The sequence below is a fragment of the Salinispira sp. genome (assembly GCF_059431795.1).
Map to the genome: position 1 here is coordinate 1 of NZ_JBXWXS010000042.1, position 41001 is coordinate 41001.

The following is a 41001-nucleotide window of genomic DNA, read 5'->3' on the forward strand; positions in this document are numbered from 1 at the left end:
TTACCGTGCCACCGGCAGCTGTGAATCCGCCACTGAAATTGACACTTGTTCCGGCTATATTTGTTGCAGTTGATGATTCGGTGAACGCCACGGCACCGGTTATATCACCTTCAATATCCACTGCTCCGCCGCCAAAACTTGCCGTTCCGTTGCCAATCAAATCTCCGCCAATAGATACGGCTCCGGTAGACCCGGACATGTCTATTGTACCGTCGGTGTTGGTGTTGATGCTTCCTCCGGTAGTCAGTGTAGCGGCACCTGTCAAGGCAAGAGTCCGTCCGTCGTCTATAGAAATGCTTCCGGCACTTATACTAATTGCGCCGCTTATATTAAGGCCGGGGTTGCTCATATCCAGGACATTTGTGACAGCGAGGGTACCGGGACCGGTCAGGCCTCCATTTAGAATTACAGAATCAGCAGCGGCAAGAGTATTGTCATTCAGATCGATGATTTTACCTGCGGTACCAAAAAGAATATTAACATAACCGCCTTCGGTCAGTTGAACCGTTGCAGGAGCTGCGCTCAAATCCACATTATCGGCCACCGTTGGCACAGTATCTCCGTTCCAGTTCATTGCATCATTCCATGTAGAGCCATCACCACCGCCATCCCATGTTATTATTTGTGCAAAAAGAGCCGCCGGTAATGCAATAAGCACAAATATCACGAGACAGAACTTGAAGAGATTTGAAAAGACTGTGTTTACACCCATAAATACCCCGCAGGTGGCGATTAAAAAAGAATTCGATTTTCTCTATAACTATACAACGCTTATGAGAACATTCCAATAATACAATCTCCTTCCTCTGATATACAAATTACCGATAATTCCCGACTCTTTTTCTAGAGAAAATTCATGAATTCCTCATTTTACGCAGTATACTGAAAGATTACGATACATGGAGGATCCTATGAAACGATTCGTACTGTTTTTAGGTTTCTCACTCCTTTTGTTTGCTCTCATCGGATGCGATACTCCTTTTTCTCCACCGACATACACCATTACCTATGATGGGAATGGATATGTTGGCGAGGAAATACCTACTGATGATTCAACATATGCTGAAGGCTCTATTGCCATCTTGTCCGATGGCGGCCAAATGACTCGAGCGGGATACATACTCAGTGGATGGAACACCGCCGCAAACGGCAACGGTGACCATTATGATTTTGGGACAGAGTTCCCCATGCCGGCGAAGGATGTAACGCTTTTTGCTGAATGGCGGGCAAATTCCAGCGGATATTCACTCAGCTATTTTGGGAATGACAATACATCCGGTACAGCGCCTGACGATACCAACGTATACTCACAGGGTGAAGCGGTAATTGTATCGGGCGGCGGAGATTTATATAAATCGGGTGGATACTCGTTTATCGGCTGGAATACTCAGTCCGATGGCAAGGGAGACCATTACGATGCCAACGCATCGTTAATTATGCCCGATAGTGATGTTGACCTATTTGCCCGATGGAAGCCTGATTCTGATAGCGAAGCTCCCCAAATTATTGAACTCACAATACTCACACCCCAAATAGATACTTCGTCCGGCGATGAAACGGTGAGGATTGAGATTCGAAGCTATGATGATGTAAAACTATTTAAAGTCGAGGTAGAAATTATTGCGCCCGATAACGATCCAATTCTGTCCAACACCGTTTACACGTTTAACTCTGAATATTCAGGTGCAGAGTACATAGGCACATTTACGGTTAGCATACCCGTAGTCCAGGGATCAGACCCGGGAATATGGTCCATACACTCTGTCGCTCTTACGGATAATGATTCGAAGGTACGCAATTATTCAACGGCTGATTTGACGGACAGTGGATTCGCTACTGAAATTGAAAATCAGTAGCGAATAGTCTCTGCTCCGTTCTCTATATCTTGCAGATAAAAATGGTGTCCAGCCGCAGCATCCTGGTTTTCACTCCGCCCGAAACCCCAGATCAAACCCCATCCAGTCCTCGGGGTTTGACTGGTCGGCTGCAATCATTCCTATTGATACATCTGCGGTGAGCTCTGCCACAAGCCATTGGGTGCCGTCAAAGGGAAAGCGGGCTCCGGGACCGTTCACATCCACCCCCACCAGGGAGTGGGAGTGCTTTTCGCTGATCATCAGTGCAGTATCGAAGCCCAGATGCTCCAGAATTGCCATGTAGGCAAGGCCCAGGCTGTCGCAGTCCCCGGACTCTTCGTTAATGCACACCCAGGCCGGCTCCAGATCGCTGAGCGAACCGGTACGCCGATAGGCAAAGTTCTGCACCCATGAGAGTATTTCCCCCGGCCACTCGCTGCGCATCACGCCGTGGCCCTCCAGCCGCCCGGCAATCACCTCCGCCGCGCTTCGCATGTCGTACCAGCTGTCCTTGTAGAGCATCTGATAAAATCTCCGCCAGGCGGCTGTCCGGGTTTCTTCCGGCGCTTCGGCGAACTGGTTCAGAATCCGCGCCTCACGGTCGATAACGGCCACGGCGGCTTCAATATCCGCCTGGGAACCTGGCTTTAGCGGAAGGTTCAGCATGGGCTGCAGCCGTTGTGAACTCATGCCGGGCTCGGGATTCCGGACCGGTTCCAGGGGAGCGGCACCGGGAGGGCTGCCGCCGCTGGAGCGGATAAACTGGCTGACTGCCCCGGGCATTGGAGTTTCCGTCTCCAGGGGCGAGAACCCGTCGAGGTTGCTGAGAATAAAGTCATGGTAGAGGTTGAACTCCTCCTCCAGACTGAATGCAATGAGAATATAATCGAAGGGATACGGGGATGCGCCGGGTTTCAGGGGCGTATCGTCAATGGTGACAATGTAGCCGTGCACCGGGTTGCTCCCTGCGGTCCATTTTGCCTCCGTGAGCGCGGCGCTATGGCCGGAAAATGAGAAAGGCGCGGTGTCGGCTTCAGGATTTTCCGTTCCTGCAAGCTGGGAGGCTATCTGTGCGCCCAGAACAGCGGCATCTTCCCCGCCCTGGTCGGGGTCCCGCAGGAGGATCTGGTATATTGCGTGTCCTTCCATGTCCGAGAATGATGCAATACCGTTGTTCGCATCGTAGTCCAGCAGCTCCCAGGTCTCGGTAAGGTTCTGGGCCCAGCCGAACTCTTCGCTCAGGATCTCTTCACCCCGCAGGCTAAGGGGGGAAAATAGCATCGCGGGCAACATTATCAATATCAATCTAAACAACATACTTCCATGCTTCATACACGCTCCCTCAGTTTCACTATCGGATGTTTTGGTGGTTACATGATATTTCCCTTCTTCAGATCAAGGCCGCCTGGGCCGGACCCCAGCGGGAGAAGCAATCATGCTCTTTTCCATATTTGCTTTTCCCCATATACTGAACAAAATACCCCGTTTGAGATTACCGGGAGTATCAACATCCACCCCCAGGAGAAACCTATGGCCCTGCTTGAATGGTCCGACGATATGAGTGTGGGAAATCCCATTATCGACACCCAGCACCGCCGGCTGATTGATCTGGTAAACGATTTCCACCGGGCACTGGAAAACGGACGAGGTCAGGAAAGCATTTCCTTCGTACTGGATAATCTCAATGATTATATCGAGATGCACTTCCGAAGCGAGGAAGCCCTGTTTAATATCAGTGATTATCCGGAAAAGGATTCACATGTTGAGGAACACCGGCGGCTTATTGAGCGTGTGGAGCAGTACCTGAAACGGTTCAAACAAGGTGATAAATATCTTACGGTGGAAATTCAGGATTTTATTCAGGAATGGGTGGAACACCATATAAAAGTCACCGATGCAGGATACAAGGAGTACATCTGAAACAGAGATCGGAGCCCCGGAGCAGAAAAGCAAGTCCGGGAATGCGCCTGGCGAGCTGGTATCTGAGGTTTTTTAGAAACGATCTGTCCCGGTCCCGCTATAAAGATCATCTTCGGCAACTTTTGAACAGGAAAGCTCCCCAACCCGATCCCATCCCTGAGAACCTAAGGCTCAATTTCACCGTTTCCGGGACCGAAATTGAGGGCGGTTTGTATTACACCCTTGAGCCTAAAAGCGGTAAGAATTGCCGTTCTGTGATTTACAATCACGGCGGTGCATATACAAAGCCCCTCATAAAGGAACACTGGAGTATTATCGCCCGTCTTTCCCGGAGCATGAATGCTGTGATGTATGTGCCCATCTATCCGCTGGCCCCGGAGCATACACATGTACAAGCCTATGAATTTCTGGATCGGGCATATGAACATATTCAACAGGATGCACTATCCCGGTGTGGCGGAGAAATATGGTTCGCAGGAGATTCCGCCGGTGGGGGGATCGCCCTCACCATGGCTATGCGCAGCTCTCTGGGACAGCAGAATGTCAAGCCCGCGGGTCTTGTGCTCTTCTCCCCATGGCTTGATGTGACCATGGACAACCCTAGTGCCCGAAAAGCGGAAATACACGACCCCATACTTTCTGTGGATGCATTAATAGAATTGGGACGATGGTGGACCGGAGATACTGCCGATGACATTCGTCTCAGGCAGGTTCATACAGAGCTGCCGGAACTTCCTCCGGTATATATGTTTCAGGGAACGGCTGACATACTCTGGCCGGATGCCCGGATTCTTAGCGGGAAGATCAAAGCACAGGGATGTGAAATCCATTATTTTGAGTACTCCGGAGCCTTTCATGTGTTTGTTGCCGCTGACTTCCTCCCCGAAAGCCGGGATGTATTTACCAAACTGGCCAAACTGATACAATAGACACACTTCATTTTTACAGGATATTTCCATGATTGCACGCATACAGAATGCTCAACCCGCAGGCGAGGTAATTATACCCGCTTCCAAGTCTCATACAATTCGCGCACTTCTTATCGCCTCACTTGCCGACGGTGAGAGCATTATTGCAAATCCCCTGGACAGTAAGGATGCGGTTTCCTGCATCCACGCTGTCCGGGCATTCGGCGCACAGGTGGAGGAGATCCCCGGAGGAGCCCTTGGTTACCAAAGAGCACTGAAGGTTCAGGGCGTGGGACACAGGAAGTCGGGCATTCTGGTTGAACCGCCGGCGGATGTGCTTGATGTGGGCAATTCGGGCACTACGCTTTATCTGGCAGCGGGCATCGCCGCCCTCTCCCCGGGAATTACCGTGTTTACCGGAGATGATCAGATCCGGGCACGGCCTATCCGCAGCCTGCTGAATGCATTCGGCGATCTGGGAGCAGAAGCCCGCACCACCCGGCAGACAGACGCGGCACCGTTCATTGTATCCGGTCCCATGACCGGGGGAAGCACGGAGATCGCATGCCCAACCAGCCAGTATCTTTCCAGCCTGATGCTGGCTCTGCCCCTTATGCCCTCGGGAAGTCGGGCGGAGATCCGGGTGAGCCTTCTCCATGAGCAGCCCTACGCAGAGATGACCCAGTCTTGGCTTGAAGAACAAGGAATAGAATTCGAAAACCGTGACTGGAAGCAGATAAGCATCCCCGGAGGGCAGAGCTATAGATCCTTTCAAAAAGCGGTTCCCGGAGATTTTTCCAGTGCCACCTTTTTTGCATGTGCTGCAGCAATTACCGGATCCACACTGCTTTTAAAGGGGCTGAATATGAACGACAGCCAAGGGGACAAGGCGGTGTTTGCCATTCTTGAGCAGATGGGGTGCGTCGTTGAAGTAAAAAATGAAGGGATCCTCATCAGCGGTCCGGATTCCGGGAAGGGAGAACGGCTGCAGGGAGGCGACTTCGATATCAACGCCATACCCGACGCCCTGCCCGCCCTTGCGGTGACCGCCGCATTCGCCCGGGGAACCACCAGGCTCACCAACGTACCCCAAGCCCGCCTGAAGGAAACCGACCGGATCGACTGCATGTACCGTGAACTGAAAAAAATGAGGATCTCCTGCAACCAGCAGGAGGATGGTCTCACAGTTGAAGGCGGCCGTCCCCGGGGCGCCGAAGTGGACGGTCATGATGATCACCGAATCGTCATGGCATGTGCAGTTGCCGGACTGGCCAGCGAGGGAGAAATGCGCATTGGTAGCGCAGAGGCCGCATCGGTAACATTTCCGGGATTTTTCACTATACTGGAAGATGTAACATCCGCCCAGAATGGCCAAAGGACAGTCATCCTTGATGAATAGAGGCTTTTCCACAGCACCCTTCTCGGATCTGAATGCGTTACAGGCCCGGGCTGCGGTGTTCGACGTGGATTACACCATTCTCAAGCATTCAAGCACCATTGCCTTCGCCAAAACCGCCATTCGAAACAAACTGCTGCATCCCCTGCAGCTTCTGGCTTCCGCAAAGCTGCACGTTCAGGCCCGGCTGGGGCTGGCGAACTCCGAAAATCTCCCCCGGCACCTACCCTTTCTTGAAGGGATGTCCAGGGAGCTTCTGGATGAGCTCGCTGAAGAAGTGTTCCTCCGCTACATGGTAAAGGGGGTGTATCCCGAAGCTATCGCCCTGATCAGGGAGCTTCAATCCCGGGGCTGTCTGGTGATACTGGCCACTGCCTCCCTGGATTTTCTTATATCTCCCCTTGCCGCCTTTCTCCATATTCCCGCATCCCACGTACTCACCACCCATCTGGGGTATGAAAAAGGTTTGTGCACCGGCCGTGTACTGGGGAAGCACTGCATCGGTCTGGAAAAACTGCACCGGGCTGCGGCCCTTTTAAAGGACCGGCGGATTCCCAACAGTTCGGCCGCATTCTTCACCGACAGCATTATGGATCTGGGAATGATGAACAGGGTGGGATACCCTGTGGCCACCAACCCCGATGTTCTGCTTCACATGAAAGCGAAGCGCAACGGCTGGGAAATTCTCCGCTTCCGCTGATAGCCGCCCCAAGCCTGCTGTATTCAGGGCATCAGGATTTGTGCCCAACCAACCCCGTGTGCATGCGCAACACTGCCGCACTGGTTTTATACGCCCCCGGAGGGTATCATACTGTCAGAGCCAGCCACACATACAGTGGCAGGAACAGCGCAGCAGCAGCATAGCTGACAATCAGCCCGCTTCCTGCATAGTGTAACTGCTCCCGGCTGCCGAAGGCCTTGATCACAATTCCCAGGTTTGTTCCCGGCGGAGCCGCAGCCTCCAGCACCACCACTAATTGCAGCCACCTCCAGCTGTCCGAGAGGGTTATCGCCGTTCCCGGGAACAGCCCGCCCCCCTGAACTGCCAACCTGAGCAGAACCATCAGCAACAACATTCCGCCGGGCCAGACAATTTGTCGCCATACCACAAAGGGGAGAAACTCCCGGTGTGAGCGCAGCTTATCGTGGGGAATCCCTGCGAGAATTCCTCCCAGGACAATCAGAATTCCGTCCATTGCATAGGCTGCAATAAATTCCGCCCCATCCCGCAGCAGTTCGGGTATTGCCCCGTACAACCCGGTGGATGCCAGAAGCAAACCAATGAGAAGCCCCGCAAGGGGCATATTGGGTTTTATCCGGATTTTTATTCCCTGAGCACTGTCCGAGGTGATAATACTGATCACAAAGCTCCAGAAAATCAGTTGAAATGCCAGAATGTAAGAAAACATATACACGGTCACCGCTGCCGGTGCCACCACCTGCAGGATGGGAAGAGGAATGTAACCGGCGTTATGAACCGCAAAGAGCAGAATAAACTCCGATCGGTTTTCATCCCTGAGCCGGGGGAAGGCACCCTGTTTCAGCAGAAGCTTCACCCCGCCGTACTGCAGGGCCAGGGTAGCAACTCCAATGAAGAAAAACACAATAAGCCAGAAGGGCCCTGCTGTAACCGCTTCCTCCCAATTCATCCCGTAGCGGGTAATTGAATACAGGGGAAACATGATATTGATCATTAGAAAGGTGAAAACCGGCAGCACCCGCCGGTGGATCGCGGAAGGCTTGAAAAGCAGGTATCCCAGCAATGTAAGTCCCAGAAGTCGCAGAAGGGCTTCGGCCATTGTTTCCCCCAGAATTGTGATTACCCATCTTCAGCCTGCTACGCCGGATTCCGGTGCTTCGATTTTGGATGCAACGGTTTTCGGTTTGGCCGATCACATTGAAAACGATCACATTGAAAACGATCACATTGAAGCCGATCACATTGAGACCGATCACATTGAGACCGATCCCGGCACCGCGCATATTGTCAAGTTTTCATGTCGGGTTACTTGAGTTTGCACCAAGCAATGGGTATATTACCCTTAGTGTAACGGGTTTTTTCCGGAGCTAACAGGAGGTATCCATGCAGGAAATCACACAGGTTATTGTTTGGCAGGGCTGGGTGGGCGGCCTGGCCATCGGGAGTTATCTCCTGTTTCAACTGCTTATCACCGGTCACCCCCTGGGGGTAAGCACAGCCTTCGGCAACGTATGCGGATTTTTTTCCCGGCTTCCGTTTTTTCACCAGGGGAAATATGAGGACAACTTCAACTGGCGGCTCTGGTTTATTATCGGCATTCCCCTGGGGGGACTCATTGCCGGGCTCACAAGCCCCCAGCCCATGGTGGCAAGTTTCAACATGGGACAAATGTATGAATCGGTTCTACCCGACGCCCTCTGGCTGAAGGGTCTTGTACTCACCGGCGGGGGAATTCTCATCGGTCTGGGAAGCAGAATGGCCGGCGGCTGCACGTCAGGCCATTCTATCAGCGGCCTGGCTCAGCTGAATCCTCCCAGCATCGCCGCATCCGCGGGATTTTTCGCCGGGGGAATAATCATCGTTCAGTTTCTTTTTACCATTCTCCCAGCTCTGGGCTGATATACAGGAGAGGCAATTTCAAAAATCAGCGATTTTGGAAATTGCTCAGGAGGAATTATTATGTCAGATGCATCAATACAGAACCTGGGAACATCCCGGGCATCCCGGACTGTTTCCGGAAAAAGTACAGCCGGCAGGCTGATGTTCATCGGCCTGGGAGCCCTCTTCGGGTTTTTTCTCAGCAGGGCAGGCGCTACCACCTACGATTTTTACCCCAAGCTCTTCCTCTTCCGGGATTTACAGCTGCTATGGGTAATTGTCACCGCCGCAGGCGTGGGATTTGTGGGGAACCAGATATACAAGGCACTGAAGGCAAAAACACTGATCAGCAGGCAGGTTGCCTCATATACTCGCAAGCCCTGGAAGAAAGGGCTGGTACCCGGTTCGCTCATTTTCGGCCTGGGCTGGGGCCTGGCAGGAGCCTGCCCGGGTACGGCCCTGGCCATGCTTGGGGAAGGAAAACTGGGTACGCTGTTCACCATTCTGGGGTTTTTTATCGGAACCTATGTTCACGGATATATCCTCAATAAAAAAATGAAGCGTTGACACACAGCAGCGTGCAGAGTCATACCCGGAAAGCCGGGTTTCTGCACTCACCCCAAAACGGGTGTCCGGCTTACTGTTCCCCTGTCGGGCCTCTAAGAGACCTTTACTCCCACCTAGGTGCGCCATGCCGGGCACACATAGAAAAAGCCCCCGAAGTTTCTCTCCGGGGGCTGTATTTACCCACTGTGCCGGGTAGCTGGAGGTATTCTGATTAAATTGCTCCGCCCATAATGCGGTTCAGCTTCTTCACGAAATCCGCAGGGTCTTTCAGTTGAATTCCTTCAACCAGCAGAGCCTGGTCCAGAAGCAGAGAGGAGATATCTGATACCCGATCCTCGTCATCCAGATCCTTCAGTTTCTGTACGATTTCATGGTCGGGGTTTATCTCCAGAATGGGCTTAATCTCCGGCAATTCGGCTCCCTGACCCATAGCTTTCATCATTGACTGCATCTGGAATGTGGGGTCGCTTTCATCCACAACAATACAGCTGGGGCTGTCTGCCAGCCGGACGGAAACCTTCACTTCCTTCACCCGCTCACCCAAGGCTTTCTTCACTTTTTCAACAACCGGTTGGGTGTCTTTCTCTTTCTTCTTGTCAGCTTTTTCGTTCAGATCCTCACCGGCATCGGAACGGTTCACCGCCTTCAGATCGGTTTCCTTGTACTTCATCAGACCGGGAACCACAATCTCGTCGATATCGTCATCCATAATCAAAACTTCAATATCCTTCTTCTTGTAAGCTTCAAGAAGAGGAGAATTGCGCAGGGTGGATTCCTTGTCGCCGGTAATATAATAGATGGCTTTCTGGTCCGGAAGCATTCGCTCGCTGTATTCGGCGAGACTTGTGTAGCCTTCCACCTTGGTGGATTTAAAACGAACCAGCTCCATCAGGTCTTCTTTATGGCTGTAATCGGTGTAGAGCCCCTCTTTCAGCGGCCGGTTATACTGTTCAATAAACTCTTTGTAGCTGTCCGGATCTTCCAGGGCAATGCGCTTGAACTCCGCGAGAATCTTGTTCACCGATGCGTTGCGGATATTGGTCATAATCCGGTTCTGCTGAAGTATCTCCCGGCTCACATTCAAGGGTAGGTCTTCGCTGTCGATCACCCCTTTAAGGAAGCGCAGATATGTGGGAAGAAGTTCTTTTTCATCGTCGGTAATAAACACCCGTCGGACATAGAGCTTTACCCCCGGCTTGTACTCGGCATAGTTCATATCGAAGGGAGCGGTCTTGGGCACATAAAAGAGAGTGGTGTACTCAAGGGTTCCCTCGGCCTGGGTATGAAGCCAGAACAGGGGTTCCCCCCCGTCGTGGGAGATGGATTTGTAAAATTCCTTATATTCCTCTTCGCTGATTTCCGACTTGCTCCGCTTCCACAGGGCGTTCGCTGAGTTCACCTGCTCGGTGACCGTTTCCTTGCCGGTTTCTTCGCCCTTGTCATCGTAATTGGTCTTTTCGTAGGTGAGAAAAATGGGAAATGCGATGTGATTGGAATACTTCTTGATCACTTCCTGAATCTGCCAGCGGTTGGCGAACTCTTTTCCCTCTTCGTTCAGATGACAGACAATTCGCGTTCCCTGTCCTTCCAGTTTTGCAGCCTCTGCATCGTCCTCGGCGGCTTTCTGAATGGTAAACTCGCCCTTTCCGTCACTGCTCCAGTGCCAGGTTATCTCTTCTCCAACCTTCCGGCTGTACACGTCAATTTTGTCCGATACCATGAAGGCGGAATAAAAGCCCACACCGAACTGACCGATGAGGTTGCTGTCTTTCTTGGTGTCGCCGCTAAGCTGGCCGATAAACGCCTTGGTGCCGCTTTTCGCGATGGTTCCAAGATTCTCCGAAAGGTCTGCGTCATTCATTCCAAGACCATTGTCCTGCACGATCACCCGGGGCTCATCCCCTTCTTCAAAATTGATATGAATCTTCGGATCGAAGCTCATTTCCTTGAGCTTGTCGTCGGTAAGGGTCAGATACTTCAGCTTATCCAGGGCATCGGAGGAGTTAGATACCAGCTCCCTGATAAATATCTCCTTATGGGAATACAGAGAGTGTGTAATGAGATGAAGTAGCTGGCCTACTTCTGTTTGAAACTGATGGGTTGCCATCCTGCTTCTCCTTTATGTGAACTGTATGGAATAGATATTGCACCGGAACCCGGCAGGGTCCGGTGAGAAAGCGCCGGGGTACATCGGCACACAGCTCCCTCCGGCTGACAAACCGCAGCCAAACTGGGAGACCTGCATAATATACCGAAAAATGTCCCAACTGCCAAATGGTAATTTTGCCGCTCATCATCGGCACACCATCAGCTCATCATCGGCTCATCATCGGCTCATCGTCAGCTCATCAGATGCTGAATCCACCGCCGCAGCTGGAGGACTATTCCACGCTGATTTCCAGGGTTTCCGAGCTGAATCGTCCGCATTCCGCCCGAAAGCGGATAGTCCCCGGAGTACCCCGGCTGCGTACCCACACGGCAATGGCTCCGCCGATAAAGGCCGTCTGTTCCGGACCTATTACCCGGCCGGGCCCCTCGACCGAGAACTGCACATAGTCGTTCACATAGGGAGTCACATTCCCGAACCGGTCCTCCAGCCTGCAGACAATCCGCGTACAGTCCCACTCTCCTCCACTCAAGCGCGTATCGTCCGAGTGAACCTTCAGTTTCCGGGGCACAGCATCGCCGTATTCTGCCTCAATTGCAGCTTCTCCATGTATCATGCCCGTGAACCGGTACTGCTGGTGGGGTTCCCCCCAGCCTGTGGCCGCCCGATTAAAGATCCGCTCGGCCTCCACAAAGTTGATTCCCCTTCGCAGAAATATCAGCCCCATGGAAATCCAGTGGCCCGGGGAGAGGCCGGGGGTTCCCTTCTCAAGAATAATTGCCAGAATACGCTTCAGCCGCCGGATTTGCCGCTGGGAGAAGCCGTAACCGTCCAGGCGGTTTCCCACCAGTTCGGGAATCTTCACCGGAGGATGGGCCAGCCCCGGAAACTCCTCCCTGCAGGGAAAAAACTCCCCCACAAATTCTCCGTTGCGCTCAACTCTGATGCTCTGGCAGTTGGTGGCCACATAAATGGGAAAGCTTCTTGCCCCGTCCCGTTCGCCCAGGGCAAAATGGGTCAGGGGCTCCATCACCGCCCGGTCCATCCCAGCCAGAGCCGTCACCGCCCGGCCCGTCACTTTCTGGCCGGGCGCTGGGGGACCGGAACCGTCGCCTGCCACCGCCCGGCCCTCGGTTTCCCCGCCCCCGTTCCCGGCGGCCGGTCCCCGGGGATCCTGCTGACTTTTATACAGATGGGCGGCGAATTTTGGGATGCGGAACATATCCATTACCCCGTGATAACAGATCCGGTCACCGCTTCCAAACTCCTTGTGGGTGTTGTAATCGAAGGCGCACCAGCCGATTGCCCCTGTTACATCCTTTTGCAAAACCGCCGCGTTCATTACCCTGGCATGACGCAAGGCATGTTCAATGAGCCGCTCCTCCTGGTCAAAACGCTTGGTGGGGTACATATGGCCGTTATGTTCGGTTACCAGAAACGGCACCTTCTTCTTCGCAATGTTTTTCCGGGGCCGGATGGGACGCTCCCTGCCGTCGTGGTTGAACTCATTGAAGGTGTACACATTCTCAAACAGCCGGGAACCGGCAAAATTTCTCACACCCCCACGGGGCCGGGTTGCGTCCAGGCGGGCCGCAAGGGCATTGGTCAGTGAATAGAAATTATCGTCATCGGGACTTTCGTTAATCCGCACCCCCCACATGATTATTGACGGATGGTGGGCGTGGGCACGGATCATTTCCCCGGTTTCCTGAAGGCTTTGCTTTTTCCATTCTTCATCGCCGATGTATTGCCAACCGGGAATTTCCTCCATTACCAGAAGGCCGATCTCGTTACATCGCCGGAGAAAATGCCGCGACTGGGGGTAATGGCTTGTCCGAACCAAATTGACCGCCAGTTCATATTTCAGGATATCGGCGTCCCTGCGCTGGGCTCTTGCGGGCATGGCATATCCCGCATAGGGAAAACTCTGATGCCGGTTCAGCCCGATAATGGTGAACTTTCTGCCGTTCAGGTAGAAGCCGTCGGGGCGATAATCGATATGGCGAAAGCCGGTGGTGAAACGAAAGACGTCAGCCTCATCCCGGGTATGTGCCTGCTCCGTTTCAGGACTCGCTGCATAATTCGTTTCGGGACTCCCTCCATAATCCGTTTCGGGATCCGGCTCGTGAATCAGCTCGGAGTCCCCGCCGCCGGGCACAAGGAGCCGGACTTTCAGATCATACAGAAACGGTCTGTCAGGATCCCATAGCTGAAGATTTTCCAGTGCAATGGGGAATCTGAAGGCGGTCATGCTGTTATTGCTCTCATCGGGGACCATCATTGAACGGTTCAGCTCAATCCGCCGTGAATGGGAAATCCGGCCGTTTTCTTCCAGCTCCAGAAGCAGGCCGATGTCGGGCAGCCGTTCATCCTGGGACAGTGACGAAATACCGGTAAGAATTTCAAACTCCCCGTCCCCGCTCAGACTGGGCAGAGCATCCGATCCGCTGGTCTGCTGCAGTCTCAGGTTCTGTTCCACAATCCGCAGTTCAGATACGGCTCTCTTTTCCCGGATATGCAGCTCAACATCCCGGTAAATTCCCCCGAAGGCGAGAAAATCCACCACATTTCCAAAAGGAGGTATATTCTGATTCTCCCGGGAATCCACGGTGACCAGTACTTCACAGCTTTGCCCGGGGGTACAATGGGAGCTGATATCAATATCGAATGGTGTATAGCCCCCCGCATGTTCACCTGCATAACCGCCGTTTACCCGGATAACGCAGCTGAGCATAACCCCTTCGAAATGGAGCAGCGTCCGTCTGCCTGCGGCCTCCGGGGGAACCTCTATGATTCTCCAGTAGGCCGAAAAGAGCTGAGTGTCCCGCTCGTCAAACCCGTTATAGGGCAGTTCCCGTACGCTGTGGGGAAGACAAATGTTTTGCCAGGCTTCGGTGTTCAGTTCAGGGAGTTCGGATCGGGAATCCCTTGGGGGAGTAAATTCCGGGGTGAACTTCCACCCCTGGTTCAATGATTTGCAGGTTCTCATAATACGATCATTCTACCCGCATGAGCCTACGGGGTACAGAAATTTCGTAGAGTTTCCAGGTGCAACATCAGTGTGCTATGCTGATATATACCTACACAACGGGAAACCGAAAGGACGGGCAGGCATGGGAAACACGAACGGAAATTATCGGATAATTGTGAACTCCTACGGCGGGCCGGAAGCCCTTTCCCTCCAGGAGCAGGCCCCTCCGGCACCGGGGCCCGGAGAGGTCCTGGTCCGTCTCTCATTCTCCGGGGTGAATCCGGTTGACGGGTACCGGCGGGCAGGAAGTCAAGGATATACGCCCGACCTTCCATTTTGCCCGGGTTTCGAGGGAGCCGGGCACATTGAAGCACTGGGACCGGAATGCAGCGGGAATCTGTACACCGGCATGAAGAGCGGAGACCCGGTGTATGTGGCATGGTCCAAAACCGGCACCTACGCGGGATGGTGCATTGCCGACTGCAGCCAGGTATTCCCGGTTCCCCGGGGAATGGCGCTGAGCCGGGCCGCAGGCCTTTTTGTGAATTATTTCACCGCATATCGTGCCCTGGTGTTCAGGGGATCGGTGCTTCCCACCCACAGGGTGTTTATCCACGGAGGCAGCGGAGGCGTGGGCATGGCCGCTGTTCAATGGTGCGGATTTCTGGGAAATGAAGTGTGGGCCACAGCCGGCAGCACTGAAGGCCTTGAGCTGCTCCGCCAGCAGGGAGTAGAGCAGCGGTTTAATCACAGAGAGACAGATTATACGAATGAAATCCGCTCCCGGCGCCCGGAAGGCTTCGACCTGATTCTGGAGATGCGGGCGGATCTTAATCTGGACCGGGATTTAGACCTGCTGGCTCCGGGTGGACGGGTAATGATTATCGGAAGCAGGGGCGAAACTCTGCTGATTCCCCGGAAAACCATGGGAAAAGAGCTGGATATACGGGGCGTGGTACTCATGGGCAACAGCCCCGACGCCAACAAGAGCATTCACCGCTCCATAGAGAAGGGCTGCGCATCGGAAGATATCCTGCCGGTGATCCAGAACATCCATCCCCTGGCACAGGCCGACAGGGCCCACCGGGAGATGGAGGAGCAGCGGGCGCTGGGCAAGCGGATTCTTGACTGCCGCCCGGGTTGAAATCTCCAAAAAGAACTCAATCGATCGGCAGGTAATAAATCCTGCTGTTCCTGCCGTTATTATAATTCCGCCTCTTTTCTTCCGGCAGATGGCTCAACTCCCCTTTTCTGAACCCCAGAGACATGAACCAGTCACTTGCCCGGGTTGTGAGGGCGAAAATCCGGTTCAACCCCTGCTCTTTTGCATGCTGGATTAAGTAGCGCAGAATTTTCTGTCCGATACCCAGATGGTTATACCCCGGATCCACGGCCATGGCGGCGATCTCCCCCAGCTTACCGGGAAATTCATGGAGCGCACCGCAGCCTCTCACCGAGCCGTCGGTTACGTACACCACGTAGTCGCTCCGCCCTTCGAGCAGCTGCTCCCTACCCCGGGGAAGAAGCTGGCCCTCTTCAATTCCCGGGGTCATCAGCCGGAGCACCTGACTCACATCAGACTCTTCCATGGGGCGGATGGCATCGAAGGGATCGGCGTGTATCATCACCCCGCTTCCTTTGGTGCTGAAGGTTTCTTTCAGAAGCGCACCGTCACTGCTGCCGTTAAGGATATGCACCCGTTCAACCCCGCTGCTTACCGCTTCGGTTGCGTGAACGATTATTTCCGAGGCCACCGGATCCAGCAGCCCCGCATTATCTTCCAGAAAACTCCCCGCACCCGCCACTGTCATTCTGGTGAGAGCGCCGTTATTTAAGACCGTGCCCTCCTCCCGGAAGCGGAAATTCTTCTCACTCAGGCGGAACGCGCTGGTTATATAAAACAGCTTTTCTGCCCTAAGGGTTGAGGCCAGATGCCGGGCCAGTTCCAGGCTGGAAATATTGTATGCCTGACCCAGATTGTTCCAGCCGATACAGGGAAGAATGGGAATTATGTCATCGTTGAGCACCCGTTCAATCTGAGCTGCGCTAATCCGTTCCACCCTACCGGTCATGTGAAAATCCGTGCCATTTACTACGCCCAGGGCCCGGGCCCGGACCCAGTTACCGATAACGCTGCTTACCTGATGACTGGAGAGTTCGCTCATTAAGCGGTTGGCGGTATCGAAGGCGGCCATTTTTATGAGCGGCAGCATGGATTCCCGGCTGATCCTTAATCCGTCAGCGAACTCAGGCTCCATATTGAACTGGCGGAGCACCGCATCGATCCGTCTCCCTGCTCCGGCAACCAGAATTATCCGGATTCCGCCCTGGTGCAGGGTGGCAATATCCTGAATGAGGGAGGGGAAGAGAGGATGCTCTATGAGCGCCGACGAAATTTGGATCACGAAGCGTTTTGCAGAAAAGCGTTTGGCGTATTTGAACACTTCCCGGATCAGCTCTACCTGTCCGGAAACCAGGTCGGGGTTATCTTCAGTCGAACCCATAATATCCCCCCGGGTTTCCGTTCCCATTTCAACCCCCAGATCATTTTCACCCATGCCATTCTCCCCGGGAAGGGGCAACCCTTTGTGCCCCATCCCATGCTATACTATAATTGACCAATGCTATTCACAAGGGAAGGAGTCCAATGCCGATTTTGGCCCCAACCGAGCCGGATTTTATATCCCGACTCCGGTTTATACAGATGAAAAGTGTACTCTTCTTTTTACTCCTTGTCATGATCCCCCCGCTTCTGACCTCCTGCGTTCCCGGACGGGCCCGTCTTATGGAATCCCGGGCACAAGAGAGCATTACCTCGGTTCTCACCCTTCACACCGCGGAATACGTATATCGGGAGGTTGTGTATTTCGGCGAGCAGAACAGTATTTTCGGCATTATCCCCCTGAACGACCGGCGGATTTTATTTTCTGTTGATATTTCCGTCAGGGCGGGAGTGGATCTGCAGGACAGGCTGGAAGTTTCGCTTACACCCGGACGGGTGCTCAATATTTACCTTCCTCCGGGGGAAATTCTCTACAGCGATGTGGATGAATCCACCATTCATCAATATTTTATCCGGGAACAGGGACGTTCAATCAGCTGGCTGGAAGTACAGGACCTCATGGGGCAGGTGAAAAGCGAACTGGAAATGTTTGCCCTGGAACGGGGAATTATCAATCAGGCGGAACGGAAGGCACGGGAGCTGATCAGACAGATGCTCCAGCCGATGAATCTGGAAATCCGTTTCCACACCAGAGACCCGCTTCAATTTGAGAGGAGCGAACCTTCGCCCGGCCCTGCCCCCAACGACGGAGAGAATGACGGAGAGAATGAATGAAGGATGAAAAATCTGTTCCATCATCGAACAGATCCGCCAAACGGCATACGAAACCCGAAAAAACTCATCCCCGCAAACCGGGGGTATTCCGGCGCATTCTCTCATCGCTGGGGCGGAAAATATTCTTCTGGCTCCTGATCATCTCCCTATTGGCTGCGGGACTGGCAGCCCTCTTCACCCCGGTATTCGGCGGACCCTACATCAATTTGGCAGCCCTGGCTCCCCTGCAGCGGCAGCGGACAACGGGGCATCAGGGGGTGCTGGAGCAAATGCGGGAGCTCAGCAAAGTTCAGACCGTGGAATATATCTACAAGACCGTTTTTCCCCATGATTATTTTTCCGATGACCTGTCGCTGTCCGGAATTTTCGACACTCTACGGGAAACCACCGTTCCCGGTTCAGTGGAAACCGACTACCGCACTGTCCTCAGTCCCGAGCAGCTGCTCTATTTCGACGCCTATACCATTGCCCGGGATGCGGGCCTTGACCCCATGGGCGGCAGGCGGGATTTTCTTGTAATTACCGCAATTCTAGAAATCGGTTTCGATTTCAGCAGCAACCCGCCGGACATACGGCCCATACCCATCGGTGCGGAAACCCCGGACAGCTGGCTTATTACTCTTCCGGATCCTCAAATTCTGAATATCCGCATTGAGGACAGTACCAGCAGCAACTATCCCTACCCGGATATCAGCCTGGATCAGGAGAACTGGAAGGAGATTGCCGGTTTTGTACAGGCAAATATCCGCCGGATGCCCCGGATCCATGAGCTACGGGACCGCTCAAAAGCCTCTCTGGAAGGTATTTTCGGGAATTTTCTCTCTGAGGGCGTGAATATTCAGATAAAATTCGATAGTATTGGGTCTGAAGGGCAAAACTAGCTTTACTTTTCCCCAGCGAATTGTTATGTTCTATATATATAACAATCTCTATATAAGGATGAAATTATGACAGAGCAATTAACCAAAGAAACATTTCTTCAGAAGGTCTTTAACTACGAAGACAATAAAGAATGGAAATATGAAGGTGATATCCCTGCTATCATTGACTTCTGGGCAGACTGGTGCGGTCCCTGTAAAATGGTAGCCCCGGTATTGGAAGAAATTTCCAATGAATACGAGGGAAAGCTCCACGTATACAAGGTGAACACCGACGAAGAACAGGAACTCTCCGCTGCATTCGGAATCCAGAGTATTCCTTCACTTCTGTTCATTCCCGTGGACGATAAACCCCAGATGGCGGCGGGTGCGCTTCCCAAGGACACCCTGCTCAAGGCGATGAAGGATGTCCTGGACGTTGAATAACGAATCTGAATCGAGTCCGGAGGCTGGCAGATGATCGCCAGCCTCATAGGATTATTAGTTCTGCTTTTCCTGTCGGGATTTTTCAGCTCAAGTGAAACCGCATTTACCAGTTTAACGGTAATGCAGATACAGGGACTGAAAAAACGCTATACCCGGCGGGGAAAGACTGTGGAAAACCTTCACCTCCATCCCGATAAACTCCTTACTACCATTCTCATAGGGAATAACCTCGTCAATATCGCAATCTCGGTAATATCATCGGAACTCACAATCCGGCTGTTCGGCAGCACGGCCCTGGGGGTAACAACCGGTGTACTCACCATGTTGATCCTCATTTTCGGGGAAGTACTGCCCAAGCAGTTCGCCATCCGGAACAATGAGCTCATCTGCGTCTACACCGCAGATGTAATCAGGGTGCTCTCGGTGCTTTTCATGCCGGTTATCTGGTTTATCAACGGATTCTCCCGGATACTCAGCCGCTTCGGCAGCATGGAGAAGCGCAGCCACTTCACCCTGGACAATATTCTGCACATGGTGAAGCATGCGGAAACCATCGGAATCCTTGAAAACTATAAATCCCGAATGGTGAAGTCGGTCTTCCGCTTTTCAGATGTTACGGTTCACTCCATTATGACCCATAGGAAAAATGTGTTCAGCCTGGAACAGGGGCTCTCGATCCGGGAAGCCCTGCCCCGTATTGCCGAAAAGGGTTTCAGCCGGATACCCGTGTATGAAGACCACGAAGAGAACATCGTGGGGGTGGTGCTGGAGAAGGATTTGATCCGCTTATCTGCGAAAGGCGATATTGACGGAATATTGGCGGACGTCATTATTGAGCCGGTGTTCATCCCCGAAACCTGGAGAATCCACAAAGTCTTCCGCAGATTGAAAGAAGAGGTTCTTAATCTTGCCGTGGTTCTGGATGAGTACGGAGGCCTGGCAGGGATCGTAACCATGGAGGACCTGGTGGAGGAAATCATCGGCGAACTCTATGACGAAGATGAAGAACCCGACGGGGCGAAGATTTTAAAGAGCAGCAAAGAAGGCTGGTACCGCATCCAGGGAGATACCCCCATACACGTCCTGGAAGACGTTATCGGGACGGAAATTCCCCACGACAGAAACTCCGAAACCGTAAGCGGTTATGTGCTGGAACAGCTTGCCGGACTGCCAGTGAACGGCCAAAAAATAGATACCCGAATCGGCACATTTGTTATTCAATCCATGAGCAGCAAGCAAGTCCAGTATATGCGGTATTTACCGATGATTCAGGAAGAGGATGTGCACGAATCCGGCTGACTCAACATCTCCTTCTCCTTCTCCTTCGCCCCCGGCCCCGATTGCTCCTGGGATCAGGAACATGATCAGGAATCGGGAAAAATCACGCTAAAGTCATAGAGAGTAGAAATTTAAGCCCATTTCCCTTGACAGGTTAACATCTGTGCTGTATATTGCGGATTCCCTGATAACAGGGACTTCTTCATGTAAAAATTGTGTTTACGTTCTCAGCAAGCTGTACACAATCTTTTGTATCTTTCATCTTTTCGGAGTGATTCTTAGGCACTTCTGTCCATGATAGATACTCCAGCCCCCGGGTTTCACCTCCTTACCCGGGGGTTTTATTTTTTAAATGCATAGGCTACTATGGCCCTTCCAAATCTCAGTAAATTTCATCCATGTACGGATCTTTCAGCCATCCACCATGCTGAAAGTGCCCCATGTACGAAGGATCTCAGCGTGAAAAAGTATCCATTCAGCGAAATTGAAAAAAAGTGGCAGTCCTATTGGGAAGAGCATCAAACCTACCGTGTAGAGGAAGACCCCTCGTATCCCCCGGAAAAACGGAAATATGTTCTGGACATGTTCCCCTACCCCTCTGGATCGGGCCTCCATGTGGGACATCCCGAAGGATATACTGCAACCGACATCTACTCCCGGTTTCTTCGGATGACAGGTCACAATGTCCTGCACCCCATGGGCTTCGACAGTTTCGGCCTGCCCGCGGAAACCTATGCCATGCAGACCGGCACCCATCCCCGGATCACCACCGAAGCCAACATAGAAACCTTCCGGCGCCAGCTGAAGCAGCTGGGCTTCGGTTATGACTGGGACCGGGAAATTTCCACCCACAGTCCCGAATACTATAAATGGACCCAATGGATTTTCCTCAAACTCTGGGAGAAGGACCTGGCCTATGTGGCCGAGATTCCTGTGTGGTACTGTGAAAAGCTTGGAACCGTACTGGCCAATGAAGAGGTAATCACCACCGCCGACGGTCCCCGCTCCGAACGGGGCATGCATCCGGTGGAGCGTAAACCCCTGCGCCAATGGATGTTGAAAATTACCAAATACGCCGACCGGCTGCTGGAAGATCTGGAAGAGCTGGACTGGCCCGAATCCTTGAAAACCATGCAGCGAAACTGGATCGGGAAATCCGAAGGTGCCAACGTCCGCTTCGAAATTGACGGACATGCAGATCATCTGGAAGTCTACACCACCCGGCCGGACACCCTTTTTGGTGCCACCTACATGGTACTGGCTCCCGAGCATCAATTCGTCCATGAAATTACCACAGCTCAGCAGCGCCCGGCGGTGGAAGAGTATATCCGGAACGCCGCACTGAAGAGCGACCTTGAACGCACCGACCTGGCGAAGGATAAAACCGGGGTCTTCACCGGGGCATATGCCATTAATCCGGTAGACAATGAGCGAATTCCCATCTGGATCTCCGACTATATTCTTATCAGCTATGGAACCGGAGCCATTATGGCGGTTCCCGGCCACGATGAACGGGACTGGGAATTTGCCAGAAAGTTCGAACTCCCCGTTATCCGGGTTGTGGCCCCCGAAGACGAAGTGCAGGACAAAAATAAAGAAGAGCTGAAAGACTACCACCGGGACATGGAACAGGTGTACCCGGAAAAAGGAATTTCAGTGAACTCGGGACTCATCACCGGCCTTCCCACCGACGAAGCAAAGTCCAAGATTATTGACTGGCTGGAAAAACAGGGAACCGGCAAACGGGCTGTGAACTACAAGCTCAGGGACTGGATCTTCAGCCGCCAGCGTTACTGGGGCGAACCCATTCCCCTGGTCCAGGATCAGAACGGAGAGTTCACCCCGATTCCCGCCAGCGACCTTCCCCTCACCCTTCCGGAAGTGGAAAGCTACAAGCCCTCGGGAACCGGCGAAAGCCCTCTGGCCAATGTTTCCGACTGGGTGAACACCACCGTGCCCGGGAAACCCGACGAACAGGGACAGCGTGAGACCAATACCATGCCCCAATGGGCTGGCAGCTGCTGGTATTACCTGCGCTACATCGACCCCCATAACCACAAAGAACTGGCATCAAAAGAAAAAATCGAATACTGGATGCCCGTGGACCTCTATGTGGGGGGGACGGAACACGCAGTACTTCATCTTCTTTATGCCCGCTTCTGGCACAAGGTGCTCTACGATATCGGCGTGGTGAACACCAAAGAGCCCTTTCAGCGACTGGTGAATCAAGGCATGATCACCTCCTACGCCTACCAGCGGGACGATTCCTCCCTGGTGCCCACCGATGAAGTGGAGGAAGTGAAACAGGGTGAGTTCATCGAGAAGGACACTGGAAAAGAGGTTACCCAGGTGGTCGCCAAGATGTCCAAGAGCCTGAAAAATGTGATCAATCCCGACGATATTATTCGGGAATACGGTGCGGACTCCATGCGGCTCTACGAGATGTTCATGGGCCCCCTTGAGCAGTCCAAGCCCTGGTCCACACAGGGGCTTATTGGTATTCACCGCTTCCTGGACAAGATATGGCGAACCGCCCACAAAGAAATCAATTCAAATCCCCCCTCTGGGGAGCTGGAAAAAGTGCTCCATAAAACCATCAAAAAAGTGGGAGAGGATACTTCCAGCCTGAGCTTCAATACTGCTATCAGCCAGATGATGATCTTTATAAACGAAGCCTACAAGCAGGAAAGCATCAACCTGGATATCTGGAAAAGTTTCATCCTTCTCCTTGGGCCCTACGCACCCCATCTGGCCGAGGAATTATGGTCAAGGACCGGCGAAACAGAAAGCATTGCCCTCCAGGACTGGCCGGTTTTCGACGAGGCTCTCACCAAAGATGATGAGATCACCCTGGTGGTTCAGGTTAACGGAAAGGTTCGGGCAAAACTGGAAGTTTCCGCCGGCCGCCCCAAGGATGAGCTGGAAAAACTTGCCCTGGAAAATGACAGGATTCGGGAACTCACCGATGGAAAAACCATCCGGAAAGTGATTGTGGTTCCCGACAAGCTGGTAAATATCGTAGCCAATTGACAGAACACATGCAGGGTGCCGTCGGACATCGGCGCGCACCCTTTCCCTTCAAACCTGCCCCGGGGGACCTTTTTTCAGTTCCTTTTTTCATTCACTGTTTTCATTCCCCGTTTTCACTCCCTGCGGGGCAGGTGTATATCCAGATCCACAAGTTCCCCCTCTTCTCCCGCCACAATGATTTTCATCAGACGCTGCTCGGGGGCAATGAAGCACACAGGATGCCCGGGAATCATTTCAAGTATCATCGGGCCGCTGTAGCAGAGTTCGTCTGCCGTATAGCTGCTGTACCAGTGTGTTGATCCGAAATCGTAGTGCACCCTCCTCCCGGGTCCCAGATATTCATCAGGCTGCATTAGTTCGCCGGTGAGCAGGCCGTCTTCCAGCCATTGAAGGTCCAGTGCCCAGGGGTGGGCGCAGGAAGCCGCGGTTTCGCAGATGAGGCGGAAATTCAGATCCGCAGGAACCGGGTCGAAGCGGGCAAAAAGCAGCCCCACGCCCGGCGCCGATTCTCCTGCCAGGGAGAAGCCGCTCCAGGACGTCCAGGCCACCGGCTGCAGGGGTTCGCCCAGCCATTCAAGGTGGTACAGGGCCATCCCCGCCTCTGTTCGTCCCATCCGGATCTCAATTTCTTCCAGACCCCGAAGATGACTCGGAAGGATTTCATCAGCATAAGGCAATGGAGGAATGGACGGGAGACCGCAGGAATTCAATATGACCCCACCCAGAAACAGCAATAGTATGCCGGCATAGGCATGAATGTAACGAAATTTTTTCCTCATTATGTCTCATTAACCGGATATTTCCCCTCCGGGATTTCATTTTCTCCGAATTCCGGTATACTTACTAGTACTATGGCAGATACACAAAATTTTCAGCTGAAGCTCAGGGAAGGCATTCAGGCCCGGGCGGCTCAGCTTTCACAACAGCTCATCTCGGAAATGAAGGAAAATTGGCGAAGTTATCAGACCAACGTGGACTCTGTTTATTCCCTCCTTCTCAGAAAGGGCCTTCTCAGGGAAGACCCGTATAAAAAAGAGCATCACGTAAGTGATATTACGCCCCCAAAAGACGCTCCGTTCGGAGACAGCTACAAAGATGATGAGCTGAGTATCCGTCTTTCAGAATATCTCTCGGTTCTGGATTTTCTCAATAACTACAGTTCTTTTACCCTCGATGCCATAGATCTTAAACAGATCAAGAAACTTCACAGTCTGTTAAATTTCATCCGCTTCGCCGACTTCTCCACCAATTCCACCAAAAACACCACCAGAGCTTTGGCAGGTATTATAGATAAGATTAAGAAAGGATCAGACCAGCTATCTGCCGGAGCAATTCAATCGAGTCTGAACCAGCTGTCGGAAATCCACAAAAAGCTTGAGAAACAGCTCAAAGAATTGTCTCAGTTTAAAAGGGAAGAATATAAGCTCCAGGTTCGGGAAAAGATCATGGCAAACCTCGACCTGGGAAACTCGGTTCCCAGGGAAATCTTCCTCAAAGAGTTGAAAAAAGAATTTCAACGGCAAAAGGGCCCGCTTCCGTTCTATCCCGAACTCATAGAAGAAATACATGATGAAAGCTTCGGAGAAAATTCCGATACCAAGCAGCAGGCAGTGTTAAAAAAGGTTGAGGTTCAGAAAAAACAATCCTCCGACTCCAGTGCCAATACCAACCTGAAACCTCTAATTATCGACGCCCTCCGTATTCTGGCAAACTCCACCCGGCACATAGATACCGCCCTGGATAAAATGCGCAGCAACTCCCTGGTGATCGAGAACCGCCCCCGAACCTTCATGGAAAAATTCAAGCTCTGGGTTATTCAGCTCACCAGTGGAAAAGAGGAGCGGACCATTTACGAAATAGAGGTGATCGATCCGGCAACATCCGTCCACATCACCAAAAATCTGGATTTCGATTCCTTCATGTCCAGTGCGGCAAAAAAAACGAAAAATCTCAACGGCCTGCTGGCAAAGGGCTCAGCCCTCTTCCAGAAATTGATGAACGCTGGAGAAGACCAAGTATTCTCCTATCTGGACCGGGCCACCCGGGATGTATCTGAAATCAATAAAACCCTTGACGCCCTGGACACCTTCTTCAAAACCGAAGTAAGCCGTTACGAACGGGACAAAATCCGGGGGGTAAAAAATGAGGTTGCAGCGGTAAAAGGCAACCTTCACAACGCCAGCCAGAAGAAGCATGAGTATGTTGCCCGGAAAGAAGAACGTGACCAGCTGAAAAAGCTGGGTCTGGGGTGAGCGACGACGTTTTCCACATATTTGCGGCTTTTGCAGTCTTGATGGCTTGAATTCTCCCCCTTCCGATATATACTGATATTAATTACTATTTTTGGTGGATGACTCTGCGATCCTGATCTTCGGCTACAGTTTAGATGCCTTTGATTATCAGGTGCGCAATCGAGCCTTCCAAAGGAGACATTAATGAAGAAGTTGCTATTCCTTATTCTCATAACGGCTGTAGCCGGCATGGGATTATTCGCACAGGAAACCACCTGGTTTAATCCTTACGACGGAACCAACTGGAATATTCCAGGTTCCATGCTCCGGGCAGTGACCAATGGTCTGCAGTATGATGCAGTAGACGTGGTTCTCACTTCTCCCGCCGAACTCTCCAATTTCGAGGGAGTCACCTTTTATACTGCGTACGGGAACTATGAATCATGGGCACGGGCAAATGAAGGTACGGGAATTAACGACCCTGTTGCATCCATCAATCCTTTCAGCACCAATAACCTTATCGGGCTCTACGACAATGGCAGCACCACTACCGGTAACGTTGCCTTTCAGCTCGGTTACCTCATGCCCATTCTCGGCATGCAGTCAGGTGTTGTAGGAGGATTTGAGAAATTCACCACTGGAGGTCTGACCGGGTGGCCCACAACTCCCGCAATGACATATGACAGCGAACAGGTGATTGTTCTGGATGCAGACGTCGATGACCAGGAAGATAGTACAACTACAGAAACATTTTCTTACACAGATTATGTTTTGGATGACAGCTATCGGATCGGTGCGGGTATAGATTTAGGCTTCATGGGAGCGTCTCTCTACTTCAACAGCAATAATCAGACCCGGAAAGTGGGCGGAAGCTATACATATTCTTTTGAAGAAGGCGCAGACCCCGATCCTGTTTATACCGCTACCAATCAAACTTCCTCAAAAACCATGGTATTCGGTTTCGACGAAGAGGGCAAAGCCAAGGCCGGGGTCAGCTCCGCTGATAACGACCTGATGCTTACCGGACAACTTCCTTTCTCCCTGGGAGAGATCTCAATGCCGATTACCGCAAGCCTTTCTATCGGCACACAGAGCGGCGGACTTCTGGGCAACATTCCCCAAACCGTTTCCATTACTGACAACTACGTTGCCGGAGGTGTCGGTGGAGGTGTTGAAGATGATGAATCTACACTGACCTACACCACAGGTGTAACCGATCTGGATCAGGGTACACTTGAGGCCGCAGATCATCTATTGACTGCCGGAGAGACCGGTAATGCGGACATGGCAGCTGCACGTGCGATTCAAACTGCAGGAGTTCTGGCAACAGACATTGAGAACGCAGAGAACGGCACCTTCGACTACGGCATTCAGGGCCGGGTGGACCCGAAGATCGGATTGTCCGATATTCTCACCGCACGAACCCGTGCTTCATTTGAGTTCGGCCAGACCATCTCAAACAGCAATAATGCGGGTAATCTGAGTATTTCGTTGAGCCAGGCTGACGGAGCAGCTGATAATTCTACTTTCAGCTACACTCAGACCGTTACCGCTCCCCAATCTACCACTGTAACCGGAATGGCATTTGAGCTGGGCGGAGTTCTGGAGGCCAGTGACGAAGCCAACATTCTTACCGTTTCCTCAGGACTGTTCTACAACCCCGAAATCACCCTTTCCTCAACTACCCAAGAAAACAGCGTTGACCGGGTGGTAGCAGAGGCGGTTGATGCAAACGCGGCTCTTCCCGATGCAACCGCAGTTGATACTGCAGCAGATATCGGCCTCGGTGGAGGAGACGTTGTTGGAGAAATCACAGAAGTAACAACCACCACCTATGATGGGAAAAATAAGGACAACACAACAGTACACACCTTTGTTATTCCTGTTTCAGTAAATCTGCAAGTAGTGCCCGATAAATTCTCCATTATCGGCGGTTACAATCTCACCAGCAGTTTTACACGCACGTACACAGAAACAGCTGCAAGTACAACTGTTACTGAAACTACCATCGTAGACAGTGCTGGAACCACCATTCTTGAACCAACAGAAACTGCTGCTTCCAATACCACAAGCACCAGTTCAGTGGAACGCGGCAATACTACATGGAGAGGTTCCATGAACTTCATGCTTCGCTGGAAACCCATTGAAAATCTTACCGTTGATCTCTTCGGTCAGAGCGTAATGAATGCACTTAATATGGACATTTTCGGCGGTGGAACCAGCGGCGGAAATGACGGACTCAATGCCAACTATATTCTCAGCAACCTTGGCATGAGCCTTACATTCAGCTACTAAGTTTAAACGTGTTTCCATAGAAGAAACATCGTAAAACCAAAAAGGCCCGGCATTCGCCGGGCCTTTTTGTATGAACCGATCTATTTCATCTTTAGTGTGCGACAGCCTACTGTAGCGGAGCTTTTTTACCCCCGCCCGTACACTCCCAGCACCCGAATGTCATCCGAATACTCGGAAATGTCTTCCAGAGCCTTATGAAAATCGTCCTCTTTTCCATCGATGTCCACATCCAAATAGAACATGTACTCCCAGGGCTTGCCATGAATTGGCCGGGACTCCAGCTTGGTGAGGTTGAGTTTACGGCTGCTGAGACGCTCCATGCAGCTGAGCAGAGCGCCCGGGCGGTCCGGCGTACTAAACACCAGCGAGGCTTTTTGAGCAGGAGCTGTCCCGGCCCGGTCCTCCCGCTGAATCACCACGAAACGGGTGTAGTTATTGGGGTTGGTTTCTATGCCCTCTTTGAGCACTTCCAGACCGTACACCCCGGCAGCCGCCGCATTGGCAATGGCTCCGAAGCGGGGGTTTTGCTCCCGGGCCACAAAGGCCACGGCCCCCGCTGTGTCGTAGAAGGGCCGGCGCTCACAGTCCGGCAGACCGTCCAGAAAGCGGCTGCACTGGGCAAGCCCCTGGGGGTGGGAGTATACGGCGTCAAGTTCTTCAGGCTTCGCTCCAGGAAGCCCCATGAGACTGTGCTGTATCCGAATTTTAATTTCACCACTGATCACAATGTCGGGAAACTGGAGGAGCAGATCGTAGTTCTCATGGATAGACCCGGTGAGAGAATTCTCAATGGGAAGAATTGCATAGGCGGCCTCCCCTCCCAGCACTTGCGAAAAGGCGGTCTTAAAATCCGGACAGGGAATGCTCCGGAGTGCAGGGAGTCGGGGAGAAAAGTAGCGGTACAGGGCCATTTCGCTGTACGCCCCCGCCTCTCCCTGGAAGGCAATGGGGATGGCCGGGAAGTGTTCTTCAGTACCTCCGGCCTGATTTTTGCCCCCGGCCTGATTTTCGCCCTTTGCCCGGGACCCGGGAGAATGGGGCGCAGCATCCGTTCCCGAGCCGCTGCGCTGTCCGTCCACGGGGACGGCGGCGGCTCCATTTGCAGCTGCCGAGGCTCTCGAAGTTCCCCGGTTCAGGGCACCCCGGTTCACCGAACCGCTGCCGGGCGATGTACCGGTGAGAATTTCATAGCTCTGTAAAGGTATTCGCTCCAGTTCCCGGTGGAGCACCGGGCAGAGGGCTTCGATATCCCGGGCCAGCTTCTCGAACTGTTCGGGGTAAAGGCTTTGGGCGCCATCGGACTTGGCGTGGTCGGGGTCGGGATGCACTTCCACCATCAGGCCGTCGGCGCCGGCACTCACCCCGGCCATGGCCATGGGCATCACATTTTCCCGTATGCCCGTGGCGTGACTGGGATCCACAATCACCGGCAGATGACTGAGCTTCTTCACCACGGGAATTGAGGATAGATCCAGACTGTTTCGGGTATAAGTTTCAAAGGTTCTAATGCCCCGTTCACAGAGCACCACGTTATCGCTGCCGTGGGCCATTACGTACTCGGCGGCCATGAGCCACTCTTCAATCCGGGCGGACAACCCCCGTTTCAGCAGCACGGGCATACCGGTCTGCCCCACCGCCTTGAGCAATTCAAAGTTTTGCATGTTACGGGCGCCGATCTGGAACATGTCCACCAGGGCTTTCATCTCATCAACATGTTGAGGGGAAACAATCTCGGACACCACAGGCAGCCCGTACCCGTCCCCCGCCTCTCTGAGATACTTCAGTCCTTCCGCCCCCAGCCCCTGGAAACTGTAGGGTGAAGTCCGGGGTTTATATGCTCCGCCCCGGAGCATCACCGCGCCGGCATCTTTAACCCTCCTGGCGCAGTCCATGATCTGCTCCCGGCTTTCCACCGAGCAGGGCCCTGCAATGAGGGCAATCCTGCCGCCGCCGATGCGTACCGAACCGATGTTCACAACAGTGTCCTGCTGCTTCAACTCCCGGGATGCTAATTTATAGGGCTTGGAGATGGGGATGACCCGCTGCACTCCGGGCTGGACCTCCACATCACGGATATCCAGCACAGCCGGACCCACGGCTCCGAAGATAGTCTCCTCTTCGCCGATTATTTCTTTGACCCGGTATCCATGGTCCTGAAGGTAGCTTCGAAGCCTGGACTTGTCATCGTCATGAATGTGCTGATGGAGAATTATAACCATGGGGGAAGAATAGCACACCCGGGCCGGCCGCCGCCAGCGAAAGGGGCTTACGCAGCCCGGTATATCCCGCCCGGGATCAGGGTGTGTGGGATGCTGCGGGAACCGCTGCCAGGTTCAGCACCCGGTGAGGAATTTCAGCAACCAGATAGCGGTAGAATTCCTCTTCCAGGGAGCGGCGATACTCATGAATTTTCGCAATATAGCGAACAGTGCTGGCGGGTATATCGCCACGCTTCACTTTTCCGTAGCCCGCATTATAAATTGCCAACGCCTCATCCAGACTTGAGGATACGGAGAGACACCATTCCAGGTGGGAAACACCGTAGCTGGCGTTCAAATCCGGATCGAAAAAGTCGTGCTCGTTCAGATGGGGAAACGCCAGATTATTCAGCTGAAATACCCCCCGGTCAATGGATGTGGCATTCTGATTCACCGCATCGGGCAAAAACCGGCTCTCGGTATGCATGAGAGAAAAAACCAGGGTAAAAGGCAGGTTGTGTTTATCTGCGTAATACATGGCGGACAACGCAACCTGTTCCGATCCGGCAAGGCTTACAAAAAAGTCCTTTACCGCTCCCCTGGTCTGGGGATTCCTATAGAAATGGATTGCCGGTGCATCTGAGTAGAAAAACACATCCAGAGAGGGCAGATCAGGCTGCCCCCCAATACCGTAGAGTTCCGATTTTTCAGGTATAAAGAAGGCGACCTTTCTGCTTTTGCGGTTCATACGGTGTTCAAGAACGGTTGAGCCCGTTTCCGCTCTCCGTGGATTAAAATAGAGTCCGCTTCCGCTTAATGTGAGGGCGCCCAGTATTAGGAAAATTATCCGATTAATACCGTCCTCCTGCTGTTTGTTTTTTAAATACATTGGAGTAAGTAAATATCAATAAAACAGATAGTTACAAGCATACTCCACCATCGGCAGCGGCAATATGAAATACCGTATGCCGTATCAGCGGACGAAATTAGCACAGTACACAAAAAAGTTCCAGAACTCACCCGCCGTAACTCATGGTTTTTTAACATCCACAGTTTATGTTTTGCAGATGAGGCCATTTCGACCCCGTACTACGAAGCTTTCAAACCGCTGTTATGAAATGTCCTCATATATCAGCTCTTTGAATCCATGTATCCAAAAGCTTGTGTGGTAATATATGAAAGAACTTATTCAAAATCCAGGATTTTTCGCCGAACTGACCCTTTCTGTCATCCTTCTGATTTATTCTCTAAGAATTCACCGGAAAGCAGGCAAAAAAGATCTCACACTTACCGGAGCTGCAGCGGTACTCATTGTTGGGGTTTTCATTCGCGGTCTAAGTCCGTCTCCGGAGCGAATACTCCCCTTCATTGGTCTGGGAGTAATGGCCGGAGTCATTTTTTGGGCACGGGAATACACCAGGCAGGCACCCCGGGCTATTCTGTGGCTGCTTGTGATTGCCGGCATGACAGGTATGCTCGTCTTGAACCTTGCAGACTTTGTTTCCGGCAGCATTTCAACCGGTAGCAGCATTATCCTCCTGCTGTTATGGGCCGTTCTGGCAGGTATCCTGTTACTTGGAGCACTAAGCAGGGAGACCATTGCTCCGGTTATTTCCCGAAGCCGCCTGCTTTTGCTCATTGCTCCGCCCATTCTCTGGCTTCCCACGCTTTTTTGGGGTTGGGAGGATCCCATGCTCCGGGAGCTGCTGCCGGCGGCCCTCCCCATTCTTCCATTTGCTTTGCTGTTTACAACACACAGATCGCTGGAAGATGAAAACCGGTTCACCCAGTATCAGTTAAAGGAAAATCTGGAGATGATTTTTTCCATTATCCGAAACCTGGGTAATATGATGATCAGTGACCTTCAGGCCCGGGAAATTAACACTCAGATTCTTTCCGCTGCGGTTCGAAGCGCAAGAGCAGAAAGCGGAGTACTTCTGTTGGTTGAAGATGCGGGCGAAAAGCTGATGAAAATTGAAGCCAGTGAAGGGGATAACCCGCTGACCCCAGAACTGGAGGGGGTCCGACCGGTTCGGGTTCAAGAAGACGAGCACGGCACCCAGGAGCATTATAAAATTCCTGCGGGTATCGTAGCCGAGGTCCTCCAATCCGGGGTTTCCCGTACCCAGCGCAGCAATTCATCCGGAGATCGGATTTTTGCACCGCTGGTTCTTTCCCGAAAGGTGTACGGATTGATGGTGATTGCCCGGCCCATTCATCCCGGCGGCTTTACGCCACTGGATCTTCAGCATCTTGACTCGTTTATTCAGTTTTCCAGCATCACTATCCAGAACATTCAGATGTTTTTGGAGGGACACGAGCGTCGACGGATTCACAGCGAATCTGAAATTTCCGGTGAAATTCAAAACATGCTCATTCCCCGGAAATTTCGGGGAGATAAAACTATTCAAGTAGTGGGCAAACTTGAACCCGCAGCAGGAGTGCACAGCGACTACCTTGATGTAATTTCCGGTGATGGTCAGAATCCTTCCATGATCCTCTGCGATATTGCCGGGAGAGGTATGGCATCGTCCATGGTGATGACCATGATCCGGGCTACCTTTCATTTAATCGGCGGTTCGGGGAGGAATGCGGGCAGTATTCTCAGCTGGATCAACCGTGCTGTCACCCGCCGGATTCGGCTGGATCGCTTCGCAAATATGATTTACCTCAGCTACAATCCGGAAAAATCCGTTCTGGAGTATGCCGGAGCAGCACACCAGCCAATCTTTGTGTATCGCCTGGAAGCCGGAAGCATCGAGCGTTTGGAAAGCAGCGATCCTCCCATCGGTATTGATCCTCGAACCCAATACAAAACCCGGAAGATTCATGTGGAATCCGGCGATATACTGTTACTCTACACCGATGGGGTTATTGAAACCCGCAATCCTCAGGGAGTACAATTCGGGTATAAAAACCTTGGGAGAAGTCTGCTGGCAAATAACCATCTGGATGCTCAGGGCCTGTGCGACAATCTGGTGGAAGAGCTCAATGGATTTCAGGGCAAGGCGGCACAGGATGACGATAGAAGTATTATGGCTGTAAAGATACGATAAACTCTGGAGGATTTTGATGGAACTGAAACTACGGAAACTTCAGGACATCTATGTTATAGATGTCATCGGCGAACTGGATTTATACAACACATCCAAACTGATGGATCTGTTTATGAAGATGGTCGATAAGAATGTTTCCCGCATTATTGTGAATCTGGATGGTGTTCACTACCTCGACTCCAGCGGAGTGGGTACCCTGATCAACATATATTCAACCGTTCAACAGAAAGAGATCAAGTTTTGTCTCGCCAACGTACACAGCACCGCAAGAAAAGTGATGGAACTCACCCGTCTCACCGGCTATTTCCCCATGGAGGAAACCATCGAGGCCGCAATTGAACGGGTCAACAGTTGAGAAAGGAGGAACAATGGACGACACAGTGAAGCAGATCCAAATTAACGGAAACAGTCCGCTTTTCGATACAAGCGATATGTTCTACAAAGAATTCCCCAGCGATTTCCGGCAAATACGATACTTCACCCTGCTAATTGTACAAAAAGCACCTATGGAGATTAAAGAACTGAACCTTCTGGAACAGCAGATCAGCGAAGTGATAAAAAATGCCGTTAAACACGGAAACAAGAGCGACCCATCCAAGATTGTGAAAGTCTGGTATAAATTTTCCCGGGAAGAAGCCCGCATAATTGTCGAGGACGAGGGGCCGGGATTTAAGAATATTGAAGAGTGGAATGATTTCAACCAAAAACGGATGGAGTGTGTACAGAAGGATGATTTCTCCGAGTTAGCCCGCTATGTTTCATACAGGGGAATTACCAGTGACGAAACAGACGGGGGAAATGCCCTATTTGCAGCGGTGGAATACTGGAACGGCGGCTATGTATTCAGCGAGAAGCGAAACAAGGTGGCTGCTCAGAAAATTTTCCCCCGAAAGCATTTAAATCTGGAAGAATAATCCCCCTGCTGCTATTTTATAAAGAGTACCACTGCCTGTACGCCCATCTCATCCACAGGGCAGAATAGAAGGAACCCGTCATGAGCACCGAACACGATGTTGAACTTGACAGCCTGCTGAATGAACTCAATGATGATCTGCAGGAAGAACAGGAAGTCTTCAATACGGAAAACAAAAAGGTCATGAAGCTGGCCAGGGAGCTGAAAGATCCCGGTGAATCCATTATCAAGCTTGTCTCAAGCCGGTGGTATGTTAACGCCGATGCAAACCTCCTGGATCTTGCAGACGATCTGAGCGATGAACAGGATGTTCAGGCCGTAGGGGTGGTAGAAGCCCAGGGGAATGTCATCGGCTTGATCAACCGTAGAGATCTGTTCGACCTTCTCAGCCGGCCATTCGGCCGGGATGTTATGCGCCGGGAACAGGTTGATCGTGTCACCTCAAATGAAGAAGCAATCTACTACGATACGAATATTTTCTCCGTATCCGAGCGGATGAGTCAATTCGACCACCGGGGTGAAGTGCACTACTTCCCCCTAAAAACGGGTCGCGGCGAATTCGCCGGCGTGTTTTCTTCCCAGGACCTGCTTATTTATCTCTCAGACATGACCCAGCAGGATATTTCTCTGGCCCGGGCCATCCAGAACCGGGTTGTGAAGGAATTTTCCTACCTGAATGAACCCGTCTTTGAAATGGCCGCTTCATCTACCATGGCGAAGGGTGTGGGAGGGGATTTTTATACTTCGAAGAATTTTGCTCCGAACAGATGGCTGTTTTCCCTCTGTGATGTCTCCGGAAAAGGTGTATCCGCAGCTCTCATTACCTCAGCACTCTGGGGAACCATCAAGGCATTTGACAACCGCCGGGGAATAGCCTCCCTGGTTCGAACTTTGAATGACTTTTTCATTACCACATTTGAATTGGAAAAATATGTTACCGGGGTGTTTTTCGATCTAAATCTGGAGAACGGAAGCATCAATATCGCAGATATGGGCCACGGTTTCTCATTTATCCTCAGAGATGGAAAACTTTTAAAAATCAAGAGCCACGACAAGAACTATCCTATTGGAGTGATGGAAACTATTTCTCCAGAGGTGTTTCACTACAGCCTCAAGCCGGGCGATCTTCTTATCCTCATCACAGACGGCATTGTGGAGCAGGAAAACGCCAGGGGTGAAGAGTTCGGACTGAAACGGCTAAAGGATTTCCTTGTAGCCCATCAGCAGAAAAATCTGAAGACTGTGCGTGTACGGCTGCTGGAAGAATTTCATGCCTTCCGGAAACAGACAGCCCTTCATGATGACATCACCTTTTTTATGCTCCGCTACAAAGGAAAAAACCCGGGCTGAGCCGCCTATCTCTGCTCATCACCCGGGCTATAGATTAATTCGGCCGCAAAATTACTCGTCTGTGCTCAGCACCTGGAGGTTTCGGAATTCACCGGCATTCAGAGTTCGCAACGACATATCCACCCCCGATTCAATACCGAACCAGGTTTTATACCGGAGCTTTTCTTCACCGTTTACCGCGACGGTAATATACTCGTCTCCAGGCTGATACAACAGCTCCACCTCAAGCCATTCATTCAGCGATTCGGGAATGGCCGCAGAAAGAACCCGGGCCATATTAATGTCATCGCTGGAGCGGTATAGTTCCATGTAACTCTGATCATTCCCATATGTATCCCGGTCCCGGGTAAACCAAAGAAGAAGGCTTTCCCCGTAACCGTATCCTCGTTTCTCAACTCCCGAGGCGAATATGTGCACACCGAATCCCACCCATCCTGCCTGCCGGGAACGGGCATCGAATGTATAAAGGGTGGGCCTATTGTCCTGGGTGAGAGGCAATTCCAGTTTTGCAAAAAACTCGGAGGGGTCGGTCTGGCGAATAACAGACCCGTTTAGATCCCAGCTTCCTATTTGGGTTGAGCCAATGGAAAAACCGTTCTGAACTCTTCGGGTTAAGCGGGGACGCATCACCTCAATAACTCCCTTCTCAAGAAGCTCACGGCGGATATCCTGCTCAAGCTCATTCCGCTCACCGGCCAGCCTGGAGTTTTCCACCTGCAGATCCCGGATCTCATCCTCCAGGAGCTCGATCCGCTCCATTCGCTCCCGTACATCGCTGGAGGACCTCTCTTCTGCCGTTTGTGAAAAGCCCCTCTCAGCAGTTTGCTCGCCGGCCTGTTCAGTGCCGTCTTCCGTGGGAAGATCTGATGAAAAGGATGCAATTTTGTTTTCCAACCCGGAAATGTGATCCTCCAGGGAGTCAATTTTTTGTAAAAGGGAGCCGATGCGCTGAACCAGCTCACGGTTGATTTCTATAACATCAGACTCTGTAGCGGATGTTTCCCTATCTGTTAGTTCACCTTCTGTGGCTCCATCAGCTGGGGATGCCTCAGTTGAAGAACCCTCAGGCTCCAGGTCAGAATCAGCGGCCCCATCAGCCTCCGACTGGGCACTGGATAGACGGTTCCGGAGGTTTTCAACTTCACCCAGAAGATCGGATTTTTCCTTTTTCAGCTGCTCGAGCTGATCCTGAATTTCCGCATTTCTGGTTCGCAGCTGCTCAAGGCTGCTGTTCATGCTTCCCACCTGAGCAAGCAGTTCGGTGTTCCGTTCAGTAAGCTCTGCCAGCTGATTCTGCTGCTTATCCACCGTTTCCGGTGTTGCCAGGCCCGCATCCAGCTGAATGCGTGAAAGAGAGGCTCCAACCAGCCTGCCGGCCTTCAGTCCTCCGCTGAGGCGCAATACATTATCTCTCAGTTCAAGACGCGTACTGTATGGCTTCCCATCTATAAGAATACCATCGATAAAAAGCGTCGAATCCTCAATTGTTACCCGGGCAAAGTCCAGGACCACATTATCGGGCAATACCGGATCCCCCTCTTGGGCAATCAGCTCGGTTACCACCCAGTTTCCATCCTGCTCCTTGAAAAGAACCGAATACGCGGCACCTTCTATGCGTACCGAACGGATAAGAAACGCAGAGGGTCCGGCGATGCTCAATCGTGCCTCGGAAAAATCAATGGTGTCAAAATCTATACTGTCTAATTGAACAGTGGATGGCTCCACGCTTGAATCCTGTGCTCCAAGTGAAATCACCGGGACTAATACACAGATTACAACCATCCGCCAGACAATTTTCATACGCTCCCCCCGAGACCCTGTCTTCGCCTGTACATCAAGAGTCTCTCTTTTAGGATTTTCGGCATATGAAAAAGCTTCTTTAGCACCTGTGTAAACATGTAATGAATGAACTATAGTTACACTATGATAGCCGCAGACGCTCCCCTGAAAGAGCTTATGGAGCAGCTCACCACCCACCGGGAAAATACCCGGCGGGGTCGGGATGTCCGTGTTCAATGGACGTTCACCCTGGGTGCGTTCCTGTGTAGTCCGGTTTTTTCAGACAGTCCGGCGCTTCTCCTCGATACCCTGGGGCGTCTTGCCGACCTCGGCTACACCAGAATTGACGTGCGAATCTCAAGCTCATCAGAACAGGATGGCACAGAACCGGACTCTCTCCCCAAAGCCATTTACGAAATTCAGTGCAGCGGCATGACAAACGAGGAAGACAAACCTGCAGCAAGCCTCATACAGGACATTTGTGGAAAACAGCAGGATAAACTTTTTCCCGAATACCGCTTCACCGAGAACGGCTTGCACCTACGTTGCCGGATGCTTTGCACGAAAATTGAATATGAAGGGGAATCAGATCAGAATCCGGTGGATCTGGAGGGACTCAAAGGAAAGATTGACGATGAAGAAATGTACCGCACAATGATCGAATTATTCAGGAACAACGCCCCCCAGCGGATAGGCGAGTGGAAGGCGGCATTCAGGTCAGGGGATATTCGGGAAGCCCACCGCATCATTCACAGCCTGAAAGGCAGTGCATTGAATATCAGCGCCATCCGTCTCACCCGGCTTTCCCGAAGGCTGGAAATTGCATTGAAAATCGATCATACTGACGATGCAGAGAAACTGCTTGATCTGGTTGAAAAGGAATTGAGCCGGGTCATAGATTACCTTGAACGGAACGCCACCTGAGGATCCTGTATGGCATGGATATTATATGCGGAAGATGAGTTTACCAACCGTAAGTTATTAGAGATTCAATTACAACGGGCAAACCTGAGCTGCGATCTTGCATGCAACGGGGAAGAAGCCTGGGAAATGTTTCAGAAAGGAAATTACAGACTCATTATTCTGGACCGCTATATGCCTAAAATGAATGGTGATGAGCTGGCCCGGAAAATCAAGAGTGTCCACCCGGAAATACCGCTGTTTGCCATTACCAGCGATGACAGCGACGTGAAAAATCTCCGGGAAGCCGGTTTTTCAGAGATTTTTATTAAACCTCTTCACGGACGTGAGTATATTTCTCTCATCAGGAAGTACCTGAAAAATTAAAACAAATCCATTTCGCGGAGTTATCATTGTACAGCTTACCCCTGAAACGTAAATTTGAAATCTGCGGCAAAGCCCGTATGACTGCCGCTCTTCTCGGTATATTTACAGCCGTTTTCTTTTTCACAGCTGTAATTCCTGCAAGCGCAGAGGAACAGCCGGAGGAAGAAGAACAAACCGGCACATTTATTATGAGTCTTCTTCCATCAAACATCGAATTCAACCCTCTATACACCTACTCATCCCTGGAAGCCCAGGTATACAGTGCATTGTTTGAAGGCCTGGTGACATACGATCCGTTTTCACTGGAACCCATTCCCGGAGCTGCCAGTCGTTGGGAAATACTTGAGGGAGGTACGCTGTACCGATTTCATCTCAGACCCGATGCCCGCTACTGGAACGGAGATACAGTCAGGGCGGAGCACTTCCGGGATACTTGGCTCAAACTCCTGGATCCTGAAACTGAGGCCCCCTTTGCATTTCTTTTGGATCCTGTAGTGAATGCCCGGGAATACCGCCGTGGACGGCTGAAAGAAGGGGAGCGCCCCGCTATTCGGGTGGTGGACGGTCAAACCCTTGAAGTTGAACTCCACAGTCCGGCCAGGCATTTTCTCTCCATTCTGGCGCACCAGAGCCTGGTACCGATACATCCTGACGCAGTGGATGTAGGTGACTGGTCAAATTTCGATTCCCCGCCGGGGAACGGACCCTATTATATCATTGAACAGGATGACTCCCGAATCCGAATGAAACGGAATGAACTGTACTGGGACAGGCGGAACTCTCAGTATGACGAGATCATTCTGGAATTCAATCGAGATCACACGGCAACCACCAGAAGATTCAATTCCGGGGAAATACACTGGATTTACAGCGGATTCGATCTCAGTGAACTTGAGCTTGCCAATTCGCTCCAAATAACACCCCAGTTTTCAACCAGCTATTATTTTATTAACTCCCGCAAACCGCCCTTTGATGATCCCAGAATCCGGGAGGCACTGTTGAAACTCCTGCCGCTGGAACAGATCCGCAGCGCCGATATTCATTTCGTACCCACCACCACCCTGGTTCCCCAGATCCCCGGATACCCGGATGTAGAAGGGCTCTCCCGGACAGATACGCCAGGAGCTCTGACCCTTCTGGAAGAAGCGGGGTATCCCGACGGTAAGGGCCTCCCATCCCTGAGCATCGTACTTACCCCGGGCAGTGAAAGCCGCAGGGTTTCCGGTTTGATGAAAAATGCCTGGGAGGAACAACTTGACGTGCAGGTGGATGTAAAGTTTATAGAGTTCGCAAGCTATCAGCGGGAACTGCAAAGTAGCGGCTTCACTGTGGGATCATTATCCTGGATAGGCGATTATGCCGATCCCATGAGTTTCCTTCAGATGTGGGACAGCGACAGCAGCATAAACGATGCGGGGTACAGCGATGATACCTACGACCGCCTGCTTACAGATAGTAATTCTCTAACCGGATTATCCCGATATGAAAAACTCGCCGAGGCGGAACAGCATTTGCTGGACAGCGCAATTGTTCTTCCGGTGAATCACAGTCCGGCAATTCATCTTGTAAACCTCGATGCGGTGGGCGGGTGGTATCCTAACCCCCTGGATATTCATCCTTTTAAGTATCTGTATGAAATCAAACTCACTCCGCCATCCAATATTGCCCGTGAGCCCTAATACGACTGCATGCTTCTCCTTTGACCAAGGCTCTATTTTTTTGTATACTGAAGACTTGTATAGGAACAGTATTCAGTTTCCTTGAAATACAGACTGCGTGAAATGGAGTCCATGTCATAATTATCTGCCAGGTTAGAAAATTATGATTTCGACCCGCTATCCGGCAGCTTTCAAAATTAACTTTTGAAAGCTGCTCTCATGTATAAAATCGTTTCTCAGGAGTTTCAGAAGCATGTCCACTACTTTTAAGGTAGAACAGCAGGTAGTTTACCCCACACACGGAGTAGGTCAGATCACCGAGATTAAAGAACGCATGTTCAAAGGTGAACCCACACCGTATTACACCATTTACATCGAAGTCAGCGATATGACGATCATGATTCCCGTCGACAAGGCAGAAGAACGGGGCATCAGAGCCATTGTGCCCAAATCAGAAGCCGAAAAAGCCCTGAAGCTGATTGAGGGTGAATATGAAGTTGCCCCGGCGGATTGGAAGATGCGTTATGAGATGAACCGTCAACTGCTTCTGAAAGGGAGCGTCACCGACATCGCCCAGGTGGTTCAAACCCTCTACCACAGATCGAAAATTAAGGAACTGCCTATCCTTGAGCGTAAGCTCTACGATTCGGCAATCAAACTCCTGGTGGATGAACTGAGCATTTCTCTAAAAAAAGACCGCACACACATAGAGGAAATGATCTTTGAGCGTTTGGAAACCGAACCGGAAACCCCGGAAGTTGAAGAGGCGGCACCCAAGGCAGAAGAAGACGATTTCGATGCCGGAGTGGATGAGGATGATATCGAAGTAAATGAGGAAGGCTGACTTCCTCTGTCGATGAAGCACAAATAGTGATGAAGCATCAAAAAACCGCCTCTGTTAATAACAGGGCGGTTTTTTTCGTATTTATGTAAAACTGAAAATCCTGGTAAAGATTTATTCTTCAGCAATCAGCAGAGTCTT

Annotated in this window: 34 protein-coding genes; 24 read left to right on the plus strand and 10 right to left on the minus strand. The window is 51.8% G+C overall.

Features of this window, described 5'->3' with window-relative positions; translation table 11 throughout:
* The coding region (locus AC52PS_RS13865) for a hypothetical protein (RefSeq protein WP_495563673.1) at positions 1 to 574 on the minus strand (574 nt) is incomplete at its 3' end.
* 337 nt (positions 575 to 911) lie between these two features.
* Here AC52PS_RS13865 and AC52PS_RS13870 point away from each other — a divergent pair.
* Positions 912 to 1856 carry an InlB B-repeat-containing protein gene (locus tag AC52PS_RS13870; protein WP_495563674.1) on the plus strand — a complete coding sequence of 315 codons (945 nt, stop codon included), beginning with the start codon at positions 912 to 914 and terminating at the stop codon, positions 1854 to 1856.
* Positions 1857 to 1925: 69 nt separating this feature from the next.
* Here AC52PS_RS13870 and AC52PS_RS13875 read toward each other — a convergent pair whose 3' ends face one another.
* Positions 1926 to 3137 carry a hypothetical protein gene (locus AC52PS_RS13875; protein WP_495563675.1) on the minus strand — a complete coding sequence of 404 codons (1212 nt, stop codon included), beginning with the start codon at positions 3135 to 3137 and terminating at the stop codon, positions 1926 to 1928.
* A 249-nt stretch (positions 3138 to 3386) separates the two neighbouring features.
* On the opposite strand from AC52PS_RS13875, the gene AC52PS_RS13880 reads away from it, so the two are divergent.
* The 4 genes from AC52PS_RS13880 to AC52PS_RS13895 are packed head-to-tail and all read left to right on the plus strand — an operon-like array spanning position 3387 to position 6780.
* Complete coding sequence (locus tag AC52PS_RS13880; RefSeq protein ID WP_495563676.1) at positions 3387 to 3776, plus strand: bacteriohemerythrin; 390 nt, start codon at positions 3387 to 3389, stop codon at positions 3774 to 3776.
* A gap of 41 nt (positions 3777 to 3817) precedes the next feature.
* Entirely contained in the window at positions 3818 to 4705 is an 888-nt protein-coding gene (locus tag AC52PS_RS13885; RefSeq protein ID WP_495563677.1) for an alpha/beta hydrolase fold domain-containing protein, read from the plus strand.
* Between the two features lie 28 nt (positions 4706 to 4733).
* A complete protein-coding gene (aroA, locus tag AC52PS_RS13890) occupies positions 4734 to 6083 on the plus strand; it encodes a 3-phosphoshikimate 1-carboxyvinyltransferase (protein WP_495563678.1) in 1350 nt (449 codons plus the stop codon).
* Positions 6076 to 6780: an HAD family hydrolase gene (locus tag AC52PS_RS13895; protein WP_495563679.1), complete on the plus strand. Its 705-nt coding sequence runs from the start codon at positions 6076 to 6078 to the stop codon at positions 6778 to 6780. The genes aroA and AC52PS_RS13895 overlap by 8 nt, the downstream gene beginning before the upstream one ends.
* Before the next feature lie 106 nt (positions 6781 to 6886).
* Here the strand turns inward: AC52PS_RS13895 and AC52PS_RS13900 are convergent, their stop codons facing one another.
* Positions 6887 to 7879, minus strand: a complete 993-nt coding sequence (locus AC52PS_RS13900; protein WP_495563680.1) for an AEC family transporter — start codon at positions 7877 to 7879, stop codon at positions 6887 to 6889.
* Between the two features lie 16 nt (positions 7880 to 7895).
* Between AC52PS_RS13900 and AC52PS_RS13905 the strand changes: the two genes are divergently transcribed.
* The 3 genes from AC52PS_RS13905 (at position 7896) to AC52PS_RS13915 (ending at position 9225) form a co-directional block, all read left to right on the plus strand.
* The gene (locus AC52PS_RS13905) at positions 7896 to 8093 is read left to right on the plus strand and encodes a hypothetical protein (protein WP_495563681.1); all 198 of its coding nucleotides are present in this window, start codon (positions 7896 to 7898) and stop codon (positions 8091 to 8093) included.
* Positions 8094 to 8163: 70 nt separating this feature from the next.
* Entirely contained in the window at positions 8164 to 8679 is a 516-nt protein-coding gene (locus AC52PS_RS13910; RefSeq protein WP_495563682.1) for a YeeE/YedE family protein, read from the plus strand.
* Positions 8680 to 8739: 60 nt separating this feature from the next.
* Positions 8740 to 9225: a DUF6691 family protein gene (locus AC52PS_RS13915; RefSeq protein WP_495563683.1), complete on the plus strand. Its 486-nt coding sequence runs from the start codon at positions 8740 to 8742 to the stop codon at positions 9223 to 9225.
* A gap of 211 nt (positions 9226 to 9436) precedes the next feature.
* Here AC52PS_RS13915 and htpG read toward each other — a convergent pair whose 3' ends face one another.
* On the minus strand, positions 9437 to 11332 hold the full coding sequence (gene htpG / locus AC52PS_RS13920; RefSeq protein ID WP_495563684.1) for a molecular chaperone HtpG: 1896 nt from the start codon (positions 11330 to 11332) through the stop codon (positions 9437 to 9439).
* 274 nt (positions 11333 to 11606) lie between these two features.
* Entirely contained in the window at positions 11607 to 14321 is a 2715-nt protein-coding gene (locus AC52PS_RS13925) for a glycoside hydrolase family 2 protein (RefSeq protein WP_495563685.1), read from the minus strand.
* A gap of 124 nt (positions 14322 to 14445) precedes the next feature.
* On the opposite strand from AC52PS_RS13925, the gene AC52PS_RS13930 reads away from it, so the two are divergent.
* Positions 14446 to 15447, plus strand: coding sequence for an NADPH:quinone reductase (locus AC52PS_RS13930; protein ID WP_495563686.1), 1002 nt, complete (start codon positions 14446 to 14448; stop codon positions 15445 to 15447).
* A 16-nt stretch (positions 15448 to 15463) separates the two neighbouring features.
* Here the strand turns inward: AC52PS_RS13930 and argA are convergent, their stop codons facing one another.
* The gene (gene argA / locus AC52PS_RS13935) at positions 15464 to 16861 is read right to left on the minus strand and encodes an amino-acid N-acetyltransferase (RefSeq protein ID WP_495563687.1); all 1398 of its coding nucleotides are present in this window, start codon (positions 16859 to 16861) and stop codon (positions 15464 to 15466) included.
* A gap of 179 nt (positions 16862 to 17040) precedes the next feature.
* On the opposite strand from argA, the gene AC52PS_RS13940 reads away from it, so the two are divergent.
* The 5 genes from AC52PS_RS13940 to leuS all read left to right on the plus strand — a co-directional run bounded on the left by AC52PS_RS13940 (position 17041) and on the right by leuS (position 23252).
* The gene (locus AC52PS_RS13940) at positions 17041 to 17640 is read left to right on the plus strand and encodes a DUF4230 domain-containing protein (RefSeq protein ID WP_495563688.1); all 600 of its coding nucleotides are present in this window, start codon (positions 17041 to 17043) and stop codon (positions 17638 to 17640) included.
* Positions 17637 to 18521, plus strand: a complete 885-nt coding sequence (locus AC52PS_RS13945; protein ID WP_495563689.1) for a hypothetical protein — start codon at positions 17637 to 17639, stop codon at positions 18519 to 18521. The genes AC52PS_RS13940 and AC52PS_RS13945 overlap by 4 nt, the downstream gene beginning before the upstream one ends.
* Before the next feature lie 66 nt (positions 18522 to 18587).
* Positions 18588 to 18944 (plus strand): thioredoxin, encoded by a 357-nt coding sequence (trxA, locus tag AC52PS_RS13950; protein ID WP_495563690.1) that lies wholly within the window; start codon positions 18588 to 18590, stop codon positions 18942 to 18944.
* Positions 18945 to 18974: 30 nt separating this feature from the next.
* Positions 18975 to 20243, plus strand: a complete 1269-nt coding sequence (locus tag AC52PS_RS13955) for a hemolysin family protein (protein WP_495563691.1) — start codon at positions 18975 to 18977, stop codon at positions 20241 to 20243.
* A gap of 438 nt (positions 20244 to 20681) precedes the next feature.
* Entirely contained in the window at positions 20682 to 23252 is a 2571-nt protein-coding gene (gene leuS, locus AC52PS_RS13960; protein WP_495563692.1) for a leucine--tRNA ligase, read from the plus strand.
* Between the two features lie 113 nt (positions 23253 to 23365).
* Here the strand turns inward: leuS and AC52PS_RS13965 are convergent, their stop codons facing one another.
* Positions 23366 to 24031: a hypothetical protein gene (locus AC52PS_RS13965; RefSeq protein WP_495563693.1), complete on the minus strand. Its 666-nt coding sequence runs from the start codon at positions 24029 to 24031 to the stop codon at positions 23366 to 23368.
* Positions 24032 to 24103: 72 nt separating this feature from the next.
* Here AC52PS_RS13965 and AC52PS_RS13970 point away from each other — a divergent pair, with 72 nt between their 5' ends.
* Positions 24104 to 25504 (plus strand): TP0584 family protein, encoded by a 1401-nt coding sequence (locus tag AC52PS_RS13970; protein ID WP_495563694.1) that lies wholly within the window; start codon positions 24104 to 24106, stop codon positions 25502 to 25504.
* Between the two features lie 183 nt (positions 25505 to 25687).
* Positions 25688 to 27778, plus strand: a complete 2091-nt coding sequence (locus AC52PS_RS13975; RefSeq protein WP_495563695.1) for a hypothetical protein — start codon at positions 25688 to 25690, stop codon at positions 27776 to 27778.
* A 125-nt stretch (positions 27779 to 27903) separates the two neighbouring features.
* Here the strand turns inward: AC52PS_RS13975 and aroF are convergent, their stop codons facing one another.
* Together aroF and AC52PS_RS13985 are read right to left on the minus strand one after the other, a co-directional pair.
* Positions 27904 to 29997 (minus strand): 3-deoxy-7-phosphoheptulonate synthase, encoded by a 2094-nt coding sequence (aroF, locus tag AC52PS_RS13980; protein WP_495563696.1) that lies wholly within the window; start codon positions 29995 to 29997, stop codon positions 27904 to 27906.
* 76 nt (positions 29998 to 30073) lie between these two features.
* On the minus strand, positions 30074 to 30865 hold the full coding sequence (locus tag AC52PS_RS13985; RefSeq protein WP_495563697.1) for a lytic transglycosylase domain-containing protein: 792 nt from the start codon (positions 30863 to 30865) through the stop codon (positions 30074 to 30076).
* A 286-nt stretch (positions 30866 to 31151) separates the two neighbouring features.
* On the opposite strand from AC52PS_RS13985, the gene AC52PS_RS13990 reads away from it, so the two are divergent.
* From AC52PS_RS13990 to AC52PS_RS14005, 4 genes are all read left to right on the plus strand, one after another.
* Positions 31152 to 33032, plus strand: a complete 1881-nt coding sequence (locus AC52PS_RS13990) for a PP2C family protein-serine/threonine phosphatase (RefSeq protein ID WP_495563698.1) — start codon at positions 31152 to 31154, stop codon at positions 33030 to 33032.
* A gap of 16 nt (positions 33033 to 33048) precedes the next feature.
* The gene (locus tag AC52PS_RS13995) at positions 33049 to 33387 is read left to right on the plus strand and encodes an STAS domain-containing protein (protein ID WP_495563699.1); all 339 of its coding nucleotides are present in this window, start codon (positions 33049 to 33051) and stop codon (positions 33385 to 33387) included.
* Positions 33388 to 33400: 13 nt separating this feature from the next.
* Positions 33401 to 33946, plus strand: a complete 546-nt coding sequence (locus AC52PS_RS14000; RefSeq protein WP_495563700.1) for an ATP-binding protein — start codon at positions 33401 to 33403, stop codon at positions 33944 to 33946.
* An 80-nt stretch (positions 33947 to 34026) separates the two neighbouring features.
* Positions 34027 to 35295 (plus strand): SpoIIE family protein phosphatase, encoded by a 1269-nt coding sequence (locus tag AC52PS_RS14005; protein WP_495563701.1) that lies wholly within the window; start codon positions 34027 to 34029, stop codon positions 35293 to 35295.
* Between the two features lie 51 nt (positions 35296 to 35346).
* Here the strand turns inward: AC52PS_RS14005 and AC52PS_RS14010 are convergent, their stop codons facing one another.
* Positions 35347 to 37095 carry a hypothetical protein gene (locus tag AC52PS_RS14010; protein WP_495563702.1) on the minus strand — a complete coding sequence of 583 codons (1749 nt, stop codon included), beginning with the start codon at positions 37093 to 37095 and terminating at the stop codon, positions 35347 to 35349.
* Between the two features lie 123 nt (positions 37096 to 37218).
* Between AC52PS_RS14010 and AC52PS_RS14015 the strand changes: the two genes are divergently transcribed.
* From AC52PS_RS14015 to AC52PS_RS14030, 4 genes are all read left to right on the plus strand, one after another.
* The gene (locus AC52PS_RS14015) at positions 37219 to 37998 is read left to right on the plus strand and encodes an Hpt domain-containing protein (RefSeq protein ID WP_495563703.1); all 780 of its coding nucleotides are present in this window, start codon (positions 37219 to 37221) and stop codon (positions 37996 to 37998) included.
* A gap of 9 nt (positions 37999 to 38007) precedes the next feature.
* Positions 38008 to 38361, plus strand: coding sequence for a response regulator (locus tag AC52PS_RS14020; RefSeq protein WP_495563704.1), 354 nt, complete (start codon positions 38008 to 38010; stop codon positions 38359 to 38361).
* Positions 38362 to 38387: 26 nt separating this feature from the next.
* Positions 38388 to 40040 carry a peptide ABC transporter substrate-binding protein gene (locus tag AC52PS_RS14025; RefSeq protein ID WP_495563705.1) on the plus strand — a complete coding sequence of 551 codons (1653 nt, stop codon included), beginning with the start codon at positions 38388 to 38390 and terminating at the stop codon, positions 40038 to 40040.
* Between the two features lie 232 nt (positions 40041 to 40272).
* The gene (locus AC52PS_RS14030) at positions 40273 to 40863 is read left to right on the plus strand and encodes a CarD family transcriptional regulator (RefSeq protein WP_495563706.1); all 591 of its coding nucleotides are present in this window, start codon (positions 40273 to 40275) and stop codon (positions 40861 to 40863) included.
* Positions 40864 to 41001 lie beyond the last annotated feature (138 nt).

What these genes read in the sequence shown, in the direction of transcription:
- AC52PS_RS14000 (WP_495563700.1), top strand. Translation starts at nt 33,401, where the DNA reads ATGGACGACACAGTGAAGCAGATCCAAATTAACGGAAACAGTCCGCTT.
- AC52PS_RS13995 (WP_495563699.1), top strand. Translation starts at nt 33,049, where the DNA reads ATGGAACTGAAACTACGGAAACTTCAGGACATCTATGTTATAGATGTC.
- AC52PS_RS13910 (WP_495563682.1), top strand. Translation starts at nt 8,164, where the DNA reads ATGCAGGAAATCACACAGGTTATTGTTTGGCAGGGCTGGGTGGGCGGC.
- AC52PS_RS13875 (WP_495563675.1), bottom strand. Translation starts at nt 3,137, where the DNA reads ATGCTATTTTCCCCCCTTAGCCTGCGGGGTGAAGAGATCCTGAGCGAA.
- AC52PS_RS13975 (WP_495563695.1), top strand. Translation starts at nt 25,688, where the DNA reads ATGAAGAAGTTGCTATTCCTTATTCTCATAACGGCTGTAGCCGGCATG.
- AC52PS_RS13965 (WP_495563693.1), bottom strand. Translation starts at nt 24,031, where the DNA reads ATGAGGAAAAAATTTCGTTACATTCATGCCTATGCCGGCATACTATTG.
- aroF (WP_495563696.1), bottom strand. Translation starts at nt 29,997, where the DNA reads ATGGTTATAATTCTCCATCAGCACATTCATGACGATGACAAGTCCAGG.
- htpG (WP_495563684.1), bottom strand. Translation starts at nt 11,332, where the DNA reads ATGGCAACCCATCAGTTTCAAACAGAAGTAGGCCAGCTACTTCATCTC.
- AC52PS_RS13915 (WP_495563683.1), top strand. Translation starts at nt 8,740, where the DNA reads ATGTCAGATGCATCAATACAGAACCTGGGAACATCCCGGGCATCCCGG.
- trxA (WP_495563690.1), top strand. Translation starts at nt 18,588, where the DNA reads ATGACAGAGCAATTAACCAAAGAAACATTTCTTCAGAAGGTCTTTAAC.
- AC52PS_RS13955 (WP_495563691.1), top strand. Translation starts at nt 18,975, where the DNA reads ATGATCGCCAGCCTCATAGGATTATTAGTTCTGCTTTTCCTGTCGGGA.
- AC52PS_RS13930 (WP_495563686.1), top strand. Translation starts at nt 14,446, where the DNA reads ATGGGAAACACGAACGGAAATTATCGGATAATTGTGAACTCCTACGGC.
- AC52PS_RS14010 (WP_495563702.1), bottom strand. Translation starts at nt 37,095, where the DNA reads ATGAAAATTGTCTGGCGGATGGTTGTAATCTGTGTATTAGTCCCGGTG.
- argA (WP_495563687.1), bottom strand. Translation starts at nt 16,861, where the DNA reads ATGGGTGAAAATGATCTGGGGGTTGAAATGGGAACGGAAACCCGGGGG.
- AC52PS_RS13885 (WP_495563677.1), top strand. Translation starts at nt 3,818, where the DNA reads ATGCGCCTGGCGAGCTGGTATCTGAGGTTTTTTAGAAACGATCTGTCC.
- AC52PS_RS13990 (WP_495563698.1), top strand. Translation starts at nt 31,152, where the DNA reads ATGAAAGAACTTATTCAAAATCCAGGATTTTTCGCCGAACTGACCCTT.
- AC52PS_RS13985 (WP_495563697.1), bottom strand. Translation starts at nt 30,865, where the DNA reads ATGTATTTAAAAAACAAACAGCAGGAGGACGGTATTAATCGGATAATT.
- aroA (WP_495563678.1), top strand. Translation starts at nt 4,734, where the DNA reads ATGATTGCACGCATACAGAATGCTCAACCCGCAGGCGAGGTAATTATA.
- AC52PS_RS13970 (WP_495563694.1), top strand. Translation starts at nt 24,104, where the DNA reads ATGGCAGATACACAAAATTTTCAGCTGAAGCTCAGGGAAGGCATTCAG.
- AC52PS_RS13880 (WP_495563676.1), top strand. Translation starts at nt 3,387, where the DNA reads ATGGCCCTGCTTGAATGGTCCGACGATATGAGTGTGGGAAATCCCATT.
- AC52PS_RS14015 (WP_495563703.1), top strand. Translation starts at nt 37,219, where the DNA reads ATGATAGCCGCAGACGCTCCCCTGAAAGAGCTTATGGAGCAGCTCACC.
- AC52PS_RS13925 (WP_495563685.1), bottom strand. Translation starts at nt 14,321, where the DNA reads ATGAGAACCTGCAAATCATTGAACCAGGGGTGGAAGTTCACCCCGGAA.
- AC52PS_RS13900 (WP_495563680.1), bottom strand. Translation starts at nt 7,879, where the DNA reads ATGGCCGAAGCCCTTCTGCGACTTCTGGGACTTACATTGCTGGGATAC.
- AC52PS_RS14020 (WP_495563704.1), top strand. Translation starts at nt 38,008, where the DNA reads ATGGCATGGATATTATATGCGGAAGATGAGTTTACCAACCGTAAGTTA.
- AC52PS_RS13940 (WP_495563688.1), top strand. Translation starts at nt 17,041, where the DNA reads ATGATCCCCCCGCTTCTGACCTCCTGCGTTCCCGGACGGGCCCGTCTT.
- AC52PS_RS14030 (WP_495563706.1), top strand. Translation starts at nt 40,273, where the DNA reads ATGTCCACTACTTTTAAGGTAGAACAGCAGGTAGTTTACCCCACACAC.
- AC52PS_RS14005 (WP_495563701.1), top strand. Translation starts at nt 34,027, where the DNA reads ATGAGCACCGAACACGATGTTGAACTTGACAGCCTGCTGAATGAACTC.
- AC52PS_RS13945 (WP_495563689.1), top strand. Translation starts at nt 17,637, where the DNA reads ATGAAGGATGAAAAATCTGTTCCATCATCGAACAGATCCGCCAAACGG.
- AC52PS_RS13895 (WP_495563679.1), top strand. Translation starts at nt 6,076, where the DNA reads ATGAATAGAGGCTTTTCCACAGCACCCTTCTCGGATCTGAATGCGTTA.
- AC52PS_RS13870 (WP_495563674.1), top strand. Translation starts at nt 912, where the DNA reads ATGAAACGATTCGTACTGTTTTTAGGTTTCTCACTCCTTTTGTTTGCT.